This window comes from Roseovarius dicentrarchi, assembly GCF_003316635.1.
In the GTDB taxonomy this organism is placed as follows: domain Bacteria; phylum Pseudomonadota; class Alphaproteobacteria; order Rhodobacterales; family Rhodobacteraceae; genus Roseovarius; species Roseovarius dicentrarchi.
The window spans coordinates 112,116-168,638 of the sequence record NZ_QNQP01000004.1 but is presented as its reverse complement, the minus strand read 5'-3'; the positions used below and the strand labels follow the sequence as shown (position 1 = coordinate 168,638).

Below are 56,523 nucleotides of genomic sequence, written 5' to 3'. Positions count from 1 at the left end.
CAGATGCTGCTCGACCGCCGCAGACCCGGCCAGCGCGGCGGCGTTCAGCCATGACGACATGGCGATGATCGCCAGCGATCCAATCCCCATCGACACCAGCAGCCCGATGCGCGACGCCATCGTGCGCACCGACGGCAAAAGCCGCATCAGGTACGACCAAAAGACGAAGATCCCGACCGACACGGCAATCGAATAGGACGCGGCGGCAAAAAAGCTGAGCGCGCCATTGTCGTCCAGCAGGGACGACACCCCCAGATAGGTGTAGATCCCCGAGGCCGTCGCCAGCACCCCCAGCGCCGCGCCGGTGATCCCGTCCAGCCAGCGCACATGGCCCTCCAGCTCGGCGGCATAGCGCACGCCCTGCGCCTCGGCCCGTGTGATCTGTGCCTCGCGTTTGGTCATGTGCTGTTCCTGTCCCTTATGTTCGCCCCTATATGGGGCCGTGGCCGACAATCGCAAAGAATGCCCGCGTCAGGACCGAAACAGCAGCCCCGGACCCCAGCCTGCCGCATCCACCCCGGCCAGACGCAGCATATGCCAGATCAGCGCCTGATTGGACGTCACCACCGGCAGCCCGGTGATTGCCTCGACCTCATCTATGATCTCGAATGTCTGCAAATTGGTGCAACTGGCAAACAGCGCCTCGACCCCCGGCGCCTTTGCCGCCTCCAGCAATGCCGCACGGGTCGAGGCTGGATCAATCCGCGCCACGCGGCGGTCATCACGCTCGGCAAAGCTGATCTCATGGGCGATCTCAACACCGTTTTCAGTCAGAAGCGCCCGCATCTGCGCTGTCACGCTGGGCAGGTAGGGGGTGACCATTCCAACCCGGCGCGCGCCCAGATGGGCCACAGCCGCCACGACCGCGCTGATCGGATCGCTCACGCGGGCGTCCGGATGTATGCTGCGGATCTGCTCGGCCACGCGGGCCGCACCGATGACGGTGGCGCCCGACGTGCAGGCGTAGCCGATCACGTCCAGCCCCGCGGGAAGCAGCCCCGCCGCCACCGGCATGGCCGCATCCATCTGCGCCAGTGTCGCCGGCGTGATGTCTGTCGCCACCGGAATCCGCGTGTGCAACAGCTGGATGTCGCGCTGCGCGAACACCTGCCGCGCTTCATATTCCAGCGTCTCGTCCGTCGCCAGCACGATCAAGCCCAGCCGCGCGCCGCCCCCGGCGCCGTCGTTCAGAACATAGTCCATCACCCCTCCCCCGGTGTGCTGAGCGTGCCGCCGGACACCGCCGCGCGCACGCCCGTCGTGCTGGCGCAAGAGGTGGGCAGCCCCCGCGCCACGCGCACCGCGAGGTAGCCAAACGCCTGCGCCTCCAGCATGTCGCCATCAAGGCCGACATCCTCGACCGGTGCCACGTCGCAATCCAGCGCCGCGCGCAGCATGTCCATCATCACCGGATTATGCCGCCCGCCGCCCGTGACCAGCAGGCGCGCGGGCGGCACCGGGCAATGCTCCATCCCGCGCAGCACGCCGGCGGCGGACATGGCGGTGAGGGTCGCGGCGGCGTCTGCATCGCTCAACTCTCCCACCAGCCCGATCATGTCGGCAAACGCGTCCCGGTCCAGCGATTTCGGCGGCATCTTCAGAAAATACGGCTCGTCCAGAAACAGCTCCAGCGCGCCCTCGGCCACCTCGCCCGCGCGCGCCAGCCTGCCGCCCTCGTCATAGGGCAGACCGCGGCGCGCCATCAGCAAATCATTGATCGGCGCATTGGCCGGCCCGGTGTCAAACGCGATCAGCGCGCCGTCATCCTCGGGGCGGCGCGCGCCGGGATCGACCCATGTCAGATTGCCAACGCCGCCCAGATTGAGAAACGCCACCGGCGCATCCGCCCGGATATATTTCGCGCAAGCGAAATGGAAAAACGGCGCCAGCGGCGCGCCCTGCCCGCCCAGCCGCACGTCGGCGCTGCGAAAATCCCAGACCACAGGCAGACCCAGCGCATCGGCCAGCGCCGCGCCATCGCCCAGCTGGTGCGTTCCGCGCCCGTCCGGCTCATGCGCCAGTGTCTGGCCATGAAAGCCGACCAGCTCGGCACCGTCAAATCCGCCCAAGCCCTCGACATGCGCCTGCATCACAACGCGCGCGGCGGCGCCCAGATCATCACCCGGCCAACGCCCCAACGCAGCAGCCAGCACCGCCTGTTCCTCGGCGCTGTAGGCACGGTATCGGCTGGCGCCGAAACCGAAAATCGCCTCGCCGTCCGTGTCGATCATCGCCGCATCGACCCCGTCCAGTGACGTGCCCGACATCGCCCCCAAGGCCCATACCCGCCCCGCTTTCAACATGGCCTTTTCCTTTGCCTGATGCGCGCCTATACATGCCGCGCAAACCAGACCGGGACAAGCACCATGACCTATCACCCCAAATCAGATTTCCTCCGCGTGATGCAGACACGCGGCTATCTGGCGGACTGCACCGATATGCAGGCGCTGGACGATGCAATGATGGCGGGCGTGGTGCCGACCTATATCGGCTATGACGCGACCGCCAAATCGCTGCATATCGGCCATCTGCTGAACATCATGATGCTGCGCTGGCTGCAAAAGACCGGGCACAAGCCGATCACGCTGATGGGCGGCGGCACCACCAAGGTGGGCGATCCCAGCTTTCGCAGCGACGAGCGGCCCTTGCTCACGCCCGAGGTGATCGACGAGAATATCGACGGCATGCAGCAGGTTTTTGCGCAATACCTGAGCTACGGCGATGGCGCGACCGACGCGATGATGGTCAACAACGCCGAATGGCTGGACGGGCTGAACTACCTCGATTTCCTGCGCGATATCGGGCGGCATTTTTCGGTCAACCGGATGCTGTCGTTCGAGTCGGTGAAATCGCGGCTGGACCGCGAGCAATCGCTGTCCTTCCTTGAATTCAATTACATGATCCTGCAAGCCTATGATTTCCTTGAGCTGAACCGCCGCTACGGCTGCGCGCTGCAAATGGGCGGCTCGGATCAGTGGGGCAATATCGTCAACGGCATCGACCTGACGCGCCGGGTGGTCGACGGTCAGGTTTTCGGCCTGACCTCGCCGCTGCTGACCACCTCGGACGGGCGCAAGATGGGCAAATCCGCCGATGGCGCGATCTGGCTGAACGGCGAGATGTGCAGCCCCTACACGTTCTGGCAATTCTGGCGCAATACGACAGACGCGGATACGGGCCGCTTCCTCAAGCTCTACACCGAGCTGCCGCTGGAGGAATGCGAACGCCTTGGCGCGCTTGGCGGGGCGGAAATCAACGAGGCCAAGATCATCCTGGCCAATGAGGTCACGCGCCTCCTGCACGGCGCCGGCGCGGCCGAGGCTGCCGAAGCCACCGCGCGCGAAGTGTTCGAAAAGGGCGGCGTTGGCGACGATCTGCCCACCCTCACGCTGGAGCCTGCCGAAGTTGCCGATGGCATTTCCATCGTGCAACTCATCGTGCGCGCGGGTCTTGCCAAATCCGGCAAGGATGCCAAGCGCCTTATTTCCGAAAATGGCGCGCGCCTCAATGATGCACCGCTCAACGATCCGGGCCTGATGATCGACGCCGCCGCCCTTGCCCAGCCGATCAAGCTCAGCGCCGGCAAAAAGCGTCACGCGCTCATCCGCGTTGCCTGAACAACCGCGCGCCCGCACATCCGGGCGCGCGAGCCACCTGCCATCGTTCAAAGGACACCCCTGCGCGGGGCTATCCTGTCTGATCCTGTCGCGACGTCTCGCCGCTGCCCGGCAGGGCATTGGGCATCAATAGTCACGTCGTTCCGGACTTTCGCCAGGAAGTGCCCGGCGCTACACCTTTCACGATACCAGCCCACCGGAACAGCAGTGATCTTGGCCTTTTATTGAATTGCCGCGTTTGCGCACCGTGTCGCTTCCCGACAAGGACCGTAGGGACGCGGGCATGACACAGGTATCGAACAGCTCGCTTCAAACCGGGATAGATCGGACGTTCAGGAAGGCCCCGTGTTTCGGCAGGCGCCCCTGACCAGCCCGCTTGCCGAGAGATGGGCATTGCCCCCGGCCGGCTTCGGATCCTTCGATGATGCCGGATATCAACGCCCGCGAGTTCCGCGCCGGATGGCTGACCTGATCTGCACGAACAATCCCGCTTGACCTTGCGATCCATCGCGTCCAAATCGGCAGCATGACACAAGTAGCCCTGATTACCGGCGCATCGCGCGGCCTTGGCGCCGCCCTCGCCGAAGAACTCGCCCCAAGCCACCACATTGTGGCCGTAGCCCGCACCACCGGCGCGCTGGAGGAGCTGGACGACCGGCTTCAGGCGGCGGGCCATTCGGCCACTCTGGCGCCGATGGACATCACCAACCCCGACGCAATGGCGCAGTTGTGCCGCGGCATATATGACCGTTGGGGCAGCGTAGCAATCTGGGCGCATACTGCCATTCATGCGGCCCCGCTTAGCCCCGCGATGACGATGGACGCGCGCGACTGGGACAAATCGGTTGCCATCAACGTCACCGCGACCGGCCATCTGATCCCCTATATCGCGCCGCTCCTGGGCGAGGACGGACAGGCCATGTTCTTTGAAGATTTCAAGGCAGGCGAAAAATTCGCCGGCGCCTACGGCGCAACCAAAGCCGCGCAGATCGCGCTGGCCCGCTCCTGGCAGGCCGAAAGCGCCAGGCATGGGCCAAAGGTGCATATCCTCTCGCCCGGACCAATGGCCACGGCCATGCGCGCGCGGTTCTATCCCGGCGAGGACCGCGAGGCGCTGACCCGTCCCCGCGATGCGGCGCGCCGACTGGTGCAGATGCTGGGCTGACGGGCAAATCCGGCAGGCTGACGGCGGCGTCAATGCCTGTCCCCGGCCTGTCCTCAGGCCCAGCGGATCAATCCGATGATCGCGGAGGTGGCATAGAAACCCTGAAGGATCAGAAAGCTCCAGCGCGCATCTATGACCGCCCAGCCCGCAAACAGCGCCGAGGATACCAACAGCAGGCTGAAACCCAGAACCTCGTTGCCGGTGTTGGAGGCGATCAGCAGCGCATAGGCCATTGCCAACACCGATCCCGAAATTTCAAATGCGGTGGTCAACCTGCGATTGTTCATGCGCCATCCCCCGTCTGAATATGCGCCACATCAATGATATTTATACCCGAATATCAACCACTATCGTCGGTCGCGCCCGGGCCAGACTCTTGCCGGTTCCGGCTGCGCCGGATACAGGTAGAACAGGACGTCACCGCAGGAGGCCGGAATGCGCATACTGATTACCAATGACGACGGCATCAACGCGCCGGGCCTGCAGGTGCTTCAGGAAATCGCCGATGCGCTGGCCGGCCCGCGCGGCGAAGTGTGGTGCGTCGCGCCCGCGTTCGAGCAGTCGGGCGTCGGCCATGCCATTTCCTACACCCAGCCGATGATGGTCAGCGAACTGGCGCCGCGCCGCTTTGCCGTGCAGGGCAGCCCGGCCGATTGCGTGCTGGCGGGGCTTTACGACATTCTGGACGGGCGCGCGCCGGATCTGGTGCTGTCGGGCGTCAACCGTGGCAACAACGCCGCCGAAAACGCCGTTTACTCCGGCACGCTGGGCGCCGCGATGGAGGCCGCGCTTCAGGGGATCCCCGCCATCGCGCTCAGCCAGTTCTACGGCCCCGGCAACAATGCGCTGGACGACACGTTCGACGCATCGCGCGGTCATGGCCTTGATACGGTGCAGCGTCTGCTGGACAAGGGCGTATGGACACGCGACGATTACGGCATCTTCTACAACGTGAATTTCCCCCCCTTCCCGGCCAGCGGGGTCAAGGGCATCCGCGCAGCCCGGCAGGGCTTTCGCCGCGACATGGGCTTTGGCGTCGAGCCGCACACATCGCCCTCGGGCCGGCGGTTCCTGTGGGTCACAGGCGCGGGCCAGCAGCAGCCGACCAGCCCAGGATCGGATGCGGCGGTCAATCTGGACGGCTATATTTCCGTTACGCCGATGCGCGCGGACCTGACCGCGCATGACATGCTGGAGCCGCTGAAAGCCATCGAATGACAGACGAAGACCCCGAAATCGCCGAACGCAAGATGCAGTTCCTATATGCCCTCCGCTCCAAGGGCATTACGGATAACCGCGTGCTTGAGGCCATGGAAAAGATCGACCGCGGCCCCTTTATCCGCGGCTATTTTTCCGACCGCGCCTATGAGGATATGCCGCTGCCCATCGCCTGCGGCCAGACCATCAGCCAGCCCTCGATCGTGGGCCTGATGACGCAGGCGCTGAAGCTGAGCGCGCGCGACAAGGTGCTGGAGGTCGGCACCGGCTCGGGCTATCAGGCCGCGATCCTCAGCCTGCTGGTGCGCCGGGTTTACACGGTCGATCGCCACAGACGGCTGGTGCAGGAGGCCAGCGAGATTTTTCAGGCCATGGATCTGAGCAACATCATCGCCCTGACAGCCGATGGCAGCTTTGGCTTGCCCGAACAGGCGCCCTTTGACCGGATTCTGGTCACAGCAGCGGCCGAGGATCCGCCCGGACCGCTCTTGGCGCAGCTTAAAATCGGCGGTATCATGGTGGTTCCCGTGGGCCAATCCGATACAGTGCAGCGACTGATCCGCGTCACGCGCACCGATGCGGGCTTTGACTATGACGAACTGCGCCCCGTGCGGTTCGTGCCACTGGTCGAGGGGCTGGGCCGCGATACAGCCTGACGGCGCAAGACATTTCAGACCAGCCCCGGCATACTCGGGGGCCGAGCATGAGGAAAAAGACGGACATGAGCAGAACCGAACGCACCGGGGCCGGTCCCCGTATCCAGATCCTGCTGGCCGGCAGTTGCGCGTTGGCGCTCGCCGCTTGCGGCGAGAATATGGATTTCGATCTGCGCGGCCCCATCGGCGGGCTGGACACCGCCGAGGCCGCCCGCACCGCGACCGCCAGCCGCCCCAAACCGGACGCGCGCGGCATCATCTCGTATCCCGGCTATCAGGTCGCGGTCGCGCAGCGCGGCGACACGCTGGCCAGCCTCGCCGCGCGCATCGGCGTCGATGCAAACCAGCTGGCCCGCTACAACGGCATCCAAACGGGCGATCCGCTGCGCAAGGGCGAAATCATCGCCCTGCCCGGCCGCGTGGCCGAACCGGCGGGCGGCCCGATCACGACAGGCCGCGACATCACCCAGATCGCCGGCGCCGCCATCGAAAGCGCCCGCCCCAGCCAGATCGAAACCAGCACGCTGGCGCCCGCCACCCCGCAAACCGGGTCCGAGCCTGTCCGCCACAAGGTCGAGCGCGGCGAAACGGCCTATACCATCGCCCGGCTCTACAATGTGCCGATCCGCAGCCTCGCTGACTGGAACGGCCTTGGCAGCGATTTTTCGGTGCGCGAAGGCCAGTTCCTGATCATTCCGCTGGCGCTGCCGGGGCAGAACACGCCCCCACCGGCGCGCACAGCGGCCACCGAACCACCCGGCGCCGGCACCCCCACGCCCGAGCCACCCAGCGCCGCCAAACCGCTCCCGCGCGAGGATACCGTGCCCGCCGCCCAGCCCGCACCGCCCAAAGAGGCGCCCGATCTGGGCAGCCAGCAAACCACGACAGCCCCCAAGGCACGGATGAGCTATCCGGTTCGCGGCGACATCGTGCGCCCCTATTCCAAGGGCAAGAATGACGGCATCGACATCGCCGCCAGCCCCGGCACCGCTGTCAAGGCCGCCGATGCCGGCACCGTCGCCGCCATTACCAAGGACACCAAAGGCACCCCGATCATCGTGGTCAAACACCCCGGCAACCTGCTGACGGTCTATTCAAACGTGGCCAACGTGGCGGTCAAGACCGGCGACAGCGTGGCGCGGGGGCAAACCCTTGCGAAAATCCCGGCCACCGGCGCCGCCGCCGTCCATTTCGAGGTGCGCGACGGCTTTGAAAGCCTCGATCCCGTCCCCTACCTGACCGAATAATCGGTAAAAAGGGGCGCGGCATGTGCGCCGCGCCCTTCTTTCATCTTCCCGGAAAAATACTCAGATTCCAGCGCCGGCAGCCTGCGCGCCGTCAGCCGATCTCGCGCAACCGCTTGAACAGGCTGGATGTGTCCCAGCGCCCGCCGCCCATCTTCTGCACATCCTTGTAGAACTGATCGACCAGCGCCGTCACCGGCAGGGATGCGCCATTTTCGTCGGCTGTCTTCAGGCAGATCCCCAGATCCTTGCGCATCCAGTCCACCGCGAACCCGTGCTCGAACGCGTCATTCAGCATCGTCTCGTACCGGTTCGCCATTTGCCAGCTGCCCGCCGCGCCCTGGGATATCACCTCGACCACCGCGCGCCCGTCCAGCCCGGCCTTTTCCGCGAAATGCAGCGCCTCGCTCAGGCCCTGCACCAATCCGGCTATGGCGATCTGGTTGCACATCTTGGTCATCTGGCCCGCGCCTGACGCGCCGATGCGGCGGCACAGTTTGGCATAGATGTTCATCACCGGCTCGGCCGCGTCATAGGCCGCGGCATCCCCGCCGCACATGATCGAAAGCTGGCCGTTTTCCGCCCCCGCCTGCCCGCCCGATACCGGCGCATCGACAAACTGCAATCCCGCATCGCTGGCCGCCTTGTATAATTCGGCCGTGACAGCGGCGGAAACGGTGGTGTGATCGACAAATGTCGCCCCCTTGTCCATACCGGCAAATGCCCCGTCATCGCCCAGGCAAACGCTGCGCAGATCGTCGTCATTGCCGACGCAGGCCATAACAAAATCGGCGCCCATCGCAGCCTCGCGCGGGGTCGCGGCATGCGCGCCGCCATGTTCGGCCACCCATTTTTCGGCCTTGGCATTGGTGCGGTTATAAACCGTCACGTCATGGCCCGCTGCCGCCAGATGGCCCGCCATCGGGTATCCCATCACACCCAGTCCCAGAAATGCAAGTTTCGCCATGCGCGTTTTCCCCCGTTCACATTGCCGCCGGGGCCATTGTTTCCGGCCCCGTTTCTGACTATCCCCTGCGCAGGCAAAATTGCAAGGCGGGGCGGCATGGCGCAGATGTTCAAATGGCTGATGCGGATTGCGGGCGCGCTGATCGCGCTGTCCCTGCTGGCGCTGCTTGGCCTTTATTTCCTGCTGGCGCGGTCCCTGCCTGATTATGACAAATCGCTGGCCATCGCCGGCCTCGATGACACCGTCGAAATCGTGCGCGACAATGCCAACGTGCCGCATATCTTTGCCCAGTCCGAGGCAGACGTGTTTCAGGCGCTGGGATATGCCCACGCGCAGGACCGCCTTTGGCAGATGACAATCCTGCGCCGCACCGCGCAGGGGCGCCTGTCCGAGGTGTTCGGCGCCCGCAGCCTGGCCATAGACAAGCTGATGCGCCGGTTCGACATCTACGGCGCCGCGCGCGCGTCCGTCCGCTGGCAGGATCCCGCCACCCGCGCCGCGCTGGAGGCATACGCGCGCGGCGTCAACGCCCGGCTGGCTGAAATCAATGACAGCGCCCTGGGGCGCGGCGCGCCCGAAATGTTCCTGTTCAACGCGCCCATCACCCCTTGGGTGCCTGCCGATTCCATTGCCATCATCAAATTGCTGGCCGTGCAGCTCTCGGGTCATATGCAAAGCGAGGTCTTGCGCGCGCGCACGTCGCTGGCGCTGGATGATCCGGCGCGATTGATGGACATCTTGCCCGACGCACCCGGCGGCGGCGTCGCCGCCTTGCCGAAATACTCCAGCTTTTTCGCGCCCGGCGCACTGCCCCGCTATGCCGAAGGCTCCGCCGATATGGGCGCGTTGTCGCCGATCAACCCGCCCGCGCTGGCCGGCGCGTCCAATGCCTTTGCCGCCGCGCCCGCACGCTCGGCTGCGGGCGGCACGCTGCTGGCCAATGATCCGCATCTGGGTCTGACCGCGCCGTCGATCTGGTATCTGGCCCGGCTGGAGCTGTCGACCGGCGGCGTCATCGGCGCCACCGTCCCCGGTGTTCCGCTGGTGCTGAGCGGGCGCAGCGATACGCTGGGCTGGGGCATCACCTCGGCCTATCTGGACGATCAGGATGTGCATATCGAACAGCTGAACCCCGACAACCCGGAGGAGTATCGCACACCCGATGGCTACGCCAAATTCATCAGCCGCGGCACCATCATCAAGGTCAAGGATGCCGCCCCCGTCACGCTGACCCTGCGCAGCACGGAAAACGGCCCCGTCTTGCCCGGATCGCAATATGATCTGGCCACCATCACCCCGCCCGGCCATGTGGCATCGTTGTCCTGGACCGCCCTTAGCCCGCGCGACACGACCATGAGCGCCGGCATCGACCTGATGCGCGCCGCCAGCGTAGATGAGGCACTGGCCGCAGGCGAAAAGTTCGTCGCGCCAGCGCAGGTGCTGACCGTGGTGGATCAGACGCGCATCGCGATGAAGATGGTCGGCGCAATGCCCCGCCGCCATGGCGAACATGACACCCAAGGGCGCCTGCCCAGCCGGGGCTGGATCGCGCATAACCGCTGGCAGGGGCGGCTGCCCTATTCGGCAAATCCCGAATTCACCGACCCCGCCGGCGGTATCCTGGGCAATACCAACAACAAGATCGTCGATCGCCCCTTTCCGCTGCATGTCAGCCACCGCTGGGGCGACACGCAGCGTATCCACCGCTGGCAGCGCCTGATGCAGGGCCGCGAGGTCCACACCCGCGACAGCTTTGTCGAGGCGCAGCTGGATACGGTCAGCTTTACCGCGCGGTCGCTGTTGCCGCTGATCGCCGCCGATCTGTGGTTCACCGGCGAAAGCGCGCCCGAAGGCACCCCCCAGCGCCTGCGCCAGCGCGCGCTGGAGCTGCTGGCCGAATGGAACGGCGAGATGAACGAACACCGCCCCGAGCCGCTGATTTACGCCGCATGGCTGCGCGCGTTGGGCCAGCGCCTTGCCCGTGACGAGCTGGGGCCGCTGGCCGAAGAGTTCACCCATACCGACCCCGTCTTTGTCGAGCGGGTGTTTCGCAATATAGACGGCGCCGCCGCGTGGTGCGACGTCAAGCAATCCTCGCCCGTCGAGACATGCCCCGACATCGCGCGGCTGGCGCTGGACGATGCGCTGGTCTGGATTTCCGACCGCTACGGCACGGCGCTGGAATCGCTGCGCTGGGGGGACGCGCATCAGGCGGTGCAGGATCATCCGGTGTTGGGTTCGGTGCCGGGACTGCGCTATTTCGTCAATATTCGCCAGTCAACCGGCGGCGGCGATCACACGTTGCAACGCGGGCGCACCAGCGGCAAAGGGCCGAACCCGTTTCAGAACGTGCATGCCGCGGGCTATCGCGGGGTCTATGATTTCGCTGATCCGGGCAGCAGCGTCTTTGTCATATCGACCGGGCAATCGGGCCATTTTCTCAGCCGGTATTACGACGATCTGGCGCAATTATGGCGGCGCGGCGAATACATCCCGATGTCGCTGGACCCCGAGCTGGCCCGCGCAGGCGCGGTGGGCATCACCGTTCTGACACCCAAGGAAACCGATTAAAGCGCGTCGAACTCGGCGCGCTGGCGCGGGGTCCAGCGGACGGTCAGCAGATAGCCATCCTCGCCCTCTGCCTCATCCTCGATCAGGCCGTGTTGGTGCAGCCATGCGCGCTGGCGCCCTGCGGCATAGGGCAGCGATACCTCCTCGCGGCGGGCCTCGCCCATCAGCATCTGCGCGACGCGATCGACCAGCGCCTGCATCCCCTCGCCCGTGACCGAGCTGATGACCTGCACATTCTCGGACCGCCCGGCGCGTGTGATCAGCGCGTCATGCTCGGCCGCATCGACCAGATCAATCTTGTTCCAGACCTCCAGAAGCGGGGTTTCCTCGTCCACCTTGAGGCTGGTCAGGATCTCCTCGACATCGGCCTTTTGCATGTCGCTGTCGGGGTGGGCGATGTCGCGCACATGCAGGATCAGATCGGCGCTCAGCACCTCCTCCAGCGTGGCGCGGAACGCGGCGACCAGTTCTGTCGGCAGGTCCGAGATAAACCCGACCGTATCGCTGAGGATCACCTCAGGCCCGCCGCCGGGCAGCGCGATACGCCGCATGGTCGGGTCCAGCGTGGCGAACAGCATATCCTTGGCCATCACGTCGGCGCCGGTCAGGTAGTTGAAAAGCGTCGATTTTCCGGCGTTTGTGTAGCCGACCAGCGCGACGATGGGAAACGGCACCTTGGCGCGGGCGGCGCGGTGCAGGGTCCGCGTCTTGGCAACCTTGTCCAGCTGGCGGCGCAGGCGCACGATATGGTCGTCAATGGCGCGGCGGTCCGCCTCGATCTGCGTCTCGCCGGGGCCACCGACAAAGCCGAGGCCACCGCGCTGCCGCTCCAGGTGGGTCCAGGCGCGCACCAGACGCGTGCGCTGATAGCTGAGCGCGGCCATTTCCACCTGCAACACGCCCTCGCGCGTGGCGGCGCGGTCGCTGAAAATCTCCAGGATAAGGCCGGTACGGTCCAGTATCTTGACGCCCCAATCCTTTTCCAGATTGCGCTGCTGCACGGGGCTGAGGGGGCCGTCGATCAGCACCAGCTCGATCTCGGCCTCCTCGAACTGGGCCTTCAGTTCGGCGATCTTGCCCTTGCCAAACAGCTTGCCGGGGTGGACCTTGGGCAGGCGCACAACGCCGCCGCCGACAACCTGCAGCCCAGGCAGGGCGCGGGCCAGTGACGTCGCCTCCTCCAGTGCAAGGCTGGGTTTGCGGGCCTGGCCGCCGGATTTGTAGATATCCGGATGCAGCACCCATGCGCGGGTATCGCGGGATTTGGTTTCAATGCTGCGGTCGCGGTTCAGCAAACGCTGCGTATGCGGATCGTCACCGTCTTCGACAAAGTCGCCGGTCATTGAATCACCCTTGAGGAATGGCGCGGATCAAGCCGCATCATCACCGTCATAGAGGCTGATGGGCTGCGATGGCATGATTGTGGAAACCGCGTGTTTATACACCAGTTGCGACTGACCGTCACGGCGCAGCAGGATGCAGAAATTGTCGAACCAGGTGATGACACCCTGCAATTTCACACCGTTGATCAAGAATACCGTTACCGGCGTCTTGGTCTTGCGCACTTGGTTCAGGAACACGTCCTGAAGGTTCTGACGTTCAGATGCCATAGTTGGTCCCCAAATCCATTTTTTCTTGCAAGTGCCGCGGATCGGCTTCGGATGCTTATATCCGTTCAATATGATGCGGCACGGCGCGACTTTCCAGCCCTAAAATCGAGCAGTTGCGCAGAGTTGCCCGAAAGAACCGGATTGCCGGGCGGCGCAGGCGGTGCGGCCTGCCTCAATCGCGCCAGATGCTGGGCGTGATGAGTGCGATGATCGCCAGCATTTCCAGCCGCCCCAGCACCATCGCGGCGCACATCACCAGCTTGGCCGCAGGCGCCATGACGTTCAAGACAATCGGCGCCTCGCCCGCGATCTGGGTCAGCGGGCCGGTGGTGGACAATGCGGCGATGGCCAGAATGACCGACTGCTCGAACGTCATTCCCAGCGCGGCCATGACCACCGTGACCAGCGCCAGCGACATCGCGAACATCATGAAGAAGATCCACGCCACAAACGCGCCCTGCCTGCGCATCCGGCGGCTGCGCGCCCCCGCGCGCCCGACCGAGGAAGGATGCACCAAACGCTCCATCTCGCGCTGACCATTGAGATAAAGCGCATAGACCCGCAGCAGCTTGACGCCCCCCGCCGTGGTTGCGACCCCGCCCCCCATCAGCGCGGCGCCCATCAGAATCAGCCCCGGCGTGCCCAGCCCCGACCAGCTGCGCGCCTGTTCCCAATGCGCGCTTTCGAATCCGGTGGTGGACAGGAAGGACAGCACGCTGAACATGCCCCCCCAAAGCGCGCTCAGCGCCGAGGGCAGGTCATCCACCCGTTCCACATCGAACGCGCCAACCCAGTGGCGCGAGAACAGCAGCAGCGGCACGCCCAGAACGATCACGATGCCCAGCCGGAATTCGGGATCGTTCAGCAGGCCGGGCCGCGCCGATGTCAGCGTATCGGCGGTGAAGGTCAGGCGCGACAGCCCGAACATCATGAAGAAGAAAATCACCACTTCGCCGCCGATGCCAGACCCGGCATTTGCCACGCCGCCGATGGGGGATATGCCGCTGGTCGCCATGGTGGACATCGCATGGACCAACGCCACCAGCGGGCGATCGCCGCCAATCGCCAGAAACAGCCACAGCGCCCCGGTCAACCCGATATAGAGTGGCGCAAGCGTTGCGGTCACCTGAACAACCCGGCGCCCGGACCCGGCGCGCTGAAACCGCCCCTGGGCATCGTCGCTCTGCCCCGGCTCGGCGGTCGCGGTCAGCTCGAACCCGCCCAGGTTCAGCGGCGCCAGCACCGCCGACGCAGCGATCCACATCAGCAGCCCGCCCATCCAGCCAACCATGCCACGCCACAAGTGCAGGCTGTCAGGCAGCCTGCCCGGTTTTTCAAACAGCGTCGCGCCGGTAGTGGTAAAGGACGACACCATCTCGAAGTAAGCGTTCAGAAAGCTGGTGGTGCGCAGCCCCTCGTAGAACGGCACGGCCAGAAAGACCGGAAGCGCGGCAAAGGCCAGACACAGCGACAGCAGGTTGTCCAGATCGCTGGCATCGCGCCGCGCGTTGCCGCCCATGGCCAGCGCAATCAGCCCGATCAGAACCAGCCCCAGCGCGCCCGAATAGGCAAAACTGCGCGACACCGTATGATCGCCCAGCATCAGCGCATGAAATGCGGGCACAAACATGGCAAGTGACGCGACCCCCGCCAACAGCAGCACCAGCGGCAGCCGGGCCAGCGGCGTTGCGCGCGTTATGCGGGACCGCGCGACCATGCCCTAGAAAAAATCGACCGAGACCTGAAGCAGTTGCTGAACCCGCTCCACGTCCGATGCCATGGCAAAGATCACGATCACGTCGCCCTCGTCGATGCGCATCGCGCCGGTGGGTTTCAGGATCTTGTCGCCCTTCTGCACCGCGCCGACCAGCACCCCTTCGGGGAAGTCGATGTCGCGGATCATGCTGCCCGCGATCGAGGAGGTCGACATCACCTGCGCCTCGATCACCTCGGCCTCGGCGTCGCCGATGGAATAGACGCCGCGCACCCGGCCATGCCGGATATGCCGCAGGATGCTGCTGACCGTGGTGGCGCGCGGGTTGATATAGGCGTCCACGCCAATCGGCTCCAGCAAAGGCACCAGCGTGGGGTCGTTGATCAGCGCGATGGCAAAGGGGCAACCCTCGGATTTGGCGCGCACGGCGGCCAGCAGGTTCGTTTTGTCATCGTCGGTGACGGCCAGCACCGCATCGGCGCGGACAATCCCGGCCTCGTGCAAAATGGCCCGGTCCAGCGCGTCGCCGTTCAGCACGATGGTCCGCTCCAGCGCATCGGCGGCGCGTTCGGCAATACCGCGGTTGCGCTCGATCATCTTGGCGCGCAGGCCGCGGCCCTGCGCCTCCAGCGCCTTGGCCACGGCAAGGCCCACATTGCCGCCGCCCAGGATCACCACCCGCTCCTGTTTGTGGACGACTTTGCCGAACACCTCCAGCGTGCGGGGAATATCCTCGTTCGGGGCGAAAACGTAAGCTTCGTCACCGACAAACAGCTGATCGCCGGCCTCCGGCGCGAACAGATGCCCGCCGCGGCGCACCGCCAGAACAACCACGCGCAGGGTTGAGAACAGATCCGACAGCTGGCGCAGCGGCGTGTTGACGACCGGGCAATCCTCGTCCAGCCGCAGGCCCATCAGCTGCGCCTTGCCGTCCATGAACCGCTCGGTATCAAACGCGGCCGGCACGGCAAGGCGTTGCAGCGCGGCCTCGGCCACCTCTTTTTCGGGGCTGATCACCACGTCGATGGGCATGTGATCGCGGCGGTAGAGATCGGAATAAATCGCGTCCAGATAGGACTGGCTGCGCAGGCGCGCAATCTTGCGACTGATGGCGAACACCGAATGGGCAACCTGACAGGTGACCATGTTCACCTCGTCCGAATGGGTCGCGGCAATGATCATGTCGGCATCGCGCGCGCCGGCTCGCTCCAGCACATCGGGATAGCTGGCAAAGCCGTGCAGGCCCTGCACATCCAGCGTGTCGGTGGCGCGGCGCACCAGATCGGGGTTGTTGTCCACAACCGTCACGTCGTTGTTTTCGCCCGACAGATGGCGCGCGATCTGCCACCCGACCTGACCTGCGCCGCAAATGATGACCTTCATGGCGTGCCTTTCAAAGCTGCTGCCCTGATGTGCCTGACAATCGCAGGGCGGTCAAATGATCTGGCGCGGCGGGCGCGGCGGATCAACCTGCCCGCGCCGGCGATTTGCCCGACGTCATGACCCCCAGCGATTTCAGCTTGCGGTGCAGCGCGCTGCGCTCCATTCCGACGAATTCGGCGGTGCGGCTGATATTGCCGCCATAGCGGTTGATCTGCGTCAGCAGATATTCCCGCTCGAACGCCTCGCGGGCCTCGCGCAGCGGCATCAGCGCCAGCGACCCGGACAGCACAACGCGCCCGTCGGCGGGGGCATTCTGCGTCTCGCCGGGCAGCTCGCGCAGCTCGATCTCGCCGGTGCCATCGCCCAGGATCAAGACCCGCTCGATCATGTTGCGCAGCTGGCGCACGTTGCCGGGCCATGACATGGTCTGAAGCTGCGCGCGCGCCTCGCTGCTGAGGGGGCGAAGCGGCAAGCCTTGGGTTTTGTTCAGCGTTTCGATGAAATACTCGGCCAATAGCGGAATATCGTCGCGCCGCTCCTCCAGCGATGGCACGGCGATCGGCACCACGTTCAGGCGGTGAAACAGCTCGCGGCGGAACCGGCCTTCGGCGATTTCCTGTTCCAGATCGCGCGAGGTGGAGGAGATGACGCGCAGATCCACCTGCACCTTGTTCGCGCCGCCCACGCGCAGAAACTGCTGGTCAACCAGCACGCGCAGGATCTTGCCTTGGGTGCCCTGCGGCATATCGGCGACCTCGTCGAAATAGATCACGCCGCCGTTCGCCTCCTCCAGCAGGCCCGGCTCCACGCCTTTTTCGGGGGACTCGCGGCCAAACAGCACCTCTTCCATGCGCTCGGCCTCGATCGAGGCGCAGCCGACCACGACGAAAGGTGCCGCCGCGCGGTTGGAATTGACGTGGATATAGCGCGCGGCCAGTTCCTTGCCGGACCCGGCCGGCCCGGTCAGCATCACGCGCCCGTTCGAGCGTGTCACCTTGTCCAGCTGGCCCAAGAGCGCACGAAACAGCGCGCTTTCGCCCAGCATGTCGGCCGGCGTCGTCTCGCGCCGTTTCAGGCTGGTATTCTCGCGGCGCAGGCGGCTGGTTTCCATGCCGCGACGGATCACCACCATCAACTGGTCGATATTGAACGGCTTTTCGATGAAATCATACGCGCCCTGCTTGATCGCGGCGACGGCGATTTCAATGTTGCCATGGCCCGAAATGATCACGACCGGCACCTCGGGATAGTCGCGCTTGACCGCTTTGAGGATGTCGATCCCGTCCATGTTGCTGTCTTTCAGCCAGATATCGAGGATCAACAGCGCGGGCGGGTCGGCGGTGATGGCGGCCATGGCATCATCGGAATTGCCCGCCATGCGCGTGGTATAGCCCTCGTCGCCCAGAATATCCGAGATCAGCTCGCGAATGTCGCGCTCGTCGTCCACAATCAGGATATCGCTCATATCTATGCCCCCATCGCCGTTTCGGCGCCCATCTGTTCTGTACTAACTCGTGTCAAATCCAGCCGGATCACGGCCATCGCGCCCGGATGCGCGCCCTCTTCAAACGGATCAGCCGGTGCCAGCGTCAAGCTGCCGCCATGCTCTTCGATGATCTTTTTGACAATCGGCAGGCCCAGACCGGTGCCCTTGTCGCGGGTGGTCACGTAAGGCTCGAACAGGCGCGCGCGGTCCTCGGGCAGGCCGATGCCGTTATCGGATATGCGCAGCTCGGCGCGGCCGTCAATGATGCGGCTGGTCACGCGGATCGTGGGCTGGAAATTGTCGGGCGCACGCCCTTTTTCCCGCAATGTTTCCGTGGCTTCGCCGGCGTTCTTGATCAGATTGGTCAACGCTTGTCCGATCATCGCCGCGTCAATATCGGCCCAAAGCGGCGCCTCGTCCAGATCGGTTTCGATCCGCACATCAGGCTGGCCGGCCTCTTGCAACAGAACCGCCTCGCGCAGAAGCTGCGTCAGGCTTTCCGGTTTGCGCTGCGGCTCGGGCATCCGCGCGAATTTCGAGAATTCATCGACAATGCGGCGCAAATCATCCGTCTGGCGCACGATGACACCGGTCAGTTGCGCCAGATCGGCAGCATCCTTTTCGCCCAGCAGTTTCGAGAATTTCCGCTGCGTCCGTTCAGCCGACAATTTGATCGGCGTTAGCGGGTTCTTAATCTCATGCGCGATACGCTGGGCCACATCGCCCCACGCCGCCATCCGCTGCGCTGACACAAGGTCCGTTACATCGTCAAACGCCACCACATATCCCTCGCGCCGTCCTGCATCGGTCAGGCGCGTCGACATGCGCACCAGCAGGCTTTCCTGTTCGCCGCCGCGCGTTACGCGAATTTCGTCCTGCACGAAGCCGCCCGCGCTTTTGCGCAGGCGTTTGAAAAGCTCGGCAAATTCCGGCACCGCAACGGCCAGATCCACAGATTGGCGGTCCTCCTGCCAGTCCAGCAGTTTCTCGGCGGCGCGGTTCACGAACGCGATCCGCCCCTTGGCATCAAGGCCGACAACCCCGGACGACACCGACCCCAGCACCGAATCAAACAGGCGGCGGCGGCGTTCGATCTGTTCGGTATTGGACAGCAGCGCGGCGCGCTGGCCCTTCAGCTGGCGGGTCATCTGGTTGAAAAACGTGCTGAGCTGGGCGATCTCGTCATCGCCCTCTTCCTCGCGGACCTGCACATCCAGATCGCCCGCGCCGATACGCTGTGCGGCACTGGTCAGGCGCCCCACCGGACGCGCGAGCCGTTCGGCAAACCACAGGCCCAGCCACACGGCGGCCAGGATCAGGATGACCGCAAAGCCCAGATATAACAGGCCGAATTCAAACAGCACCCTGCCCCGCTCGCTTTCGCGCTGCTGGTAGAAATTGGCGGTTTCCTTGGTTTCGTCCAGCAGCGCCAGAATATCGCCATCGACGTTACGCGTCACGTAAAGCAGCCGGTCCGCAAACCCCTCCAGCGGGATCAGCGCGCGAAATTCGTTGTTGTCCCAATCCTGAATGATCAGCAGCCCCTCGCTGCGCGCCTCGGCGATCTGCTCGGGGCTGGGCTGCTCGTAGTCAAACAGATAGGAGCTTTCGCCGCGGGCGCGGATCTCTCCGGTGCTGTCGATGACGAACGCTTCGCGCAGGCCGCGCTGGATTTCGCGCTGGCCTTCGGACAGAACTTGCCGGATGTCGCCGTCATCCATGAAGATACTGCGCTGTTTGACAGCCTCAAGGAATTGCGCCACCGCCCGCGCATCAATGACCAGATCGCGGCGATGCTCGTCCTCGTACGCCTCGGCGGCGGCGACCGAATTGCTGACCACGCGGCCCACACGATCGGAAAACCACGCCTCAAGGCCCATGTTCACCGACAGGGTCGCAAATACCGCAACGGTAATCGTCGGCAGCAGCGCCATGATGGCAAAGACGCCGGTCAGCCGCAAATGCAGCCGCGATCCGGCAGAGCGCGACCGGCGGGCCGAGATCATTTGCACGACGCGCTGCAAAACCAGCGCGGCAACAGCGATCACGTAGATCAGATCGCACAGCAGGACGAGGCGCAGCACATTGCTTTGCGCCCCCTGATCAAGCGGCCCCATAACAAGGAACGTCACCAGAGCCAGAACCGGCCCCAGCACAACCAGCCCAAGGGTGGCAAAATTCTGTAGCCGCTTTGCGCGGCGCAGGCGCAAGATACGTTCCCACCCTGCTGTGCGTGTCCTTGCGGCCACTGACATCCCCCAACGGCTTGGCGCGATTGCCGGCGCGCCCACTATATCCGGTGCGCATATCAGGGCGCGGCCCCAAAACGACACAGGTCTGTTGCGCTTTTACATCAACTTGGGACCGCGTGTCACCTCAATATCCAGCGCCGTCAGTTTTTTGCGCAATGTATTCCGGTTTATCCCCAAAAGCGCGGCGCAGCGCGCCTGATTGCCCCCGACTGCGTCAAGCGCAATGCGCAGCAGTGGCGCCTCGAACTCGGCCAGAAGCCGGTGATAAAGGCCGTCTGGCGGCAATTCCTGACCGTGCAGGTCAAAATAGCGCTGCACATGCTGCGCGACGGCACCGGGCAGCGTTTGCTGCACCGGGGCTGCGGCGGCTGGACCCGGTTGCAGCGCCTCCGCCGCCTCGGCGGCTGAAACCAGCGGCGCGCGGGCGGCCCATGCCAGACGGTGCATCGTATTGCCCAATTCGCGGACATTGCCGGGCCAGTCATGGCCGCGCAAAACCTCCAGCGCATCCGGGCTCAGCCGGCGCGGCGGAGCGCCCGCCACCTCGGCCAGATACAGAAAATGCGTCGCCAGCAGCGCCACATCGCCGGTCCGTTCGCGCATCGGCGGCACGTCGATCACAGCGCCCGCCAGCCGGTGGAACAGATCGGCACGCAGCCCCTGCGCGCCCTGCCCCGGCTGGGCGGTGGCCATCAGCCGCGGCCGCGTGGCGGCGGGCAGCGCCGCCACCGCATCCACCAGATAAAGCGCCTGCGCCTGCGCGCCAGCATCCACGTCATGCAGCCCGTCCAGAACCAGCGTGCCGCCCCCCGCATGGTCAAGCATATTCTCGACCGCACCGCCCGGCCCCAGATCACCCGGCGCCACCACCTGAAATGGCAGCGCATGGCGCGGCGACTGATCATGGATGGCGCGCGCGATCATGGACTTGCCCGTGCCCTGCTCACCCGAAATCCATACGGGCAAATCCGACTGTATCGCCCGCGCCAGCGCACGGTACAGCGCCTGCATCGGCACCGTCTGACCGATGAGGGGCAGCTCGGTCGGCGCAGGCTCTGGCGCGGTGGCGGGCGCGGCGCGCTGGCTGTCCAGCGCGCGGGCGGTGCGCGCCATCAGGTCCGGCAAGTCGAAGGGTTTGGGCAAATAATCCCACGCGCCCGCCTCGGCCGCGCGAATGGCCGTCATCACCGTATTGCGCGCCGAGATCACGATAACCGGAAGGCCGGGGCGGTCCTGTGCGATTTTCGGCAGCATTTCCAGACCGTTGCCGTCTGGCATGGCCACATCTGTGATCACCGCATCGCCCAGCCCCTCGCCCACCCAGCGCATCAGCGTGGTCAGGCTGGACGTGGCATGCACCTTGCACCCCGCCCGCGTCAGCGCCTGCGTCAGGACCGTGCGAATGCTGCGGTCGTCATCGGCCACCAAAACCGTGCCGTCCATCAGCGCCGCCCCGCCGCGCTGGCCATGGGCAGCGACACGCGAAATACCGTATGTCCGGGCGCCGACGCGACCGCGATCCAGCCGCCATGCCCCTCGATAATGCGCGCGGCAATGGCAAGGCCCAGCCCGGTGCCATCCTCGCGGCCCGACACGAACGGCTCGAACAGGGCGTCGCGCAGGGCCTCGGGCACGCCGGGGCCGTCATCGACGACCTCGATCACAAGCGGCAGCCGTTTGCCCGCGTCACCGCGCACCGGCGCGCCCTGTTCGAACCGGCTGCGCAGGCGGATGGTGCCGGCGCGGCCGCCTGCCGCCTCGACCGCGTTCTTGATCAGGTTGTCGACGACCTGTTGCAGCATGCCCGCATCGGCCAGCGCGTCCGGCAGCGACGGATCATACTCCTCGATCATCGTCATGTCGGCGGCAAAACCCAGTTGCGCGCTGCGCCGGGCGCGCGTCAGTACATCGTGGATGTTGACCGCGCGCAGATCGGGCGCGGCCGGGTTCCCGAACCGCTCGACCTGATCCAGCAGCGCCGCAATGCGGCGGCTTTCGCCGACGATCAGATCCGTCAGCTCGCGATCAGCCGCGCCCAGCGTCATCGACAGCAGTTGCGCCGCGCCGGTGATGCCGGCCAGCGGATTCTTGATCTCATGCGCCAGCATTTCGGTCATGCCGATGGCGCTGCGCGTGGCCATCCGGGCCGACCCGTCCTGCATGCCCTGACCGGCCATATCGCGCGGCGTGGCAACGACCAGTGCCGCGCCAATTCCGCCCTCCAGCGGCGCCACAGACAGGCTGCACCGCACCGGCGCCGCGCGCCCGGCGCCGATACACACGTCGTTGACAAACAGCGGCCTGCCATCGGACCGGGCGCGCAGCAGCGCCGCGTCGGGCGGTGCGGCAACCTGCAACAGATCCCACAGGCCCGCCCCCTCTGCCGCACGGTTCGAGACGTTCAGGAACCCTTCTGCCGCCGGATTGATCCGCGATACGCGCCCCGCGTCATCCAGCACCAGCGCGGGCAGCGGCAGCGCATCCCAAACCGCGTGGTCCAGCCCGCTCATGCGGCCAGCGCAGGTTGCGAGGATATCGCGCAGGGCAGCAGCCGCAGCGCATCACGCGGATCATCCGCCGTCAGGATCGCGCGGCGCAGCTGTGCATCGCTGCCCTCCAGATACCAGCCCAGATGTTTGCGCGCGACGCGTAGGCCCAGATCCGTGCCGTAAAAGCCCAGCATCGCTTCGTAATGGCCGGCGATCATATCAGCCAGCGCGGCGCCCCGGGGGATGTCCGGCGCAGGCGTGCCACAAATCTGATGGGCCACCTCGGCCAGCGCCCAGGGCCGCCCCTGCGCGCCGCGCCCGATCATCACACCGTCGGCGCCCGACTGCGCCAGCGCGCGCCGGGCGCTGCGCGCATCAACGATGTCGCCATTGGCAATGACCGGAATGCGTACCGCATCCTTGACCGCCGCGATGGCGGCCCAGTCGGCGCGCCCCTTGTAGAACTGGCAGCGCGTGCGCCCGTGGATCGTGACCATGCGGATGCCCGCCGCCTCGGCCCGGCGCGCGATATCAGGGGCATTCAGCAGGCTGTCATCCCAGCCCAGCCGCATTTTCAGCGTGACAGGCACCGACACCGCGCCAATGACCGCCTCTATCAGGCCCAGCGCGTGGTCAGGGCTGCGCATAAGCGCCGATCCGGCAGCGCCAAAGCCGCGCGTGCGCGTCACCTTCTTTGCCGGGCAGCCCATGTTGATGTCGATGATGCGCGCGCCATTCGCCTCGGCCATGCGGGCCGCCTCGGCCATCCAGTGCGCCTCGCAGCCGGCCAGCTGCACCGCCGTTGCCGCCGCGCCAAAGCCCAGCTCGGCCTTGTCGCGCATGTCGGGGCGGGCCGTGACCATCTCGCGGCTGGCGATCATTTCGCTGACCACCAGACCCACGCCAAACCCGTGGACCAGATTGCGAAACGGCAGATCGGTGATGCCCGCCAGCGGCGCCAGCAGAACCGGCGACGACAGGGGCGTATCGGTCAAAATCAGGGGCATGGGCCGGTTCCTACATCCACGCCGCCTCTTTATCCGGCGCAGGCGCCGCGCGCAATGAATTGCAGGGCGCGCAGCAGCGCAGTATGGTGCGGCCATGACATGCGCAGCCCTGATTGTCGCCGCCGGGCGCGGCACCCGCGCCGGAGGGGACCGGCCAAAGCAGTGGCAGCCACTGGCAGGCGCGCGCGTGATCGACTGGACGCTGCGCGCGTTTCAGGATCTGGCAGAGGTGGATCACATCAAGGTCGTCCTGCATCCTGCCGATATTGAAGGGTTTTCACCGCCCAGAAACGTAAGCGCCACCGTCGGCGGCGCCACCCGCGCGGCCTCCGTCCGTGCCGGGCTTGAGGCGCTGGCGGGCCACGGCTTTACCCGTGTTCTGATCCACGATGTTGCGCGTCCTTGCGTTCCTGCGGCGCTGATCCGGCGCGTGCTGCGCGCGCTGGACACGGCGCAGGCTGCGGCGCCTGCACTGGCGGTGACGGATGCCCTCTGGACCGGGGAAAACGCCTGCGTCACCGGCACACGCGACCGCGCCGGGCTGTACCGGGCGCAGACGCCGCAAGGCTTTGATTTTGCGGCAATCCTCGCCGCGCACCGCAGCCATTCGGGCGACGCGCCCGATGATGTGGCGGTGGCGCGGGCTGCCGGGCTTGACGTGGTGATCGTGCCGGGCGATGAGGATAACCTCAAGATCACCCACCCCCCCGATTTCGCGCGGGCCGAGGCCCTGCTGACCCCACCGTTGAGAGGTAACATGGATATTCGCATCGGCAACGGCTATGACGTCCACCGCTTCGGGCCGGGCGATCATGTGATGCTTTGCGGCGTGGCCGTGCCGCATGATCGCGGGTTGCAAGGCCATTCGGACGCCGATGTGGGCCTGCACGCGCTGTCGGACGCGATCTATGGCGCGCTGGCCGAGGGCGATATCGGGCGGCATTTCCCGCCATCCGACCCGCAGTGGAAAGGCGCGGAAAGCCACATCTTTTTGCGCCACGCCGTTGCGCTGGCGTCAAAAAAGGGTTTTGCGATCAGCAACATGGACCTCACACTGGTGTGCGAGCGGCCAAAGATCGGGCCGGTTGCGGGCGCGATGCAGGACGCGCTTGCCCAGATGACCGGGCTGGCACTGGGCCGCATATCCGTCAAGGCGACCACGTCCGAGCGTCTGGGCTTCACCGGCCGCGAGGAAGGCATCGCCGCGCTGGCCACCGTTCTGCTGGTGCAGCAATGAAGACCGCATGGTTTGTCGCAACCATCGGCGGCGTTGGGTATTTGCGCCCGGCGCCCGGCACATGGGGATCGCTGGTCGCGCTGCCGATGGCGGCGCTGCTGCATCTGATCGGCGGGCCCTGGCTGCTGGTGATTGCGATCATCGCTATCTTTTTCGAGGGGCTTTGGGCCACCACGCAGATCACACGCTGGCAGGACGATCACGATCCGTCTTACGTGGTGGTTGACGAAGTCGTGGGCCAGTGGATCGCATTGCTGCCGCTATCCTTTGGCGCGTCGATGATGGGCGCGTCGATCTTTGCACTATGGCCGGGCTGGATCGCGGCATTCGTGCTGTTTCGATTGCTGGATATCTTCAAACCCGGCCCTATCGGCTGGGCTGACAAGCGCAATACGCCCTTTGGCGTAATGATGGACGATGTGATCGCCGGCGTGCTGGCGGCATTTTTCGTGGTGATGCTGGCGGCGCTGTTCCACCTGGTGATCATGATATGAGCGCGGGCGACATACTGGCGCGCGCCCGCGCCGAGGGCGTGATGATCGCCGCCGCCGAAAGCTGCACCGGCGGCATGGTGATGGCGGCCCTGACCGCGGTTCCGGGCAGCTCGGATGTGGTCGAGCGGGGCTTTGTCACCTACTCCAACGCCGCGAAAATTCAGATGCTGGACGTCAGCCCCGAAACGCTGGACGCCTTTGGCGCGGTCAGCGACGAGGTCGCGGGCGAAATGGCGCAAGGGGCGCTGCGCAATTCACTGGCGCAACTGGCCGTTTCGATCACCGGCATTGCCGGACCCGGCGGATCGGAGGTCAAGCCCGAGGGGCGTGTATGTTTTGGTCTCGCCCGCGCGGGTGCGCCTGTTCACGTCGAAACCCTGGAATTCGGGCCGCTGGGCAGGGACGCGGTCAGGCAGGCCGCGCGCGATCACGCGCTGGCGCTGCTACTGTGCGCGCTGCGGGATGGCTCAGCCGTATAGGGCGTGCGCGCGCCGCTCGAACGCGCGCACGATGCGCTGCATCGCCTCGTAGAAAAACAGCCCCGCCGCCGATTGCAGCAGCCGGTTGCGAAACTCGAAATCAACGTGGAAATCAACGTCGCAGCCGCCCTCCGTGTCGGTGAATTTCCAGTTCGACACCATATGCTTGAACGGTCCGTCCAGATATCTGGTATCGATCTTTTTGTCTTCGGGCCACAGGACCACGCGGCTGGCAAATTTCTCGCGGAACACCTTGAAGCTGATGACCAGATCCGCCTCCATCACTTCGCTGCCGTCCCGCTGTTCTGTCCGGCTCTTGACGCGCGCGGCAGAGGTCCAAGGCAGGAAATCGGGGTAATTTCCGACATCTGCAACCAGATCATACATCTGCTGCGCGCTGTAGGGCATGTGGCGGGTCTCAGAATGGGTGGGCACGAACCGCTCCGCTGTTTTAACGTGACAGATAGGCCCTATGTCATAGACTGCGCCGCAAAACACAAGAGGCACGGGACGGATAGCCGCACGCGCGCGGCGCCGCACATGGCAAGAGGTTTCCAATTTTGGACGTGATATCGATCGGCTGCATGGCAAAGCTGATGCACAACACAGGGCAGTTTCCATGAACGGGCATTGGCTGCTGCGCGCCGTCCGCTGGGCGCGCAACCCGCCCAGTGCCGGCCGGGTCAAATTCGTGCTGGCCATAATCGCGGTCTGCATCGCGCTATACGCGTTCGAGCATTTCTTTGGCTGGCCCGACGCGCTCAGCCCGGACCCATCCCAGCGGCGCGGCTATCGGCCCTGATGTAATTGCCTGATCGGAAAACGGTATGAGGCGGCGCCCGGTTTTTCCGCAGCACCGTTTTCACCCTTGCCGCTCCTGACTTTACCATAGTTTCGTCTCTAAAACATCCGCGATCCCGCCCGAAGCCATCCTGCCGATATGGGACAGGTGCCGCTGCGCGGTCCTGCAAAAGCAAGGCATCTTCGCGCTGCCCGAAAGCAGCCCGCCGCTCACATGACCAGCCGGGCAGCGATAAACGCAGAACCGATATGGCGACGGGCATGACCGACAAGACGGCAGGCCCAGAGGGGGATCTGGACTACATCAGCGGATTCTGTAATTGGCATCGTCGCCATTCGGCATTGGCCGGGAAAGCCGCCTGATCGACCACTTGCGGCGATACGAATATGGGGCTGGTCCACCATCCGCTGGCGCCTGCACTATAAACCGGGTGCCGACTATCGGTCAGGCGCGCCCGAACTCGATGATATCCCGCTCCGTCACGATCATATCGAGCGGCTGGTCCGTCGGCTCCAGCGGCAAATTCTCCGCCTCCTGCGCTGCATAGGCAAACCCGATAGCCAGCGCACTGCCCGCCGCGCGCAAGCCCTCCAAAGTGCGATCGTAGAATCCACCGCCATAGCCCAGACGCCCCCCCGCGCGGTCGAACGCGACCAGCGGTACGATCAGGATTTCCGGCGTGATGAAATCGTCCGCCGCCGGGATGCGCGCACCGAATGGGCCATCCTTCATTGCGCCGCCGGGTGTCCAGCGCGAGAATTTGAGCGCCTGCCCCTCCCCCATGATCACCGGCACGCACACCGGGCCATGCGCCGCCGCCTCTGCCATCGCAGGAAGCGGATCAATCTCTGTCCGGATTGGCATGTAGCCGGCCACAGTCGCGCCGCGATAGCCTGCCAACACCTCGCTCAGATACCCGGCAGACGCGCCTGTTCTGGCGTCATGTGCCGCTTTGCGACGGGCGAACGCAGCCTTGCGCGCGGCCGCTTTGATGTCTGCCAGACTGCTCATAGCAAAAACAACGCGGCAAGGCCCAGAAACGCAAGGAACCCAACCACGTCCGTCACCGTCGTCACAAATGCCCCGGAGGCAAGCGCCGGATCGACGCCGATTTTCTCCAGCACCACAGGAATGCCCGTTCCTGCAAACCCGGCGATGACAAGGTTGATGATCATCGCCGCGCCAATGACATAGCCAAGCGCCGGACTGCCGAACCAGACCACGCCGATCACGCCCATCACCACGGCAAAAATCACGCCGTTTATCAGCCCCACCATCACCTCGCGCCGGATCACGCGCCACACGTTCGATCCAGTCAGATCGCGCGTCGCAATCGACCGGACCGACACGGTCAGGCTCTGCGTGCCGGCATTGCCACCCATTGACGCAACAATCGGCATCAGCACGGCCAGCGCCACAAATTGCGCGATGGTCGCCTCGAACTGTGCGATGACCAGCGACGCAAGGATCGCCGTCACCAAATTCACCGCCAGCCACGGAAACCGCTGTTTTGTCGTTTCAAAGAAGTTGTCGTTCAACCCGCCTTCGCCAACACCGGCAAGGCGCAGGATGTCTTCCTCGTGCTCCTCGTCCAACACGGCCATGGCATCGTCTATGGTGATCACGCCAACCAGACGGTCATTTTCATCCACCACGGGGGCGGAGATCAGATGATACTGGTTGAACGCATAGGCAACATCGCCCTCGTATTGCGCAACCGGGATCACGTGGAATGTATCCTCGACCAAGGATTTCAGCATGACCTCACGGCGCGATGACATCAGCTTGCCCAAAGTGACGTTGCCGATGGGATGCAGTTTGGGATCGACCAGCATGATGTGATAGAACTGCTCGGGCAGCTCCTGCTGATTGCGCATGTAATCAATGGCTTCGCCGACATTCCAATGCTCAGGCGCCATCACGAATTCGCGCTGCATCAGACGCCCGGCCGAATATTCGGGGTATGACAGCGACTGGCGCACGGCAATGCGGTCGCTGTCTTCCAGCACTTCCAGGATGGCGTCCTGTTCGTGGCCTTCCAGATCCTCGATCAGGTCAACCACGTCGTCGCTGTCCAGCTCGCGGACCGCATCGGCCAGAACTTCGGGGTTGAGGTAGCGCAGCACCTCCTCGCGGATCGAATCCTGCAATTCAGACAGGATTTCGCCATCGAACTCGTCGCCATACAGCTCGATCAGGCGCCGCCGGTTAAAGGCGTCGATCTGCTCCAGCAGGTCGGCGATATCGGCCGCGTGCAGCGGTTCAAGCTCTGCGATCAGCCCGGTTCGGTCTTGGTTATCAACCGCATGGATGATCCGCGCGACCGCCTGCCGGTCCAGCTCGTAGACATCGTCGCGCTCGGCCTCGGGGGCGGCAGCGTCCGGGGTGTGGTCCTGGTCGGTCATCTGCTCTCCCGCGGTGCGCGTTTCGTTGATCTGTGCAGCTTTACGCAATGGCCGCGTGAAAAACAACGTGCAGCGCGAAGGTCATCGGTTGAAATTTACGCGATCCCGGCCCCTCGCCGGGCAGCGGCTTTGCCCTAGCTTGCCAAGGGCGTCAAATTCACAGGAGAGCCAGCAGATGACCCCCGACACCCCGCCAGCCGCCGCACGCCACCTGCGCGCGGCCATTGCCGCCATCGAGGCCGAATTTGGCGCCGAATACGCAGCAAAGCATCCGGATCTGGTCGCAGCATTGGTGCAATCGGCCACGATCGAGGCGGCCGTCAGCACCGGCCATGGCGCCCATCAGGAGGCGATGGGGCTGGCGCAAAGCCTGACATCGCAAATCTGCGAGACGCTTCTGCGCCTGAAGCCGAAATTCTTTGGCGGATAGCCTGCCGGCTCATCAACAGCCCGGACGGCCCAGCATCATCACCCAGATGTCGCCCTCGCGCACCAGCGCATATTCGCGCGCGCCCTCGCTCAGGATGTTGCGGCGATGGCCCGTGGAATTCATCCAGCCGGTCATGACCTCGTCCACGCTGCTCTGCCCCTGGGCGATATTCTCTGCAATAAAGCAAAAGCCATAGCCGACCGCGCGCGCCCGGTCGCCAATGCCGGACCCGTTCGATCCAGTATGGCTGAAAAATCCGTTCTGCGCCATGTCGCGCGCATGGCCTGCCGCGGCACGGCCCAGTGCGGCGCTACTGCTCAGCGGGGTCAGCCCGGCATCGGCGCGAATTGCATTGGTCTGGCCAAGGGCGGCGCTGCTCATGTCTTCGGCGCTCGCCAATGTGCTGCTGAAGAAAAGACCAAGAAATAAAGCAACGAAAAGGCGCACCGTCTGACTCCCCTTTAAAGGCTGGCTTGCAAGGTAACGAGCCATTCGGCGCTGGACCAGCCTGATTCTGATGTCGGCGTGCGGCCCTTCTTCGCCAATCACTCGACCTGCGCCAGAATCCTGAGCGCCGCATCGTGCTGCATTGCGCTGGCGGCGGCTACGATGCGCCCGCCATTTGCGGCAGATCCCCCCTGCCAGTCGGTGACAATTCCGCCAGCGGCCTCAATCACCGCGATCGGCGCGCAAATATCATGGGCATTCAGCCCGGCCTCGATCACCAGATCAACCTGGCCCAGCGCCAAAAGCGCGTAGGCATAGCAATCGCATCCATAGCGCACAATTTGCGCCTGCGCGGCGACTTCGGCAAAAGCCGCCCCCTCGGCCGGGGTGCCAACGGCGGGAAAGGTTGTCATCACCGTCGCGGCGCCCAAAGGCCGGTCGCTGCCCGCCAGAAGGCTTCTCTGTCCCAATGGGCCGATCATGTGCGCGCGGCCAAATCCGCCTTCGAAGCGTTCGCCAATATACGGCTGGTCAATCAGCCCGTAAACTGGCCCCTGCGCCGTCACCGCGGCAATCAGTACCCCCCAGGTGGGCGTTCCGGCAATAAAGCCGCGCGTGCCGTCGATCGGGTCCAGCACCCAGGTCAGGCCGCTGGTCCCGTCACTGCTGCCAAACTCCTCGCCCAGGATGCCATCCTCGGGGCGCCGCCGGGCCAGAATGTCGCGCATCGCACGCTCTGCCGCGCGATCTGCGGCTGTTACCGGATCAAAACCCCCGTCGCCCATGGCGCCGGGGGCCAATTTATTTTCAGTCGTCAGGCAGCCCGTCCTGAAATAGGGCAGGATCGCCGCGCGCGCCGCATCCGCCAGCAAATGCGCGACGGCGATGATGTCATCCGAATCGCCGTTAAATGAGGTATCGGAAGCTGTCATGGCACACGTCCTTGCGCGGAAATATTGCGCCCTGACTAGGCCGTGACACGTGGTAACTCAAGCCGCCGGCGCGCCCGGCCAGTGTAATTCACCTGCGCGCGCCGCCACTTTGCAGGTCAGGCGACGTCGCTTAGCACGCGGGCCAGATCAAACAGACGGCGCCGCTGGTTTTCCGGGATGGCGTAGTAGGAGCGCACCAGATCCAGCGCCTCCTTGTCGCCCAGGATATAGGCCGGGCTGCCCTTTACAGCGGGTGCCGCGTCTTCGGCGGCGTTCTGCGCGGCTTCCATCCCTTCGAAAAAGAAGGCGACATTCACATCCATAGCCGCCGCAATATCCCAAAGCCGCGACGCGCTGACGCGGTTGGCCCCGGTTTCGTATTTTTGGATCTGCTGGAATTTTATCCCAACGCTTTCAGCCAGTTGCTGCTGCGTCATGCCTGCCAGCCAGCGCCGGTGCCGGATGCGCTTGCCAACGTGAATATCGACCAGATGGGGCATATTTTAGTCCTTTTTTCGGCAGTTCAGATCATGCAGCGCAGGATGAAATTCCCAGGCGCAGCCCTGCACGTCCACCATAAATATACTTGTAAACGTGGCGCAAAGATTAACACCGGAGGGATATTTTTCAACAATTATTACATCCAGCGGGCTGTTTGTTCGCATCACAATCAATTTAAGCGGGTACAGGCGTGCAATATTTGGCACGCCGACACAAAAATTGACAGGACTGCGCCCATTGACCAATGTGCAATCAGGCGGCAACTTTGCCCGCATCTGCCTTGTTTTCAAGCCCTGACGAAGCCGGAGATACGATGACCATGCGCGCGCTACGCCTGACGGCACATGACACGCCCCCGGCGCTGACCGAGTGTCCAGTGCCAGATCCGGCCCCCGGACAAATTCGTCTGCGAATCCATGCATGCGGGCTGAATTTTGCGGATCTGTTGATGATCAAAGGCAGCTATCAGGACATGCCGCCCCTGCCCTTCACCATGGGGATGGAGGTTGCTGGAACCGTTGATGCGCTTGGCGCCGGTGTGGAGGGGCCCGCCATCGGCACGCGGGTGGCGGTTTATGGCGGCCATGGCGGGCTGGCGGAGTACGGGTGTTTCGACGCAAGCCGCGCGACTCCCCTGCCGGATGCCCTGACGTTCGAGGCGGCTGCCGCGTTTCAGATTGCCTATGGCACGTCCCACCTTGCGCTGGAGCATCGCGCGCGGCTGCGCCCCGGCGAAACGCTTCTGGTGCTGGGGGCGGCGGGCGGTGTTGGCCTGACCGCCGTTGAAATCGGCAAGGCGATGGGCGCGCGCGTCATCGCCTGCGCGCGCGGCGCGGCCAAGCTGGATGCAGCCCGCGCTGCCGGTGCCGACCACCTGATTGACGCGGAAACCGATGACATTCGCCAGATGACCAAGGATCTGGGCGGCGCCGATGTTGTTTATGATCCCGTCGGCGGCGATCAGTTTACCGCCGCCTTCCGCGCCTGCCGCCCCGAGGCGCGCATTCTGTCCATCGGCTTTGCCAGCGGCGACATACCCCAGATCCCGGCAAATCATCTGCTGGTCAAGAACGTGACGGTGATGGGCCTCTACTGGGGCGGATATCTGACCTTCGCGCCTGATCTGGTGACGCAATCACTGCGCACCCTTCTGAACTGGGCCGCGGATGGGCGCATCCGCCCGCGCGCGCACCACACCTATCCGCTGGCGCGCACACTTGATGCACTGGATCTGCTGCGCACACGCCAATCCACGGGCAAGGTTGTTATCACTATGTGAGTTCATGGTTGCGGTGCCACGCTTGGCGGGCATTCTGGCAAAATGACGCGCAAATCATGGACCGAAAAGCCTTGAAATAACGCCCCCGGCCCCCGATATTGACTGCAAAGCCCCTGACCGGGGTCTGGCACATCAACTCGGAGGCACAGATGGCTGAATATAACACAATCCGGACGGCGGGCAGGACCCGCTCCGCCCAGATTGACCAGGGGCTGCGGACCCATATGAACAAGGTCTACGGCACGATGTCCGTGGGCATGGCGCTGACGTTTCTGGCCGCTTGGGCGGTGGGCAACAATGCCTACATGATGGAGACGCTGTTCACCGGGATCACCCGCTGGATCGTGATGTTTGCGCCGCTGATCATGGTGTTTGCCTTCGGCGCCGTCATCAACAAACTGTCCGCCGCCGCCGCGCAGCTGTTCTTTTACGCGTTCGCCACCGTCATGGGCATCTCGTTGAGCTATATCTTTGTGATCTACACAGATTTCTCGATTGCTCAGGTGTTTCTGACCACTTCGATTGCGTTCGCGGGCCTGTCGCTGTGGGGCTATACCACGCAAAAGGACATCTCGGGTTGGGGCAGTTTCCTGATCATGGGCGTGATCGGCCTGATCGTCGCATCGATCGTGAACATTTTTCTTGGCTCGCCTGCGATCATGTTCGCCATCTCGATAATTGGCGTGCTGATCTTTGCTGGCCTCACGGCCTATGACACGCAGTCAATCAAGAACGAATATCTGGCCCATGCCGCACAGGGCGACAGCGAGTGGTTGGGCAAATCGGCGATCATGGGCGCGCTGCGTCTTTATCTCGACTTCATCAACATGTTCATGTTCTTGCTGCAACTCATGGGCAACCGCGAATAAGCCTGAAGCAAGAGCTTCAACTCCGGAAAAAGCCTGCCAGGATTATGTCTTGGCAGGCTTCTTTATGCGCCGGGCGGTTTGCCGCACCGGACTTTAGAACGGCACGTCATCCGGGCTGGTGACAAATCGGGCGACGACCTTCTTTGTGCCGGCCTTGTCAAATTCGATCTCCAGCTTGTCGCCTTCGATCGCCATCACTTCGCCATAGCCGAATTTCTGGTGAAAAACCCGCTCGCCTACCGTGTGCGATGACGTGGCAGCCATGTCGATCACCGGCGATTTCGCCTCGCGCGGTTGCGACACCGGCCGCTGGCCGGAGCGGGCCTGCATCCGGCGCCAACCGGGGGAGTTATAGACGTTGGCATCTGCCACCTTGGCGTCAATGCTGTTCTGCACGTCCCCCGCCATGCCCGCCGCGCCGTAGCCGCCGCCATACAGACCGGGCGGCGTCAGCACATCGACATGCGCCTCTGGCAACTCGTCGATGAAACGCGACGGCAGCGACGATTGCCACTGACCGAAGACCCGCCGATTACCGGCAAAGGAAATGGTGCAGATTTCCTCGGCGCGGGTGATGCCGACATAGGCAAGGCGACGCTCCTCCTCGACGCCTTTCAGACCGCTTTCGTCCATCGAGCGTTGCGAGGGGAACAGCCCATCCTCCCAGCCCGGCAGGAACACGGCGGGAAATTCCAGGCCCTTGGCGGCGTGCAGCGTCATGATCGACACCTTGGCGCCCTCATTATCGCTCTCATTGTCCATGATCAGGCTGACATGCTCCAGAAATCCGGTCAGGTTTTCGAAGTTTTCCAGCGCCTTGACCAGTTCCTTGAGGTTTTCCAGCCGGCCCGGTGCCTCTGGCGTCTTGTCGTTTTGCCACATCTCGGTGTAGCCGGACTCGTCCAGAATGATCCCGGCCAGTTCGATATGGCTGACCTCCGCGTCCCCGGCCATGCGGCCCCAGCGGGCCAGACCATCCAGAAGCGTCGCCAACTCCTTGGCGCCCTTGCCGCCAAGGCCCTTTTCCTCCAGCAAAATCCGGGCGCCCTGAATCAGCGGAACGCCATTCTCGCGGGCGGTCATCTGAATTTTCTGCTGCGCCTTGTCGCCCAGCCCGCGCTTGGGCGTGTTCACGATCCGCTCGAACGCCAGATCGTCGCTGGGGCTGGTTACGCAGCGGAAATAGGCCATGGCGTCGCGGATTTCGAGCCGCTCGTAAAAACGCGGGCCGCCGATGACGCGATATGGCAGGCCGATGGTCAGAAACCGGTCCTCAAACGCGCGCATCTGGTGTGATGCGCGCACCAGAATCGCCATCTCGTCCAGACTGAATTGGCGCAGGCCGCGTGTGCCGCGCTGCATCGCCTCAATCTCCTCGCCGATCCAGCGGGCCTCCTCATCGCCGTCCCAATGGCCGATCAGGCGGACCTTTTCGCCGTCCTGCACATCGGTCCACAGCTCCTTGCCCAGACGGCCCTGATTGCCCGCAATCACGCCCGAGGCCGCGGCCAGAATATGCGGGGTCGAGCGGTAATTCTGCTCCAGCCGGACAACATGCGCGCCGGGAAAATCCTTTTCGAACCGCAGGATATTGCCCACCTCGGCGCCGCGCCAGCCATAGATCGACTGATCGTCATCGCCGACGCAGCAGATATTCTTGTGCCCGCCTGCCAGCAGACGCAGCCACATATATTGGGCCACGTTGGTATCCTGATACTCGTCCACCAGAATGTAGCGGAACCAGCGCTGATATTTTTGCAAGATATCATCATGGGTCTGAAAAATGGTAACCACATGCAGCAGCAGATCGCCAAAATCGACGGCGTTCAACTCGATCAGGCGGCGCTGATATTCCTTGTAGAACTGGACCGCCTTGCCGTTATAGGCCCCCGCCTCGGCGGCAGGCACCTTATCGGGGGTCCAGGCGCGGTTTTTCCAGTGGTCGATGACCCCGGCCAACTGCCGCGCAGGCCAGCGTTTGTCGTCGATGCCTGCGGCCTGCACCAGCTGTTTCAGCAGGCGCAGCTGATCGTCGGTGTCCAGAATGGTAAAGTTCGATTTCAGCGTGACCTCGCGGCCCGGTCCCTGAACCCCGATCAGCTCGGCGTGGCGGCGCAGCAGCTTGACGCAGATCGAATGGAAGGTGCCCAGCCACGGCATCCCCTCGATGGATTGGCCCAAGAGCGCGCCAACGCGGTTTTTCATCTCGCGCGCGGCCTTGTTGGTAAAAGTGACGGCCAGCACCTCGTTCGGCTGGGCGCGGCCTGTGTTCAGCAGATGCACGATGCGCGTCGTCAACGCCTTGGTCTTGCCCGTGCCGGCCCCGGCCAGCATCAGAACCGGGCCGTCCATCGTCTCGACCGCAAGGCGTTGCTCGGGGTTTAAACCGTCCAGGTAAGGCGCCCCCCGCGCGGCCATCGCGCGCGCGGACAGCGAAGCGCCCTCAAAGGCGTCGGATTCGTCAAAGCTGTTCATGCGCGCGATCCTAACGATATCGGGGCCAGAGTAAAAGAGATGTTCGGCCTATGTTCCACGCGCTGCGCGAAAATGGCCAGACCCTGCCCGGCCACCTGTGTCGCCAGCGCGGCCAGAGCGGCCTACCCCGCCTTCTGCCCGTCGATCGTTTCGGCCAACGCCTCGGCCCGCGCGGCGATTTCGGCCAGCGTGTCGGTGACGGAAGTGGGCACAACCGGCACTTCGACCCGCTCCGGCTCGGGTGGGGGCATGTTGCGCAACTGCTCCAGCTCGGCGTCTTTTCCGGCCAACTGGTCCTCAATCTCGCGCAGCTTGTCCTCCAGCCCGGCGGTCTTGTCGGCCAGCATCAGGCCGGCCATCAGCAGCATGCGCGGCTCGGGGATGCGGCCAATCTGGGCTGACAGAACTGTGGCCTCGTCGTCCAGCATCTTGGCGGCTGAATACAGATAATGCTCTTCGCCCTCCTGACAGGAAACCTGAAAGCTGCGTCCGCCGATTTCGATATCAATCTCGGGCATTATACATCCTCCTTGAGGGCCGCGTTCGGAACTGCCGCGCCGGATTTGGCGGCATCGGAGCTGCTGGCGGGCGCCTTGCTGGCGATGATCTGGCTCAGCTCGGACAGGATGACGTCCATCTCGGCGCGATCTGCGGCGCGCGCGGCGCGCAGGCCGTCCAGCTCGGCCATCAGCGAGGCGTTGATCAACTCGGGCTTGGCCACCCCTTCGGCATTGGCCGCGCGCAGGGCCGCGTTGTTGTCGCGCAACGTCTGGTTGGCCGCGCGCAGGGACTGAAGCTCGGCGTCCAGCTGCGTCATGGTCTGCGCCCGTTCCTGCTGTGCGGCAGTGCGCGCGGCGGCGTCGGCGGCCTGCGCCTCCCTGGCGGCGCGCGCTTCGTCCTCGGCCTCGCTCGCGCGGGCGCTCAGCTGCGTTACGCGCTGCTCCAGCTGGGCATTGGCCTGCAATTCGTCATCGAGCTGCTGGCGCAGGCCCTCAAGCTCGGTATCGCCCTTGTCCTCTGCAAGCACATCGAGCCCCTGCCCGATCCGGTCCAGCGCGGCCATGATCCGGCCCTGCATTGCGTCGATATCGCTCATCCTTAGCGTGTCCTCATCTATTGTGCCGGGACGCGCGCCGAATCGCCGCCCCCTGACGTTTGGCGCAAGTGTACCCAACGACAGGCAAAAAGGCTTCCCCTCTTGCGCGCGCCGGCGCCCTGGCGCCCGCTGCGGCCATGGCGGCGCTTGATCTTTGGGCGCGGGCTGATATTCAGCCTGTGCAAATCATCCCTGCCATAAGGATACCCCTGCCCGTGGATATCGCTGCCCTCGCCCAAGCCAACCCCGATCACTGGTCCAAAGCAACCGCCATACGCGCCCTGACGCTGGATGCGGTTCATGCGGCCAATTCGGGCCATTCGGGGATGCCCATGGGCATGGCCGATGTTGCCACAGTGCTGTACGAAAAGCATCTGAAATTCGACGCCTCTGCCCCTGATTGGCCAGATCGTGACCGGTTCATCCTCAGTGCTGGCCACGGGTCGATGCTGCTTTATTCGTTGCTGCACCTGACCGGCTACGAGGACATGACGCTGGAGCAGGTCAAGAATTTCCGCCAATGGGGCGCGATCACGGCGGGCCACCCCGAATACGGCCACGCCAAGGGGATCGAGACCACGACCGGCCCGCTGGGCCAGGGCATCGCCAATTCGGTCGGCTTCGCCATGGCCGAGGAGATGCTGCGCGCGCGCTATGGTCGCAAGCTGGTGGACCACCATACCTATGTCATCGCCGGTGACGGCTGCCTGATGGAGGGGATCAGCCAGGAGGCGATCACGCTGGCGGGGCGCCACAGCTTGGGCAAACTGATCGTGTTCTGGGACAACAACGACATCACCATCGACGGCAAGGTGTCGTTGTCGGATCGCACCGATCAGGTCAAACGTTTCCGCGCCGCGAACTGGCAGGTGATCGAGATTGACGGACACGATCCCGCCCAGATCGACGAGGCGATCACCAAGGCGAAGACCTCGAAGAAACCCACCATGATCGCCTGCAAGACGCATATCGCGCTGGGGCACGCGGCGCAGGATACCTCCAAGGGCCACGGCGCGCTGACCGACGCCGATCAGATGGCCGCCGCCAAAGCGGCCTATGGCTGGACAACCGGCCCGTTCGAGGTGCCCGGTGACATCAAGACAGCGTGGGAAGCGATTGGCGCTAAAGGCAAATCCGAGCGCGAGGCGTGGGAGTCCCGTTTCGCCGAGGCGTCCGAGCGTCGGCAAAAGGAATTCACCCGCATTTTTGACCGCGAGGCACCCAAAACGCTGAGCGCGCGCATCAAGGCGCTGAAAAAGCAGATCAGCGAAGAGGCGCCCAAGGTTGCCACCCGCAAATCCAGCGAGATGGTGCTGGAAATCGTCAACCCGATCATGCCCGAAACCGTGGGCGGCTCAGCCGATCTCACCGGCTCGAACAATACCAAAACCGGCGATCTGGGCGTGTTTGACACCGACAATCGCAAGGGTCGGTATGTCTATTGGGGCATCCGCGAGCATGGCATGGCCGCCGCGATGAACGGCATGGCGCTGCATGGCGGCATCCGGCCCTATGGCGGCACCTTCATGTGCTTTACCGACTATGCCCGCCCCGCCATGCGCCTTGCCGCGTTGATGCGGATTCCGACCGTGTTCGTGATGACCCATGACAGCATCGGACTGGGCGAGGATGGCCCGACACACCAGCCGGTTGAGCATCTGGCGATCAGCCGCGCAACGCCCAACACCTGGGTATTCCGCCCCTGTGATACGGTGGAAACGGCCGAGGCGTGGGAACTGGCGCTGACATCCAAGGAGACGCCTTCGGTCCTGTCGCTGACGCGCCAGAACGTACCGACGCTGCGCCTTGAGCATCGCAACAAGAACCTGACTGCGGAGGGTGCCTATGTGCTGGCCGACGCAGAGGGCAAACGTCAGGCGATCATCATGGCGACCGGCTCGGAGGTGGAAATCGCGATGAAGGCGCGCGATCTGCTACAGGGCGAAGGCATCGGCACGCGCGTCGTCTCCATGCCCTGCTGGGAGCTGTTCGAGGCGCAGGACGAGGCCACCCGCCGCAAGGTTCTGCCTGCCGGCCCCGTGCGCGTCGCCGTTGAGGCCGCCGCGCGTCAAGGCTGGGATCGCTGGCTGTGCGGTGAACGCGGGCGCGAGACGAAATCCGGCTTTGTCGGCATGGAAGGTTTCGGTGCGTCTGCCCCTGCCGAGGAACTCTATGAACAATTCGGCATCACCGCCGAGGCGGTCGCCGAGAAGGTGAAGTCCTTGCTGTAAGACTTTGGGAAGGCTGTATTTCAGCCTTCCCACCCCTCGCCGCTCAAGAAAATTCGCGAATTTTCTTCCGGCGATTTTTCGCGAAAAATAGGTGCGTCAAACGACGGGATTGAGCCGCCTCAGTCGTTGCCAGACTGGCGCGATGATCCGTGTGCCGACGGGGATCAGAACGACACCCAGCGCGAGCCCGAAAATACCGTCCATCGTTGCAACAAGTGCCCATTGCACCGCGTTGCGCGCGCTCTCCAGCGATTTGGTCGCTGCCTCGGCGATGTGGTGTATCTGGTCGTAGGGCCATGCAAACCCCAGATTAGCAAGCCCGTGCAGGATGATGTTTCCGCCGACCCACAGCATCGCGGCAGTGCCGATGATCATCAATGCTGCCAGCACCTTGGGCATCGCCTTGATCAGCGCCCTGCCTATGCCTCGGGTCGTGGCCAGCCGCCCCTTGGCAGCCATCAGCAAGCCCAGATCATCGGCCTTCACGATCAACGCCACAGCACCATAAACGGCGACCGTGATCATCACGGCGACCGCAGCCAGCGTCGCCCCTTCCATCCAGATCGAGCCTTCGGGGATCGCGGCCAGCGCGATGGTCATGATCTCGGCCGACAGGATGAAATCTGTCTTGATCGCGCCCGCGATCCTTTGCTCTTCCAGATGCGCGGGCCCGTCTTTGGCCGCCACCTCCTTCTTTTTGGCCTCGTGCCCGCCCTTGATGGCGTGAACCACCTTCTCGGCGCCCTCAAAGCACAAATAGCAGCCCCCGAGCATCAAAAGCGGCGTCACGGCCCCCGGTGCGAATTCGCGCAGTGCAAGGCCCGCAGGCAGCAGGAACACCAGCTTGTTGAAGAGCGAGCCGCGCGCGATGCGCCAGATGATCGGCAATTCGCGCGCCGCGTCAAACCCTTGCATGTATTTCGGGGTGACGGCGGCATCGTCGATCGCAGCGCCTGCGGCCTTGGCCCCTGCCTTGGCCGCCTGGGCCGCGACATCGTCGATTGATGCTGCCGCCACCTTGGCGATGGCCGCCACATCATCCAGAAGGGCCAGAAGTCCGCTCATGTCATCGCTCCATATTTGGCCCCGGAAACCTAAAGATGTACGCGGCGCGCACAAGGGCAACCGTGCAAAATAGCGCTAACACATCAAAGTCAGGGGATTTTGATCTTTCCGCATGGCGTCCGGGGCCGTATAGCCCAAGCAACGTCCATCAACCGGCAGGAGCCCTCCATGACAATCACAGTCGGCATCAACGGATTTGGCCGCATTGGCCGCGCCACCCTTGCTCATATTTCGGAAACAGGCCGCGACGACGTAAAGGTCGTCAAGCTGAACGCGACCGGCCCGCTGGAAACAGCCGCGCACCTGATCCGCTATGACAGCGTGCATGGCCGCTTCCCCGGCACCGTCACCACCGGCGACGGCACCATGGATCTGGGGCGCGGTCCGATCCAGATGTTCTCGACCTATGACATGGACGAGCTGGACTGGGACGGCGTCGATGTCGTGCTGGAATGCACCGGCAATTTCAACGATGGCGAAAAGGCCAAGAAACATCTGGAGCGCGGCGCGGGCAAGGTTTTGCTGTCCGCCCCCGGCAAGAATGTCGATCGCACCGTGGTGATGGGGGTCAATGACGGCGATCTTCAGGCCGGCGAGCGGATGATCTCGAACGGGTCCTGCACCACCAACTGCCTCGCCCCGCTGGCCAAGGCGCTGCATGACGGCATCGGCATCGAATCGGGTATCATGACCACGATTCACGCCTATACCGGCGATCAGCCCACGCTGGACCGCCGTCACAAGGATCTGTATCGCGCGCGCGCGGCCGCCATGTCGATGATCCCCACATCGACCGGCGCCGCCAAGGCACTGGCCGAGGTATTGCCCGCCCTCAAGGGCAAGCTGGACGGCTCGGCCATTCGTGTACCCACGCCGAACGTGTCGGCGGTGGACCTGACCTTTGTCGCAAGCCGCCCCGTGACCGAGGACGAGGTGAACGCCGTCGTCGAAAAGGCCGCAAACGGCGCGATGAAGGGCATTCTGGCCTATGATCCGGCGCCCAAGGTCAGCATCGATTTCAACCACACCGAGGAAAGCAGCATCTTCGCCCCCGAACAGACCAAGGTGATCGGCGGCACATTGGTGCGCGTTCTGGCGTGGTATGACAACGAGTGGGGTTTTTCCTGCCGCATGGCCGATGTTGCCGCGCTGATGGGCCGGCTGGGCTGATGACCGGCTGATATTGCGCAACGCGGCCCCGGTCTGTCATAGATGCGGGGCCACATGTCATTTGAAAGGGCGCCGCACATGACCGACCGGATCGCGCTCTGGCTGTTTATCCTGATTGTCGTCGCAATCGGGCTGGATTACTGGCTCCAGGGTTTTGACGGTCTGATTTTCCTTGGCGGAAAGCTGGGCAACCTGATCGAGTGGATGGCGTTCTGGCGCTGAGCGCCGTCAGTCGTATTTCGCCCGCAGCGCTGTGTTGACATCCGGCGTCACGAAAGTGGACACATTGCCGCCAAGCCGGGCAATTTCCTTGACCAGTTTCGATGCAATCGCCTGATGCCCGGTATCGGCCATCAGAAAAACCGTCTCGATACTGCTGTCCAGCGCGCGGTTCATGCCAACCATCTGAAATTCGTATTCAAAATCCGCCACTGCACGCAGGCCGCGCACGATTACCTGCGCGCCGACATCGCCGGCGCAATCAATCAAGAGGTTCTCGAACGGGTGTACTGTGATTTCGCCGGCGCCGGGGATCTTGAGCCGCGCGACTTCGGCTTCGATCATCGCCACACGCTCTTCCAGGGAAAACAGCGGTCCCTTGTCGCGGTTTATTGCAACGCCGATTACCAGCCGGTCAACCAGCGTCGCTGCACGGCGAATAATGTCGATATGGCCCAGTGTGATGGGATCGAATGTGCCGGGATAAAGGCCGATGCGCATCGCATCCCTCCGTTTTGCGTTTTAGCCAATCAGCACGAGGGACGGGATAATTGCAACCCCGGATCCAGGCGCGGCGACATCGCACCCACCGCCTGCGCCGAGCCGAATGTCAGGTTGCGCATCCGATAGCCAAACGTACAGCGCCGCCTTAGCGCCCCATGAGCATCCCTTGCATGGATTCGTTTTCCATCGCCAGCTCCGCCAGCCGCGCCTTGACCACATCGCCCAGCGTGACAACGCCGATCAGCTTGCCATCCTCCAGCACGGGCATGTGGCGAAAATGGCCGTCGGTCATCCGTTGAACCACGTTTTCGCCTGTGTCCTGCCTGCTGGCGCATTGCGGATCGCGGGTCATCATGTCGTCAACCTTGTCCTGAAGACAGGCAGGCCCGCGCTGGCCCAGATTGCGAACAATATCGCGTTCCGACAGCACGCCGACCACAGCGCCCCCCGCGTCGGCCACGATCAGCGCCCCGATCCGGTTCTCCGACAGCGTGCAGGCCGCATCGGACACCGATGTGCCCGGCTCAATCGTAAAGACGGCATCATCACCCTTGGACTTGAGGATTTGTTGAACCAGCATTTTTCGACCCCGTTATCGCTATCACTTATTCAAGCGTAAAGATTGAACGCCGCCTGTCAAGCGGCGCGCGCTGTCATGTCTGCGCCTCCAGGCGGGCAACCTCGCGCCGCATGCCGCAGGCCAGCGCCTCCGCAAAGCGGTTCAGCCGGTCCAGCCGCCGATCGTCCACGTGGCGGATCAGATAAAAACTGCGCGTCAGATTTACCTCCTCCGGCAGGACGCGCACGATATCCTGCCCGAACGGGATTGAGAAATCGTGAACAATTCCGATGCCAGCCCCCTGCCGGATCCAGTTGAACTGCACCGACACCGAATTGCTGGCCAGATCGACATGCGGCAGGCCGGCCTCGGCCATGTAATCCAGCTCCTTGTCGAAAATCATGTCCTGAATGTAGCCGACGATGCGGTGATGGCGCAGATCCTCCAATGACTGGAGCGGTGCGGCATCGCGCAAATAACCCTTCGACGCCACAAGGCTGAGTTTGTAGTCGGTCACCTTCTGTACACTCAGCCGCCCGGCCAGCGGCGCGCTGACGGCGATGGCCATGTCCGCCTCGCGGCGCGACAGGTTGAACACGCGCGGCAGCGCGACGATCTGCACCTCCAGATCGGGGTTGTCCTGCACGATCTGCGCGCAGACCTGCGGCAGCAGGAAATTGGCCGAGCCGTCTGGCGATCCCAGCCGGATCTGACCGCTCAGCCGGCCGCCATGGCCGGGGATATCCTCGAATGCCGCTGTCATCTCCTGCTCGGCGCGGGCTGCACGCTCCATCAGACGCTGGCCTTCACCGGTCAGCGCATAACCTTGGGGGGATTTGGCAAAAAGCGGCGCGCGCAGCGCCTCCTCCAGCCGGGCAATGCGGCGGCCCACCGTGGCCGGGTCAATCTTGAGGATGCGGCCAGCCGCGGACAGGCTTTCAAACCGCGCGACCGCAAGAAATACTTTCAAATCATCCCAGTGTGGCTGCATCCCGGCCCCCTTTGCATAAACGCAAACTGTGTTTGAAACATTGCCCCTGTTCAGCCCATTTTTGCAAGGCTATGCTGCGCACAACCACAACTGGAGGATGCTATGACCACCGAACTGACGCATTACATCAACGGCAAGCACGTCAAGGGCACGTCCGGCCGCTTTGCCGACGTCTACAACCCCGCCACCGGCGAAGTGCAGGCGAAAACGCCGCTCGCCACGGTCGAAGAGCTGAACCAGGCCGTCGCCGACGCGGCCAAGGCGCAAAAAGAGTGGGCTGCCGTCAACCCGCAGAAGCGCGCACGTATTTTCATGGAGTATGTCCGCCTGATCAACCGCGACATGGACAAGCTGGCCGAGGCGATCAGCCGCGAGCATGGCAAGACGCTGCCCGACGCGCGCGGCGACGTTCAGCGCGGCATGGAAGTGATCGAATTCTGCATCGGTGCGCCGCACCTGCTGAAGGGCGAGTTTTCCGACAGCGCCAGCACCGGCATCGACATCCATTCCAGCCGCCAGCCGCTGGGCGTGGTTGCGGGCATCACGCCCTTCAACTTCCCTGCCATGATCCCGATGTGGAAAATGGGCCCCGCGCTGGCCGCAGGCAACGCCGTCATCATCAAGCCGTCCGAGCGTGACCCCTCCTGCCCGCTGATGCTGGCCGAGCTGTGGACCGAAGCGGGCCTGCCCGATGGCGTCTGCCAGGTCGTCAACGGCGACAAGGAAGCAGTTGACGCGATCCTTGACAATGACACCATTCAGGCCGTCGGTTTCGTCGGCTCGACCCCTATCGCACAGTATATCTATGGCCGCGCCTGCACCAACGGCAAGCGCGCACAGTGCTTTGGCGGTGCCAAGAACCACATGATCATCATGCCCGACGCGGATATGGATCAGGCCGCCGACGCGCTGATCGGCGCAGGCTTTGGCGCCGCGGGCGAGCGGTGCATGGCCATCTCGGTTGCCGTTCCGGTGGGCGAGGAAACAGCAGACAAGCTGATCGAAAAGCTGATCCCCCGCGTCGAGGCGCTGAAGGTTGGCCCCTACACCTCCGAGAATGACGTCGATTACGGCCCCGTCGTGACCGCGCAGGCCAAAGAGCGTATCCTGGGCCTCGTGCAGTCCGGCGTGGATCAGGGCGCCGAGCTGGTCGTCGATGGCCGCAACTTCAACCTGCAAGGCTATGAGGATGGCTTCTTTGTCGGTCCGCACCTGTTTGACAAGGTGACGCCCGACATGGACATCTACAAGGAAGAGATCTTTGGCCCGGTCCTGTGCACCGTCCGTGCCGGCAATTATGAAGAGGCGCTGAAACTGGCGTCGGATCATGAAATGGGCAACGGCACGGCGATCTTTACCCGCGACGGCGATACGGCGCGCGATTTTGCAAGCCGTGTGAATGTCGGCATGGTCGGCATCAACTTCCCCATCCCGGTGCCGCTGGCGCATTACACATTCGGCGGCTGGAAAAAGTCGGGCTTTGGCGACCTGAACCAGTTCGGCCCGGACGCGTTCAAGTTCTACACCAAGACCAAAACCGTTACGTCCCGCTGGCCCTCGGGCATCAAGGAAGGTGGCGAGTTCCACTTCAAACTGGCCGACTAAACCCGCCAGATCAAAGCGCAAACGCCCGGTCCATGTGACCGGGCGTTTTCATGCGCGCCCCAGAAAATTCGCAGAATTTTCTTGGCATGTGGCGCGGCCTGCGCTTTGCTGGAGCTCCAGCACAGAAAGGCACGCCATGGGCTTGAGCGAACCCGACTTCACCATCGGCATCGAAGAGGAATATCTGCTGGTCGACACCGGCAGCATGGCCCTGGCCGAAGCGCCCGAGGCGCTGATGGACGCCTGCCGCGCCCGCCTGCAAAGCCAGGTCAGCCCCGAATACCTCAACTGCCAGATCGAGGTCGGCACCAAGGTGTGCCAAACCATCGGCGAGGCCCGCGAAGACCTGAAGCGCCTGCGCGCCTGCGTCGCGGCAGAGGCTGCCAAATTCGGCCTCGCCCCCATCGCCGCCTCCTGCCACCCCTTCTCGGACTGGCGCGAGCAGAAGCGCACCGACAAGGACCGCTATAACGATCTGTCCACCGATCTGGCCGGCGTCGTGAACCGGATGCTGATCTGCGGCATGCATGTGCATGTGGGCATTGAGCCGCCCGACCGGCGGATCGACCTGATGAACCAGCTCAGCTATTTCCTGCCCCATCTGCTGGCCCTCAGCTGTTCGTCGCCGTTCTGGCAGGGCCGCGATACCGGGCTGGACAGCTACCGCCTGACCGTGTTCGACAATCTGCCCCGGACCGGCCTGCCCCCGCGAATGAGCAGCTTTGGCGAATTTCAGCGCTCGGTTCAGATACTGGTCGATCTGGGCGTGATCGAGGATGCGTCGAAAATCTGGTGGGATCTGCGGCCCTCCTCCAAATTTCCCACGATTGAATCGCGCATATGCGACGTACAGCCCCGGCTGGAGGATGCGCTGACACTCGCGGCGCTGACCCAGGGCCTGTGCCGGATGCTGTGGCGACTGTCGGTGCGCAATCAGCGCTGGCGGATCTACGAGAAGTTCCTGATTGCCGAAAACCGCTGGCGTGCGCAGCGCTATGGCGTGCGCGAGGGATTGATAGATTTCGGTCAAGGCGAAGTGATCCCGTTCGACGATCTGGTCGGAGAAATGCTTGAGATCATCGCCGAGGATGCGGTGCATTTCAACGCCGCCAGCGAGGTGTCGCGCGCCCGCGAGATTGCCGCAAACGGCACCAGCGCGGGCCGCCAGCGCCGCGCCTTCGCCAGCGCCATCGAGGCCGGCAAAACCGACGATGACGCCCTGCGCGCTGTCGTCAGCCATTTGATCGAGGAGTTTCACGACGGGCTTTAGTGGCACGGCTTTCGGGCGGGCATCCAACTAACCCGCGACGCGCCGGAACCCAACGCGCGCTGGACGCGTTTGCATCCATCAGTCAGACAATGCCCCCGAAAGGATACCGCGACCGTGCGAGCGCCTAAACGTCTTTATGTGCCGCTGATGGGGATATTCATCATCGCGCTGGTTGCGGCCCTTGTGTCTGCTGCGAATTTCCTGATCCCGGTTACGGCAGCGATCCTGTCGTATTTCGTGTTCAGCCGCCCGCGCCGCGCGCTGGAGCGGCTGGGCCTGCCGAACATGGTCATCGCGACGCTGTTCACGTCGATATTGTTCGTAATGGTCGGCGTCGGCATCGCGTGGTTTGCAGAACCTGTGGCAAACCTGATCGACGACATGCCCGGCCTTATGCAGGAAATGCAGGCCAAGCTGGGCGACAGCGACGGTGCGCTTGCCAAGGTGAACGAGGCGGCCAAAGCGATTGATGACGCCGTTGGAAACGCCGGCGAAAAGCAGGCGATGGAGGTCGAGGTTGTGTCAGAAACAAGCACATCCGTCACCATCCTGACCATGGCCCCCAAGGTGATGAGCCAGATCATCTTTGCCATTTTCCTGACCTTTTTCCTGATCGGGTCAGGTGATTTCTTTGCCCTGCGCACCGTCGAAAGCCTGCCTACCTTGCAGGACAAACGCCGCGCGGTCGAGATCATCAAAACCATCGAAGACCGGCTGGGCCGCTATCTGGGCGGGATTGCCCTGATCAATGCGGGGCTGGGCCTGAGCATCGGCGCCGCCATGTATCTGTGGGAGTTGCCAAATGCGGTCGCAATCGGCGTCATGGCGTTCGTTCTGAACTTCATCCCGTTTCTGGGCGCGGTCGTCGGCGCGGGCGTGGCCGGGCTGGTTGCCTTTGTATCCTTTGATCAGCCATGGGAAGCGTTCGGCGTGTTCATGACATACATGGCGCTCACCTCTATCGAGGGACAGGTGGTCACGCCGCTGGTCATCTCGCGCCGGATGCAACTGAACACGCCCATTTTGTTCCTGATTGTCGCCTTCTTTGCGTATATCTGGTCCGTCGTCGGGATGGTCGTGGCGGTTCCCATCCTGATCGTCGCGAAAATCGTCTGCGACGAAATCGAGGGGCTGGGCGCGCTGGGTCATTTCCTTGGCGATAGTTCCACCACGTCCCGGCGCGAGCGCAAGGCCAAGGCAGACGCCGCGAAACAGCAAGCCCACTAGCGCACCGCTATGCGGACAGCCATCACCGCTGCCCGGCAGTCAGTGCATCCCTCCAAGGTCCGGCCCGCCCCATAGCGGGCCGGACCCTGTTATTCGGCCGCCATGCGGCGCGGTTGCAACATCGGTTTCAGGTAATGCCCCGTATAGCTGCGCGGCTCGTCCGCCACCTTTTCCGGGGTGCCTGTGGCCACCACCTCGCCGCCGCCATCGCCGCCCTCCGGGCCAATGTCGATGATCCAGTCAGCGGTTTTGATGACGTCGAGGTTGTGCTCAATAACGATCACCGTATTGCCGCTGTCGACCAGCTCGTGCAGCACTTCCAGCAGCTTCTTCACATCTTCGAAATGCAGGCCCGTCGTCGGCTCGTCCAGGATATACAGCGTCCGACCGGTAGAACGTTTTGCCAGCTCCTTGGACAGTTTCACGCGCTGCGCCTCGCCCCCTGAAAGGGTCGTCGCCTGCTGGCCCACCTTGATGTAGCCCAGCCCGACCCGCACAAGCGCGTCCATCTTTTCGCGGATGGAGGGGACAGCTTTGAAAAACTCCTGCGCATCTTCCACGGTCATATCCAAAACGTCCGCTATGCTTTTGCCCTTGAAGCGGATTTCCAGCGTCTCGCGGTTGTATCGCGCGCCCTGACACGTCTCGCAGGTGACATAGACATCCGGCAGGAAGTGCATCTCGATCTTGATAACCCCATCGCCCTGACACGCCTCACAGCGCCCGCCCTTGACGTTGAAGCTGAAACGACCGGGCTTGTACCCGCGCGCCTTGGCTTCGGGCAGGTTTGCAAACCAGTCGCGGATCGGGGTGAAGGCGCCTGTATAGGTCGCCGGGTTTGACCGCGGCGTGCGGCCGATGGGACGCTGGTCAATGTCGATGACCTTGTCCAGATGCTCGAGCCCCTTGATCGTCTCGCAGGGGGCGGGCGTCTGGCGCGCACCGTTCAGCTGCATCGACGCGGTTTTGAACAGCGTCTCGATGGTGAGTGTGGATTTGCCACCACCAGACACACCGGACACGCAGACAAACTTGCCCAGCGGAAATTCTGCTGTGACATTCTTCAGGTTGTTGCCGGTTGCCTTGACCACTTTCAGCTTCTTGCCATTGCCCTTGCGCCGCTTGGCGGGCACGGGGATGGACCGCACACCGGACAGATATTGCCCGGTGATCGAGCCCGGATCGGCGGCGACGGCAGAAGGCACGCCATGGCTGACCACTTCGCCGCCATGCACGCCTGCGCCCGGACCGATATCAAATACATAATCAGCCTCGCGGATCGCCTCTTCGTCATGTTCGACCACGATGACGGTATTGCCCTGATCACGCAGGTTTTTCAGCGTCAGCAGCAGACGATCATTGTCGCGCTGGTGCAGGCCGATCGACGGCTCGTCCAGCACATACAGAACACCTGTCAAACCGCTGCCGATTTGGGACGCCAGCCGAATCCGCTGCGATTCGCCGCCCGACAGCGTGCCGGCATTGCGGCTGAGCGTCAGATACTCCAAACCCACGTTGTTCAAAAAGCCCAGACGCTCGCGGATTTCCTTCAGGATTGCGCGCGCGATCTCGTTCTTTTGCTTGCTCAGCTGTTCGGGCGCGTCCGTGACCCATTGCAGCGCCTCGCGGATCGACATCTGCACGACCTGCCCCACATGCAGGCCGGCGATTTTCACGGCCAGCGCCTCGTCCCGCAGGCGGTATCCCTCGCAGGCGCCGCAGGGGCGGTTGTTTTGATAACGTTCAAATTCCTCGCGCACCCATGCGCTGTCTGTCTCGCGATAGCGACGTTCCATATTGGGGATGACGCCCTCGAACACGCGCGACACGTTATAGACGCGCCCGCCCTCGTCATAGCGGAACGCGATTTCCTCATCGCCGGAGCCGTGCAGGAACACCTGCTGCACATGGGCGGGCAGATCCTTCCACTTGGTTTTCGGGTCGAATTCGTAGTGCTTTGCGATGGCTTCGATGGTTTGCAGGAAATAAGGGCTTTTGCCCTTGCGCCACGGCGCCAGCGCCCCGTCATAGATTTTCAGGTTCTGATCCGGCACGACCAGGCGTTCGTCAAAAAACAGCTCGACCCCCAGACCGTCGCAAACCGGGCAGGCGCCAAAGGGCGCGTTGAAGGAAAACAACCTTGGCTCGATTTCAGGAATGGTGAAGCCGCTGACAGGACAGGCAAATTTCTCGGAAAATGTCATGCGTTCCGGATCGCCCTCACTGGGCGCGGTTTCCAGAACGGCGATGCCATCGGCAAGGTCCAGCGCGGTGCGCAGGCTGTCGGCCAGCCGCGTCTCCAGCCCTTCCCGGACGACCAGACGATCCACGACGACATCGATGTCATGGCGAAATTTCTTGTCCAGCGTCGGCGGCTCGTCCAGCTCGTAAAATTCGCCATTGACCTTGACGCGCTGAAACCCGTTCTTGCGCAGCTCGATGAATTCCTTGCGGTATTCGCCTTTTCGGTCGCGAATGATCGGCGCCAGCAAATAGGCGCGTGTCCCCTCCTCCATGGCCATGATCCGGTCAACCATGTCCTGCACCTGCTGCGCCTCGATGGGTTTGCCGGTGGCCGGGGAATAGGGCGTGCCAGCGCGGGCGAACAAGAGGCGCAGGTAGTCGTAAATCTCGGTCACGGTGCCGACGGTTGACCGCGGGTTTTTGCTGGTCGTTTTCTGTTCGATGCTGATCGCAGGGGACAGGCCGCTGATGTGATCGACGTCCGGCTTTTGCATCATGTCGAGGAATTGACGCGCGTAGGCCGACAGCGATTCAACATAGCGCCGCTGCCCTTCGGCATAGATCGTATCGAAGGCAAGGCTGGATTTGCCAGAGCCGGACAGCCCGGTGATCACCACCAGCTGATCGCGCGGGATATCCACGTCGATACTCTTCAGGTTGTGTTCGCGCGCGCCGCGCACCTCGATATATTTCAGCTCTGCCATGATGCCTCCGGGGAGTTAAGGCCTACAGATAGTGTATGCCCGGCATGCTTCCAACCCGTATTTACGAACAGAAGCGGAACGTTTCTGTGAGAAACTTTTGCCGCCATGAACGGTTTGTTAGGAAAGGAGGTGCAAGATGGATATTCGCACAAGACGCGCATATGACGAAATGGCTAAAAACGACGGCTTTCGGGTACTGGTCGACAGGATCTGGCCTCGTGGCGTCTCCAAAGAGGATCTGGATCTGGACGACTGGTGCGAGGATGTCGCGCCGAGTGACGATTTGCGCGAATGGTTCGATCACGACCCGGACAAGTGGAGCGAGTTCAAAACGCGCTACGGAAAGGAGCTGGACGACAATTCCGCTGCCAAAGACCTGCTCGACAAGGCGCGCGACGGACGCGTGACATTGATCTACGGCGCAAAGGACGAAGAGCACAACAACGCCGTCGCGCTGCGCGACTACATGCGGGATAAGATTGGTTGATACCCGGCCGGACGGCTCGGCCGGGTCTGTTTTTCGCGCTTACATGTGAATGACGCGGCCGTAGGCGTCCAGCACGCTTTCGTGCATCATTTCGCTCAAGGTTGGATGCGGGAAGACTGTATTCATCAGATCCTCCTCCGTTGTCTCCAACTGGCGGCCAACCACATACCCCTGGATCAGTTCAGTCACCTCCGCACCGATCATATGCGCGCCCAGCAGTTCACCTGTCTTGGCGTCAAAAATCGTTTTGACCATACCTTCGGCCTCGCCCAGCGCGATGGCCTTGCCGTTGCCGATAAACGGAAAGCGGCCAACCTTGATGTCAAACCCCAATTCCTTTGCCTTCGCTTCGGTATATCCGACCGAAGCGATTTGCGGGTGGGAATAGGTGCAGCCTGCAATGCTGTTTGCCTTGACCGGATGCGGCTCCTGCCCCGCGATCAACTCGGCGATCATCACGCCCTCGTGGCTTGCCTTGTGGGCCAGCCAGGGTGCGCCAGCAATGTCGCCGATGGCGTACAACCCATCAACGTTCGTGCGGCAATGCGCGTCTGTCAGAACGTGGGTGCGGTCAATTTTCACCCCCAGATCTTCAAGACCAAGGTTTTCGGTGTTGCCGACGATGCCAACTGCGGAAATCACCGTGTCAAACTCGTGCTTTTCGGTCTTGCCGTTCACTTCGATATGGGCGGTCACGGTTCCCTTGCCGCGATCCAGCTGTTTGACACCCGCCTTTTGCAGGATTTTCATTCCCTGTTTTTCAAACTGCTTCTTGGCGAATTTCGAAATTTCAGCGTCCTCAACAGGAAGGATGCGGTCCATCACCTCGACCACGGTCGTATCGGCGCCCAGCGTATTGTAGAAACTGGCAAATTCGATGCCGATCGCGCCCGATCCGATGACCAGCAGCTTCTTGGGCATATGCGGCGGGACCAGCGCGTGACGGTAGGTCCAGACCAGATCACCGTCTGCCTCCAGTCCCGGCAACTCGCGCGCGCGCGCGCCGGTGGCAACGACGATGTGCTTTGAGGAAAGCGCCTCTTCCCCGCCCTTGTCCATCTTGACGGTGACGCGGCCCTTTGCCGGTATATGCGCCTCGCCGCGGAACACGTTGATCTTGTTCTTTTTCATCAGGTGGCTGATGCCATCCGACAGCTGCTTGGCCACCCCGCGCGAACGTTTGATGACGGCGTCCAGATCATAGCCGATCTTTTCTGCGGTCAGGCCAAATTCCTTGGCGCGGTTCATCAGGTGGAAAACTTCGGAGGATCGCAGCATGGCCTTGGTCGGGATGCACCCCCAGTTCAGGCAAATGCCACCCATATTCTCGCGCTCGATGATCGCCACATTCAGGCCAAGCTGCGCCCCGCGAATGGCGGCTACATACCCGCCGGGGCCGGCGCCGATCACGATCATATCAAAGGATTTGGGGGCCATGTGCGTCTCCGGAATTTTGCGTTCACTCAGATGCTAAAGCCTTTCGGGCCTATGCACAACGCATCAGCGCAAGTAGAAACGCCGCGCCCTGATCCGGGCGCGGCGTCTTGAAGTATCGTGCTCCCTTTGCCGCGTCAGGCGGCAGTTTTCTGCTGAAGCTTGCGCACTGTATACGAGTATCCGCCGGCCTTGAGATACGCGATTTCGGACGGTGTCGATTTACGCTCCAACGCCGCGTTGCGGTAGGGAAAGCGGCCAAATTCGCGGATGACCTCGCGGTGAGCCTGCGCATGCAGCAGCGTTCCATCACCGGTTTCCGGCATCCGGTCGCAAATCAGGCGAATGCATCGGTCCTGATCGGGCAGGTTTTCCGAATGCATCAGCGGCAGGTAGAAAAACTGACGCGCGGGTTCGTCAATCGCCACGTCCCACCCGCGGCCGATTGACGCCTTGGCCGCCGACAGTGCCTGCCGGTCCGTCGCAAAACTGGTGCCGTCACCACGGAACATGTTGCGCGGAAACTGGTCCAGCAGGATGATATAGGCCAGCGCCCCCGCCGGATATGTCGTCCACGACCCGAAGTGCCCCGTGCGGGCGCTGGACCAGGCGCCCTTGAAACGCTCTCGGATCTCGGCATCCAGTGCGTCGGATTGGGCGTACCACCCTTTTTCTCCGACCTCATCCAGCCAGAACTTCACAACGTCATCCGGGTTCACCACGGGTCTGCTCCTTTTGTGACCAATGCCGATATCTTATACGGTCAAGGGTAGCCCCAAGCGGTGTACGTTAACAGTAAAGTAATGCTTCAAACGCAACATTCCGCTCACGCCGGCCTGTTCAGGCATCGGCGGCGCGCGCCTCGGCCGCCTCTTCTGCGGCCTCTTCCTGCGCGACGTCGATGGCATATTCCTGGGCCATTGTGACGGCCACCGGCGACGAGGACGGCATGACGGTTGTGAATGTATCGGTCGGATCGACAATCCGCGTCGGGCGCTGCGTCATGCGGTAAGCCGCATAAATGGCCATGGCCGCGCCCAGAACCGCGATATACAGGAAAAATCCGCTGGGCCCCATGACGCCCATCATCCAGCCGGTGATCAGCGGGCCGGCGATGGCGCCCAGCCCGTTGATAAAGATCAGACCACCTGCGGCGGCGGCCATGTCATCATGGCCCAGAAAATCATTCGTATATGCAATCAGCAACGAATACAGCGGGTTGGACAGCCCGCCCACGACAAATGCAGCCGCCAGCAGCACAAAGAAGATCGTGCCGAACATCATTGCGATGGTCGCGCCCACGGCAACCCCCGCAGATGCAATCATGATCAGCAGGCGGCGGTCCATCTTGTCCGACAACCAGCCCAGCGGATACTGAACAATCAATGCGCCTATGTAGAAAGACGACACGAATGCCGAAATTTCGCCAACGCTCAGCCCCGCCTTGCCGCCGTAAACCGCGCCCATGCCGAACTGCGCGGAAAACACGCCGCCCAGCAAAAACATACCGACACAGCCCAAAGGCGAGGTGTGGTATATCTGCATCAATGTCATCGGCTTGGTCGTGTCAAACGCCGGCGTCGGGCTGATTGACAGCAAAATCGGCGCGAATGAGATCGAAATCAGCACCGAAGGGATAATGAACAGGATGAACCCGCCCGGATCGGCCACGATCAGCAGCGCCTGCGCCGACACGATGCCGATCATCTGCACGATCATATAGAGCGACAGCGCCTTGCCCCGGTTTTCATTGCTGGAGGCATTGTTGAGCCAGCTTTCAGCGGTCACATAAACGCCCGAAAAGCAAAAGCCGATCAGGATGCGGGCAATGCCCCAAGCCCACGGGTCCGTCCATGTCGGATACAGCAGCATCACCGATGAAATCATGCTGCCCAGCGCAGCAAACACGCGCACATGGCCCACGCGGCGGATCATTTCGGGCGCCATGCGCGAGCCGAACAGGAAGCCGACGAAATAGCCCGACATGACCAGCGACATCTCGAACGTTGTGAAGCCTTCGATTTCGCCCCGGATACCCAGGAGCGTGCCCTGCATGCCGTTGCCGACCTGCAGCAGCATCATCCCGAACAGCAGCGCCCATGCGCCTGACAGAACCTTGATCATCGCATTTCTCCCTGTCGGCTATCGGGCCAACTGCTGCATTGCATTCACGCGTCCGGCCCGCGGCGGGGCAGATGTCGCCATTGGCAGGGATTTACCCCGGTATCAACAGCGATGCGTCACCATAAGAGAAAAACCTGTATTCTTCACTAACCGCGTGCTGATAAATCTGCGCCAAAGTCTGCTGTCCCATCAGGGCGGCAACCAGCATCATCAGCGTGGATTTGGGCAGGTGAAAATTGGTCATCAGCGCATCGGTGACATGGAATTTGAAACCGGGATAGATAAAAATATCGGTCTCGCCCTGCCACGGCGCGATCGCGCCGCTGGCCGCTGCCGCGCTTTCGATCAGGCGCAGCGCGGTGGTGCCGACCGGGATGATGCGCCCGCCGGCCGCTTGGGTCGCGGCAATTTCTGCGGCGGCCTGCGGCGTCACCTCGCCCCATTCGGCGTGCATCTTGTGCGTGGTGACATCCTCCACCTTGACCGGCAGGAACGTCCCGGCACCGACATGCAGCGTGACATGCGTGAACTCAACGCCCCTTGCCGCAAGCGCCGCCAGCAGCGCGGCGTCAAAATGCAAGGAGGCTGTGGGCGCCGCCACGGCACCCGAGTGGCGCGCCCAGACAGTTTGATAATCGTCCTTGTCGGCGTCATCAGCCGCGCGGCGCGCCGCGATATAGGGGGGCAGCGGCATCGCGCCCGCCTCGGCCAGTGCGGCGTCAAACTCTGCCCCGGCGACGTTGAAACGCAGATGCGCCAGCCCGTCCTCCTTGGCCTCCAGCGTCGCGGTGAAGGTGTCATTGAAAATCACCACCTCGCCCGGCGCCAGCTTTTTCAGGGGTTTGACCATCGCAGTCCATGTGCCGCCGGCCTGCGGCTCCAGCAGGGTAACGTCAATGCGCGCCTCGGTTGCGCCCTGCGCCCCGGTGCGGCGGCGCAAACCCGTCAGGCGTGCGGGGATGACGCGGGTGTCGTTCAGCACCAGCCGGTCGCCCGCGCGCAGCCAGTCGGGCAAATTGCCCACCTGCGTATCGGTTATATCGCTGCCTTGCGCCACCAGCAGGCGCGCCGCGCTGCGCGGGCGCGCGGGGCGCGTGGCAATCAGCGCCTCGGGCAGGTGGTAGTCAAAATCGCTCAGCTTCATGGCGCCTCTGAATCGTGGTGGATGCTTAAATCTGAGTGTCCTCTTAACGGTTTACGTTGCCGCGATCCATGGGCTTGCGAATGGGCGGCGGCACGGCCTCCTGCCCGCCTTGCGGTGCGGACCGCGTTGGCGGCTGCGGCGGAGAGCGGCGAAACAGCTCGCGGAACATGCCGGGCGTAAACAGCGAAAGCGGATTCACCCCGACCGATGGCGCCGCAGCAGGCCCGCGCAGCGTATAGTTGACCCCCACCAGCCCCTCGCCGCGCCGCGTCAGCATCGCGCCAATCGCGTTCACGGCATAAAGCGGCGACACCACACCCTGCATGTCCATCTGCTTGGTCGGCAGATGATAATAACCATCCATGGAAATCCCCATGGAGGCGCCGACCGCGCTGCTGGAATACAGCGTCAGCCGGTCCGGCCCCAGCCTGAAACGCGCATTCACATCACTGAAGTGGATACCGTTCCCCGACATCTGTTCAAGCAATCCAACAACGCTGAGCGCGCTCAGCAGCGCGGCAACGGCCGGCGCGTCCGTCAGCCAGATATCGCCGCCTGTCAGCTGGCCCTCATAGGTGCCGGGCGCGCCTGCCGGTGTCATCAACAGCTCCATCTCGCCGCCGCGCGCCTGTTTCAGCAGGCCGGCGGCGCCCAGAACACCGCCCGCATCGCCGGTGGTGATACGGAACGCGCTGCGCCCGGCCTGCGGCACGATCTGCC

At 63.4% G+C, this 56,523-nt stretch carries 53 protein-coding genes (2 of these 53 running past the window's edge); 20 read left to right on the top strand and 33 right to left on the bottom strand.

Features of this window, described 5'->3' with window-relative positions; translation table 11 throughout:
- The 3 genes from DQ230_RS04410 to DQ230_RS04400 all read right to left on the bottom strand — a co-directional run.
- Positions 1 to 402, bottom strand: partial view of a hypothetical protein gene (locus DQ230_RS04410; RefSeq protein WP_113911288.1) — the beginning only. 879 nt of this gene lie to the left of the window's left edge; the window shows 402 of its 1,281 coding nt (coding positions 1-402); the start codon lies at positions 400 to 402; its stop codon lies off the left edge, out of view.
- A 69-nt stretch (positions 403 to 471) separates the two neighbouring features.
- A complete protein-coding gene (locus tag DQ230_RS04405; protein ID WP_113911287.1) occupies positions 472 to 1,203 on the bottom strand; it encodes a maleate cis-trans isomerase family protein in 732 nt (243 codons plus the stop codon).
- A complete protein-coding gene (locus tag DQ230_RS04400) occupies positions 1,203 to 2,303 on the bottom strand; it encodes an anhydro-N-acetylmuramic acid kinase (RefSeq protein ID WP_113911286.1) in 1,101 nt (366 codons plus the stop codon). The genes DQ230_RS04405 and DQ230_RS04400 overlap by 1 nt, the downstream gene beginning before the upstream one ends.
- A gap of 63 nt (positions 2,304 to 2,366) precedes the next feature.
- On the opposite strand from DQ230_RS04400, the gene tyrS reads away from it, so the two are divergent.
- Together tyrS and DQ230_RS04390 are read left to right on the top strand one after the other, a co-directional pair.
- On the top strand, positions 2,367 to 3,617 hold the full coding sequence (gene tyrS / locus DQ230_RS04395; RefSeq protein WP_113911355.1) for a tyrosine--tRNA ligase: 1,251 nt from the start codon (positions 2,367 to 2,369) through the stop codon (positions 3,615 to 3,617).
- 526 nt (positions 3,618 to 4,143) lie between these two features.
- Entirely contained in the window at positions 4,144 to 4,782 is a 639-nt protein-coding gene (locus DQ230_RS04390) for an SDR family NAD(P)-dependent oxidoreductase (RefSeq protein ID WP_113911285.1), read from the top strand.
- 53 nt (positions 4,783 to 4,835) lie between these two features.
- Here DQ230_RS04390 and DQ230_RS04385 read toward each other — a convergent pair whose 3' ends face one another.
- Entirely contained in the window at positions 4,836 to 5,069 is a 234-nt protein-coding gene (locus tag DQ230_RS04385; RefSeq protein WP_113911284.1) for a hypothetical protein, read from the bottom strand.
- A 148-nt stretch (positions 5,070 to 5,217) separates the two neighbouring features.
- Between DQ230_RS04385 and surE the strand changes: the two genes are divergently transcribed.
- The 3 genes from surE (at position 5,218) to DQ230_RS04370 (ending at position 7,903) form a co-directional block, all read left to right on the top strand.
- Positions 5,218 to 6,000: a 5'/3'-nucleotidase SurE gene (gene surE, locus DQ230_RS04380; protein WP_113911283.1), complete on the top strand. Its 783-nt coding sequence runs from the start codon at positions 5,218 to 5,220 to the stop codon at positions 5,998 to 6,000.
- Positions 5,997 to 6,656: a protein-L-isoaspartate(D-aspartate) O-methyltransferase gene (locus DQ230_RS04375; RefSeq protein ID WP_113911282.1), complete on the top strand. Its 660-nt coding sequence runs from the start codon at positions 5,997 to 5,999 to the stop codon at positions 6,654 to 6,656. Before surE ends, DQ230_RS04375 begins: the two co-directional genes overlap by 4 nt.
- Before the next feature lie 65 nt (positions 6,657 to 6,721).
- Positions 6,722 to 7,903 carry a peptidoglycan DD-metalloendopeptidase family protein gene (locus DQ230_RS04370; RefSeq protein ID WP_238987418.1) on the top strand — a complete coding sequence of 394 codons (1,182 nt, stop codon included), beginning with the start codon at positions 6,722 to 6,724 and terminating at the stop codon, positions 7,901 to 7,903.
- Positions 7,904 to 7,994: 91 nt separating this feature from the next.
- Here the strand turns inward: DQ230_RS04370 and DQ230_RS04365 are convergent, their stop codons facing one another.
- Positions 7,995 to 8,972, bottom strand: a complete 978-nt coding sequence (locus DQ230_RS04365; protein WP_275263520.1) for an NAD(P)-dependent oxidoreductase — start codon at positions 8,970 to 8,972, stop codon at positions 7,995 to 7,997.
- On the opposite strand from DQ230_RS04365, the gene DQ230_RS04360 reads away from it, so the two are divergent.
- On the top strand, positions 8,964 to 11,438 hold the full coding sequence (locus DQ230_RS04360) for a penicillin acylase family protein (protein ID WP_113911279.1): 2,475 nt from the start codon (positions 8,964 to 8,966) through the stop codon (positions 11,436 to 11,438). The genes DQ230_RS04365 and DQ230_RS04360 overlap by 9 nt on opposite strands.
- Here DQ230_RS04360 and hflX read toward each other — a convergent pair.
- The 9 genes from hflX to dusB form a co-directional block, all read right to left on the bottom strand.
- Positions 11,435 to 12,712 (bottom strand): GTPase HflX, encoded by a 1,278-nt coding sequence (hflX, locus tag DQ230_RS04355; RefSeq protein WP_113911354.1) that lies wholly within the window; start codon positions 12,710 to 12,712, stop codon positions 11,435 to 11,437. The genes DQ230_RS04360 and hflX overlap by 4 nt on opposite strands.
- 96 nt (positions 12,713 to 12,808) lie before the next feature.
- Positions 12,809 to 13,048, bottom strand: a complete 240-nt coding sequence (gene hfq / locus DQ230_RS04350; RefSeq protein WP_113911278.1) for an RNA chaperone Hfq — start codon at positions 13,046 to 13,048, stop codon at positions 12,809 to 12,811.
- A gap of 172 nt (positions 13,049 to 13,220) precedes the next feature.
- Positions 13,221 to 14,765 carry a TrkH family potassium uptake protein gene (locus tag DQ230_RS04345; protein ID WP_113911277.1) on the bottom strand — a complete coding sequence of 515 codons (1,545 nt, stop codon included), beginning with the start codon at positions 14,763 to 14,765 and terminating at the stop codon, positions 13,221 to 13,223.
- 3 nt (positions 14,766 to 14,768) lie between these two features.
- A complete protein-coding gene (gene trkA, locus DQ230_RS04340; RefSeq protein ID WP_113911276.1) occupies positions 14,769 to 16,145 on the bottom strand; it encodes a Trk system potassium transporter TrkA in 1,377 nt (458 codons plus the stop codon).
- 82 nt (positions 16,146 to 16,227) lie between these two features.
- Entirely contained in the window at positions 16,228 to 17,610 is a 1,383-nt protein-coding gene (gene ntrX, locus DQ230_RS04335) for a nitrogen assimilation response regulator NtrX (RefSeq protein WP_113911275.1), read from the bottom strand.
- A gap of 2 nt (positions 17,611 to 17,612) precedes the next feature.
- Positions 17,613 to 19,886 (bottom strand): sensor histidine kinase NtrY-like, encoded by a 2,274-nt coding sequence (locus DQ230_RS04330; protein WP_113911274.1) that lies wholly within the window; start codon positions 19,884 to 19,886, stop codon positions 17,613 to 17,615.
- 93 nt (positions 19,887 to 19,979) lie between these two features.
- Complete coding sequence (locus DQ230_RS04325) at positions 19,980 to 21,326, bottom strand: response regulator (protein WP_113911273.1); 1,347 nt, start codon at positions 21,324 to 21,326, stop codon at positions 19,980 to 19,982.
- Positions 21,326 to 22,393: a two-component system sensor histidine kinase NtrB gene (locus DQ230_RS04320; protein WP_113911272.1), complete on the bottom strand. Its 1,068-nt coding sequence runs from the start codon at positions 22,391 to 22,393 to the stop codon at positions 21,326 to 21,328. The genes DQ230_RS04325 and DQ230_RS04320 overlap by 1 nt, the downstream gene beginning before the upstream one ends.
- A complete protein-coding gene (dusB, locus tag DQ230_RS04315) occupies positions 22,390 to 23,379 on the bottom strand; it encodes a tRNA dihydrouridine synthase DusB (protein WP_113911271.1) in 990 nt (329 codons plus the stop codon). The genes DQ230_RS04320 and dusB overlap by 4 nt, the downstream gene beginning before the upstream one ends.
- Positions 23,380 to 23,473: 94 nt before the next feature.
- Here dusB and DQ230_RS04310 point away from each other — a divergent pair, with 94 nt between their 5' ends.
- From DQ230_RS04310 to DQ230_RS04300, 3 genes are read left to right on the top strand one after another with little or no spacing between them, the layout of a single operon-like run.
- Positions 23,474 to 24,616, top strand: coding sequence for a bifunctional 2-C-methyl-D-erythritol 4-phosphate cytidylyltransferase/2-C-methyl-D-erythritol 2,4-cyclodiphosphate synthase (locus tag DQ230_RS04310; RefSeq protein WP_113911270.1), 1,143 nt, complete (start codon positions 23,474 to 23,476; stop codon positions 24,614 to 24,616).
- Positions 24,613 to 25,110 (top strand): phosphatidylglycerophosphatase A family protein, encoded by a 498-nt coding sequence (locus tag DQ230_RS04305; protein WP_113911269.1) that lies wholly within the window; start codon positions 24,613 to 24,615, stop codon positions 25,108 to 25,110. Before DQ230_RS04310 ends, DQ230_RS04305 begins: the two co-directional genes overlap by 4 nt.
- Positions 25,107 to 25,589, top strand: a complete 483-nt coding sequence (locus DQ230_RS04300; protein WP_113911268.1) for a CinA family protein — start codon at positions 25,107 to 25,109, stop codon at positions 25,587 to 25,589. The genes DQ230_RS04305 and DQ230_RS04300 overlap by 4 nt, the downstream gene beginning before the upstream one ends.
- Here the strand turns inward: DQ230_RS04300 and DQ230_RS04295 are convergent.
- On the bottom strand, positions 25,578 to 26,024 hold the full coding sequence (locus DQ230_RS04295) for a type II toxin-antitoxin system RatA family toxin (protein WP_113911267.1): 447 nt from the start codon (positions 26,022 to 26,024) through the stop codon (positions 25,578 to 25,580). The genes DQ230_RS04300 and DQ230_RS04295 overlap by 12 nt on opposite strands.
- A 184-nt stretch (positions 26,025 to 26,208) precedes the next feature.
- Here DQ230_RS04295 and DQ230_RS04290 point away from each other — a divergent pair, with 184 nt between their 5' ends.
- The gene (locus tag DQ230_RS04290) at positions 26,209 to 26,391 is read left to right on the top strand and encodes a hypothetical protein (RefSeq protein WP_113911266.1); all 183 of its coding nucleotides are present in this window, start codon (positions 26,209 to 26,211) and stop codon (positions 26,389 to 26,391) included.
- Between the two features lie 444 nt (positions 26,392 to 26,835).
- Here the strand turns inward: DQ230_RS04290 and DQ230_RS04285 are convergent, their stop codons facing one another.
- Positions 26,836 to 27,402: a 5-formyltetrahydrofolate cyclo-ligase gene (locus tag DQ230_RS04285; RefSeq protein WP_113911265.1), complete on the bottom strand. Its 567-nt coding sequence runs from the start codon at positions 27,400 to 27,402 to the stop codon at positions 26,836 to 26,838.
- On the bottom strand, positions 27,399 to 28,796 hold the full coding sequence (gene mgtE, locus DQ230_RS04280) for a magnesium transporter (protein ID WP_113911353.1): 1,398 nt from the start codon (positions 28,794 to 28,796) through the stop codon (positions 27,399 to 27,401). Before mgtE ends, DQ230_RS04285 begins: the two co-directional genes overlap by 4 nt.
- A gap of 175 nt (positions 28,797 to 28,971) precedes the next feature.
- Between mgtE and DQ230_RS04275 the strand changes: the two genes are divergently transcribed.
- Positions 28,972 to 29,226 carry a hypothetical protein gene (locus DQ230_RS04275; RefSeq protein ID WP_113911264.1) on the top strand — a complete coding sequence of 85 codons (255 nt, stop codon included), beginning with the start codon at positions 28,972 to 28,974 and terminating at the stop codon, positions 29,224 to 29,226.
- A 12-nt stretch (positions 29,227 to 29,238) separates the two neighbouring features.
- Here the strand turns inward: DQ230_RS04275 and DQ230_RS04270 are convergent, their stop codons facing one another.
- The 3 genes from DQ230_RS04270 to DQ230_RS04260 all read right to left on the bottom strand — a co-directional run bounded on the left by DQ230_RS04270 (position 29,239) and on the right by DQ230_RS04260 (position 31,105).
- On the bottom strand, positions 29,239 to 29,607 hold the full coding sequence (locus DQ230_RS04270; protein WP_238987417.1) for a CAP domain-containing protein: 369 nt from the start codon (positions 29,605 to 29,607) through the stop codon (positions 29,239 to 29,241).
- Positions 29,608 to 29,771: 164 nt separating this feature from the next.
- Positions 29,772 to 30,605 (bottom strand): inositol monophosphatase family protein, encoded by an 834-nt coding sequence (locus DQ230_RS04265; protein WP_113911263.1) that lies wholly within the window; start codon positions 30,603 to 30,605, stop codon positions 29,772 to 29,774.
- Between the two features lie 116 nt (positions 30,606 to 30,721).
- A complete protein-coding gene (locus DQ230_RS04260; protein WP_113911262.1) occupies positions 30,722 to 31,105 on the bottom strand; it encodes a helix-turn-helix domain-containing protein in 384 nt (127 codons plus the stop codon).
- A 320-nt stretch (positions 31,106 to 31,425) separates the two neighbouring features.
- On the opposite strand from DQ230_RS04260, the gene DQ230_RS04250 reads away from it, so the two are divergent.
- Positions 31,426 to 32,385 carry an NADPH:quinone oxidoreductase family protein gene (locus tag DQ230_RS04250; protein ID WP_113911351.1) on the top strand — a complete coding sequence of 320 codons (960 nt, stop codon included), beginning with the start codon at positions 31,426 to 31,428 and terminating at the stop codon, positions 32,383 to 32,385.
- A 149-nt stretch (positions 32,386 to 32,534) separates the two neighbouring features.
- A complete protein-coding gene (locus DQ230_RS04245; protein WP_113911350.1) occupies positions 32,535 to 33,254 on the top strand; it encodes a Bax inhibitor-1/YccA family protein in 720 nt (239 codons plus the stop codon).
- 93 nt (positions 33,255 to 33,347) lie between these two features.
- On the opposite strand, the gene DQ230_RS04240 is transcribed toward DQ230_RS04245, so the two are convergent.
- From DQ230_RS04240 to DQ230_RS04230, 3 genes are all read right to left on the bottom strand, one after another.
- A complete protein-coding gene (locus DQ230_RS04240) occupies positions 33,348 to 35,729 on the bottom strand; it encodes an ATP-dependent helicase (protein ID WP_113911260.1) in 2,382 nt (793 codons plus the stop codon).
- Positions 35,730 to 35,851: 122 nt separating this feature from the next.
- A complete protein-coding gene (locus DQ230_RS04235; protein WP_113911259.1) occupies positions 35,852 to 36,247 on the bottom strand; it encodes a cell division protein ZapA in 396 nt (131 codons plus the stop codon).
- Positions 36,247 to 36,825, bottom strand: coding sequence for a hypothetical protein (locus DQ230_RS04230; RefSeq protein ID WP_113911258.1), 579 nt, complete (start codon positions 36,823 to 36,825; stop codon positions 36,247 to 36,249). Before DQ230_RS04230 ends, DQ230_RS04235 begins: the two co-directional genes overlap by 1 nt.
- Before the next feature lie 215 nt (positions 36,826 to 37,040).
- On the opposite strand from DQ230_RS04230, the gene tkt reads away from it, so the two are divergent.
- Complete coding sequence (tkt, locus tag DQ230_RS04225) at positions 37,041 to 39,056, top strand: transketolase (RefSeq protein WP_113911257.1); 2,016 nt, start codon at positions 37,041 to 37,043, stop codon at positions 39,054 to 39,056.
- Between the two features lie 96 nt (positions 39,057 to 39,152).
- On the opposite strand, the gene DQ230_RS04220 is transcribed toward tkt, so the two are convergent.
- On the bottom strand, positions 39,153 to 40,121 hold the full coding sequence (locus DQ230_RS04220; RefSeq protein ID WP_113911256.1) for a DUF808 domain-containing protein: 969 nt from the start codon (positions 40,119 to 40,121) through the stop codon (positions 39,153 to 39,155).
- Positions 40,122 to 40,289: 168 nt separating this feature from the next.
- Here DQ230_RS04220 and gap point away from each other — a divergent pair, with 168 nt between their 5' ends.
- Together gap and DQ230_RS17215 are read left to right on the top strand one after the other, a co-directional pair.
- Positions 40,290 to 41,291 carry a type I glyceraldehyde-3-phosphate dehydrogenase gene (gap, locus tag DQ230_RS04215; RefSeq protein ID WP_113911255.1) on the top strand — a complete coding sequence of 334 codons (1,002 nt, stop codon included), beginning with the start codon at positions 40,290 to 40,292 and terminating at the stop codon, positions 41,289 to 41,291.
- A gap of 78 nt (positions 41,292 to 41,369) precedes the next feature.
- A complete protein-coding gene (locus tag DQ230_RS17215; RefSeq protein ID WP_203227992.1) occupies positions 41,370 to 41,513 on the top strand; it encodes a hypothetical protein in 144 nt (47 codons plus the stop codon).
- 6 nt (positions 41,514 to 41,519) lie between these two features.
- Here DQ230_RS17215 and coaD read toward each other — a convergent pair whose 3' ends face one another.
- The 3 genes from coaD to DQ230_RS04200 all read right to left on the bottom strand — a co-directional run bounded on the left by coaD (position 41,520) and on the right by DQ230_RS04200 (position 43,564).
- Complete coding sequence (coaD, locus tag DQ230_RS04210; RefSeq protein WP_113911254.1) at positions 41,520 to 42,011, bottom strand: pantetheine-phosphate adenylyltransferase; 492 nt, start codon at positions 42,009 to 42,011, stop codon at positions 41,520 to 41,522.
- A gap of 148 nt (positions 42,012 to 42,159) precedes the next feature.
- Positions 42,160 to 42,594 carry a CBS domain-containing protein gene (locus DQ230_RS04205; RefSeq protein WP_113911253.1) on the bottom strand — a complete coding sequence of 145 codons (435 nt, stop codon included), beginning with the start codon at positions 42,592 to 42,594 and terminating at the stop codon, positions 42,160 to 42,162.
- Positions 42,595 to 42,667: 73 nt separating this feature from the next.
- A complete protein-coding gene (locus DQ230_RS04200) occupies positions 42,668 to 43,564 on the bottom strand; it encodes a LysR family transcriptional regulator (RefSeq protein WP_113911252.1) in 897 nt (298 codons plus the stop codon).
- A 102-nt stretch (positions 43,565 to 43,666) separates the two neighbouring features.
- Here DQ230_RS04200 and DQ230_RS04195 point away from each other — a divergent pair, with 102 nt between their 5' ends.
- The 3 genes from DQ230_RS04195 to DQ230_RS04185 all read left to right on the top strand — a co-directional run bounded on the left by DQ230_RS04195 (position 43,667) and on the right by DQ230_RS04185 (position 47,666).
- Positions 43,667 to 45,169, top strand: a complete 1,503-nt coding sequence (locus DQ230_RS04195; protein ID WP_113911251.1) for a CoA-acylating methylmalonate-semialdehyde dehydrogenase — start codon at positions 43,667 to 43,669, stop codon at positions 45,167 to 45,169.
- 136 nt (positions 45,170 to 45,305) lie between these two features.
- Positions 45,306 to 46,439 (top strand): carboxylate-amine ligase, encoded by a 1,134-nt coding sequence (locus DQ230_RS04190; RefSeq protein ID WP_113911250.1) that lies wholly within the window; start codon positions 45,306 to 45,308, stop codon positions 46,437 to 46,439.
- Between the two features lie 114 nt (positions 46,440 to 46,553).
- Complete coding sequence (locus DQ230_RS04185; RefSeq protein WP_238987416.1) at positions 46,554 to 47,666, top strand: AI-2E family transporter; 1,113 nt, start codon at positions 46,554 to 46,556, stop codon at positions 47,664 to 47,666.
- 89 nt (positions 47,667 to 47,755) lie between these two features.
- Here DQ230_RS04185 and uvrA read toward each other — a convergent pair whose 3' ends face one another.
- Positions 47,756 to 50,614, bottom strand: a complete 2,859-nt coding sequence (uvrA, locus tag DQ230_RS04180; RefSeq protein ID WP_113911249.1) for an excinuclease ABC subunit UvrA — start codon at positions 50,612 to 50,614, stop codon at positions 47,756 to 47,758.
- A gap of 136 nt (positions 50,615 to 50,750) precedes the next feature.
- On the opposite strand from uvrA, the gene DQ230_RS04175 reads away from it, so the two are divergent.
- Positions 50,751 to 51,101, top strand: coding sequence for a DUF488 domain-containing protein (locus DQ230_RS04175; RefSeq protein WP_113911248.1), 351 nt, complete (start codon positions 50,751 to 50,753; stop codon positions 51,099 to 51,101).
- A gap of 39 nt (positions 51,102 to 51,140) precedes the next feature.
- Here the strand turns inward: DQ230_RS04175 and lpdA are convergent, their stop codons facing one another.
- From lpdA to DQ230_RS04150, 5 genes are all read right to left on the bottom strand, one after another.
- Positions 51,141 to 52,538, bottom strand: a complete 1,398-nt coding sequence (gene lpdA / locus DQ230_RS04170) for a dihydrolipoyl dehydrogenase (protein WP_113911247.1) — start codon at positions 52,536 to 52,538, stop codon at positions 51,141 to 51,143.
- Between the two features lie 134 nt (positions 52,539 to 52,672).
- Complete coding sequence (locus tag DQ230_RS04165) at positions 52,673 to 53,257, bottom strand: DUF924 family protein (protein ID WP_113911246.1); 585 nt, start codon at positions 53,255 to 53,257, stop codon at positions 52,673 to 52,675.
- Positions 53,258 to 53,375: 118 nt separating this feature from the next.
- Positions 53,376 to 54,659: an MFS transporter gene (locus DQ230_RS04160; protein WP_113911245.1), complete on the bottom strand. Its 1,284-nt coding sequence runs from the start codon at positions 54,657 to 54,659 to the stop codon at positions 53,376 to 53,378.
- A gap of 91 nt (positions 54,660 to 54,750) precedes the next feature.
- The gene (queA, locus tag DQ230_RS04155; RefSeq protein ID WP_113911244.1) at positions 54,751 to 55,803 is read right to left on the bottom strand and encodes a tRNA preQ1(34) S-adenosylmethionine ribosyltransferase-isomerase QueA; all 1,053 of its coding nucleotides are present in this window, start codon (positions 55,801 to 55,803) and stop codon (positions 54,751 to 54,753) included.
- A 43-nt stretch (positions 55,804 to 55,846) separates the two neighbouring features.
- Positions 55,847 to 56,523, bottom strand: partial view of an AsmA-like C-terminal region-containing protein gene (locus DQ230_RS04150; protein ID WP_113911243.1) — the 3' portion only. Its footprint extends 2,734 nt past the window's final position; 677 of the gene's 3,411 nt are visible here — the last part of the coding sequence; its start codon lies beyond the right edge, outside the window — the gene reads right to left on this strand; it ends in the stop codon at positions 55,847 to 55,849.

Excerpts from the sequence above, each read along its gene's own strand:
- DQ230_RS04405 (WP_113911287.1), bottom strand. The coding sequence starts at position 1,203 with ATGGACTATGTTCTGAACGACGGCGCCGGGGGCGGCGCGCGGCTGGGC.
- DQ230_RS04400 (WP_113911286.1), bottom strand. The coding sequence starts at position 2,303 with ATGTTGAAAGCGGGGCGGGTATGGGCCTTGGGGGCGATGTCGGGCACG.
- tyrS (WP_113911355.1), top strand. The coding sequence starts at position 2,367 with ATGACCTATCACCCCAAATCAGATTTCCTCCGCGTGATGCAGACACGC.
- DQ230_RS04390 (WP_113911285.1), top strand. The coding sequence starts at position 4,144 with ATGACACAAGTAGCCCTGATTACCGGCGCATCGCGCGGCCTTGGCGCC.
- DQ230_RS04385 (WP_113911284.1), bottom strand. The coding sequence starts at position 5,069 with ATGAACAATCGCAGGTTGACCACCGCATTTGAAATTTCGGGATCGGTG.
- surE (WP_113911283.1), top strand. The coding sequence starts at position 5,218 with ATGCGCATACTGATTACCAATGACGACGGCATCAACGCGCCGGGCCTG.
- DQ230_RS04375 (WP_113911282.1), top strand. The coding sequence starts at position 5,997 with ATGACAGACGAAGACCCCGAAATCGCCGAACGCAAGATGCAGTTCCTA.
- DQ230_RS04370 (WP_238987418.1), top strand. The coding sequence starts at position 6,722 with ATGAGCAGAACCGAACGCACCGGGGCCGGTCCCCGTATCCAGATCCTG.
- DQ230_RS04360 (WP_113911279.1), top strand. The coding sequence starts at position 8,964 with ATGGCGCAGATGTTCAAATGGCTGATGCGGATTGCGGGCGCGCTGATC.
- hfq (WP_113911278.1), bottom strand. The coding sequence starts at position 13,048 with ATGGCATCTGAACGTCAGAACCTTCAGGACGTGTTCCTGAACCAAGTG.
- DQ230_RS04345 (WP_113911277.1), bottom strand. The coding sequence starts at position 14,765 with ATGGTCGCGCGGTCCCGCATAACGCGCGCAACGCCGCTGGCCCGGCTG.
- trkA (WP_113911276.1), bottom strand. The coding sequence starts at position 16,145 with ATGAAGGTCATCATTTGCGGCGCAGGTCAGGTCGGGTGGCAGATCGCG.
- ntrX (WP_113911275.1), bottom strand. The coding sequence starts at position 17,610 with ATGAGCGATATCCTGATTGTGGACGACGAGCGCGACATTCGCGAGCTG.
- DQ230_RS04330 (WP_113911274.1), bottom strand. The coding sequence starts at position 19,886 with ATGTCAGTGGCCGCAAGGACACGCACAGCAGGGTGGGAACGTATCTTG.
- DQ230_RS04325 (WP_113911273.1), bottom strand. The coding sequence starts at position 21,326 with ATGGACGGCACGGTTTTGGTGGCCGATGACGACCGCAGCATTCGCACG.
- DQ230_RS04320 (WP_113911272.1), bottom strand. The coding sequence starts at position 22,393 with ATGAGCGGGCTGGACCACGCGGTTTGGGATGCGCTGCCGCTGCCCGCG.
- dusB (WP_113911271.1), bottom strand. The coding sequence starts at position 23,379 with ATGCCCCTGATTTTGACCGATACGCCCCTGTCGTCGCCGGTTCTGCTG.
- DQ230_RS04310 (WP_113911270.1), top strand. The coding sequence starts at position 23,474 with ATGACATGCGCAGCCCTGATTGTCGCCGCCGGGCGCGGCACCCGCGCC.
- DQ230_RS04305 (WP_113911269.1), top strand. The coding sequence starts at position 24,613 with ATGAAGACCGCATGGTTTGTCGCAACCATCGGCGGCGTTGGGTATTTG.
- DQ230_RS04300 (WP_113911268.1), top strand. The coding sequence starts at position 25,107 with ATGAGCGCGGGCGACATACTGGCGCGCGCCCGCGCCGAGGGCGTGATG.
- DQ230_RS04290 (WP_113911266.1), top strand. The coding sequence starts at position 26,209 with ATGAACGGGCATTGGCTGCTGCGCGCCGTCCGCTGGGCGCGCAACCCG.
- DQ230_RS04285 (WP_113911265.1), bottom strand. The coding sequence starts at position 27,402 with ATGAGCAGTCTGGCAGACATCAAAGCGGCCGCGCGCAAGGCTGCGTTC.
- mgtE (WP_113911353.1), bottom strand. The coding sequence starts at position 28,796 with ATGACCGACCAGGACCACACCCCGGACGCTGCCGCCCCCGAGGCCGAG.
- DQ230_RS04275 (WP_113911264.1), top strand. The coding sequence starts at position 28,972 with ATGACCCCCGACACCCCGCCAGCCGCCGCACGCCACCTGCGCGCGGCC.
- DQ230_RS04270 (WP_238987417.1), bottom strand. The coding sequence starts at position 29,607 with ATGAGCAGCGCCGCCCTTGGCCAGACCAATGCAATTCGCGCCGATGCC.
- DQ230_RS04265 (WP_113911263.1), bottom strand. The coding sequence starts at position 30,605 with ATGACAGCTTCCGATACCTCATTTAACGGCGATTCGGATGACATCATC.
- DQ230_RS04260 (WP_113911262.1), bottom strand. The coding sequence starts at position 31,105 with ATGCCCCATCTGGTCGATATTCACGTTGGCAAGCGCATCCGGCACCGG.
- DQ230_RS04250 (WP_113911351.1), top strand. The coding sequence starts at position 31,426 with ATGCGCGCGCTACGCCTGACGGCACATGACACGCCCCCGGCGCTGACC.
- DQ230_RS04245 (WP_113911350.1), top strand. The coding sequence starts at position 32,535 with ATGGCTGAATATAACACAATCCGGACGGCGGGCAGGACCCGCTCCGCC.
- DQ230_RS04240 (WP_113911260.1), bottom strand. The coding sequence starts at position 35,729 with ATGAACAGCTTTGACGAATCCGACGCCTTTGAGGGCGCTTCGCTGTCC.
- DQ230_RS04235 (WP_113911259.1), bottom strand. The coding sequence starts at position 36,247 with ATGCCCGAGATTGATATCGAAATCGGCGGACGCAGCTTTCAGGTTTCC.
- DQ230_RS04230 (WP_113911258.1), bottom strand. The coding sequence starts at position 36,825 with ATGAGCGATATCGACGCAATGCAGGGCCGGATCATGGCCGCGCTGGAC.
- DQ230_RS04220 (WP_113911256.1), bottom strand. The coding sequence starts at position 40,121 with ATGAGCGGACTTCTGGCCCTTCTGGATGATGTGGCGGCCATCGCCAAG.
- gap (WP_113911255.1), top strand. The coding sequence starts at position 40,290 with ATGACAATCACAGTCGGCATCAACGGATTTGGCCGCATTGGCCGCGCC.
- DQ230_RS17215 (WP_203227992.1), top strand. The coding sequence starts at position 41,370 with ATGACCGACCGGATCGCGCTCTGGCTGTTTATCCTGATTGTCGTCGCA.
- coaD (WP_113911254.1), bottom strand. The coding sequence starts at position 42,011 with ATGCGCATCGGCCTTTATCCCGGCACATTCGATCCCATCACACTGGGC.
- DQ230_RS04205 (WP_113911253.1), bottom strand. The coding sequence starts at position 42,594 with ATGCTGGTTCAACAAATCCTCAAGTCCAAGGGTGATGATGCCGTCTTT.
- DQ230_RS04200 (WP_113911252.1), bottom strand. The coding sequence starts at position 43,564 with ATGCAGCCACACTGGGATGATTTGAAAGTATTTCTTGCGGTCGCGCGG.
- DQ230_RS04195 (WP_113911251.1), top strand. The coding sequence starts at position 43,667 with ATGACCACCGAACTGACGCATTACATCAACGGCAAGCACGTCAAGGGC.
- DQ230_RS04190 (WP_113911250.1), top strand. The coding sequence starts at position 45,306 with ATGGGCTTGAGCGAACCCGACTTCACCATCGGCATCGAAGAGGAATAT.
- uvrA (WP_113911249.1), bottom strand. The coding sequence starts at position 50,614 with ATGGCAGAGCTGAAATATATCGAGGTGCGCGGCGCGCGCGAACACAAC.
- DQ230_RS04175 (WP_113911248.1), top strand. The coding sequence starts at position 50,751 with ATGGATATTCGCACAAGACGCGCATATGACGAAATGGCTAAAAACGAC.
- lpdA (WP_113911247.1), bottom strand. The coding sequence starts at position 52,538 with ATGGCCCCCAAATCCTTTGATATGATCGTGATCGGCGCCGGCCCCGGC.
- DQ230_RS04160 (WP_113911245.1), bottom strand. The coding sequence starts at position 54,659 with ATGATCAAGGTTCTGTCAGGCGCATGGGCGCTGCTGTTCGGGATGATG.
- queA (WP_113911244.1), bottom strand. The coding sequence starts at position 55,803 with ATGAAGCTGAGCGATTTTGACTACCACCTGCCCGAGGCGCTGATTGCC.